General features: G+C 70.0%; 59 protein-coding genes (2 of these 59 running past the window's edge). 34 read left to right on the forward strand and 25 right to left on the reverse strand.

Features of this window, described 5'->3' with window-relative positions; genetic code table 11:
• Positions 1 to 126 carry the end of a GntR family transcriptional regulator gene (locus tag ACFWN2_RS09610; RefSeq protein ID WP_382426215.1) on the forward strand. The gene continues 558 nt to the left of window position 1, outside the view, so the window shows 126 of its 684 coding nt (coding positions 559-684); the start codon falls outside the window, past its left edge; it ends in the stop codon at positions 124 to 126.
• Here ACFWN2_RS09610 and ACFWN2_RS09615 read toward each other — a convergent pair.
• The 5 genes from ACFWN2_RS09615 to ACFWN2_RS09635 all read right to left on the reverse strand — a co-directional run bounded on the left by ACFWN2_RS09615 (position 68) and on the right by ACFWN2_RS09635 (position 3,484).
• Positions 68 to 592, reverse strand: coding sequence for a hypothetical protein (locus ACFWN2_RS09615; RefSeq protein WP_382426217.1), 525 nt, complete (start codon positions 590 to 592; stop codon positions 68 to 70). The two genes, ACFWN2_RS09610 and ACFWN2_RS09615, sit on opposite strands and share 59 nt — an antisense overlap.
• Positions 593 to 594: 2 nt before the next feature.
• Positions 595 to 1,200, reverse strand: coding sequence for a DNA-binding response regulator (locus tag ACFWN2_RS09620; RefSeq protein ID WP_382426218.1), 606 nt, complete (start codon positions 1,198 to 1,200; stop codon positions 595 to 597).
• The gene (locus ACFWN2_RS09625) at positions 1,197 to 2,258 is read right to left on the reverse strand and encodes a sensor histidine kinase (RefSeq protein WP_382426219.1); all 1,062 of its coding nucleotides are present in this window, start codon (positions 2,256 to 2,258) and stop codon (positions 1,197 to 1,199) included. Before ACFWN2_RS09625 ends, ACFWN2_RS09620 begins: the two co-directional genes overlap by 4 nt.
• A gap of 10 nt (positions 2,259 to 2,268) precedes the next feature.
• Positions 2,269 to 3,009 carry a hypothetical protein gene (locus tag ACFWN2_RS09630; RefSeq protein ID WP_382426220.1) on the reverse strand — a complete coding sequence of 247 codons (741 nt, stop codon included), beginning with the start codon at positions 3,007 to 3,009 and terminating at the stop codon, positions 2,269 to 2,271.
• Between the two features lie 79 nt (positions 3,010 to 3,088).
• Entirely contained in the window at positions 3,089 to 3,484 is a 396-nt protein-coding gene (locus tag ACFWN2_RS09635) for an ATP-binding protein (protein WP_382426222.1), read from the reverse strand.
• Positions 3,485 to 3,577: 93 nt separating this feature from the next.
• Between ACFWN2_RS09635 and ACFWN2_RS09640 the strand changes: the two genes are divergently transcribed.
• The 3 genes from ACFWN2_RS09640 (at position 3,578) to ACFWN2_RS09650 (ending at position 7,869) form a co-directional block, all read left to right on the forward strand.
• Positions 3,578 to 4,873 carry a hemolysin family protein gene (locus tag ACFWN2_RS09640; RefSeq protein ID WP_382426223.1) on the forward strand — a complete coding sequence of 432 codons (1,296 nt, stop codon included), beginning with the start codon at positions 3,578 to 3,580 and terminating at the stop codon, positions 4,871 to 4,873.
• A gap of 78 nt (positions 4,874 to 4,951) precedes the next feature.
• A complete protein-coding gene (locus tag ACFWN2_RS09645; protein WP_382426224.1) occupies positions 4,952 to 5,890 on the forward strand; it encodes an RNA polymerase sigma factor RpoD/SigA in 939 nt (312 codons plus the stop codon).
• Between the two features lie 161 nt (positions 5,891 to 6,051).
• The gene (locus ACFWN2_RS09650; protein WP_382426225.1) at positions 6,052 to 7,869 is read left to right on the forward strand and encodes a S8 family serine peptidase; all 1,818 of its coding nucleotides are present in this window, start codon (positions 6,052 to 6,054) and stop codon (positions 7,867 to 7,869) included.
• Here the strand turns inward: ACFWN2_RS09650 and ACFWN2_RS09655 are convergent.
• Positions 7,866 to 8,699 (reverse strand): phosphotransferase, encoded by an 834-nt coding sequence (locus ACFWN2_RS09655; protein WP_382426227.1) that lies wholly within the window; start codon positions 8,697 to 8,699, stop codon positions 7,866 to 7,868. The two genes, ACFWN2_RS09650 and ACFWN2_RS09655, sit on opposite strands and share 4 nt — an antisense overlap.
• Before the next feature lie 40 nt (positions 8,700 to 8,739).
• Between ACFWN2_RS09655 and ACFWN2_RS09660 the strand changes: the two genes are divergently transcribed.
• Positions 8,740 to 11,499 (forward strand): AAA domain-containing protein, encoded by a 2,760-nt coding sequence (locus tag ACFWN2_RS09660; protein WP_382426229.1) that lies wholly within the window; start codon positions 8,740 to 8,742, stop codon positions 11,497 to 11,499.
• 91 nt (positions 11,500 to 11,590) lie between these two features.
• Here ACFWN2_RS09660 and ACFWN2_RS09665 read toward each other — a convergent pair whose 3' ends face one another.
• Both ACFWN2_RS09665 and ACFWN2_RS09670 read right to left on the reverse strand, forming a co-directional pair.
• Positions 11,591 to 13,081 (reverse strand): alpha/beta hydrolase, encoded by a 1,491-nt coding sequence (locus ACFWN2_RS09665; RefSeq protein ID WP_382426231.1) that lies wholly within the window; start codon positions 13,079 to 13,081, stop codon positions 11,591 to 11,593.
• A 37-nt stretch (positions 13,082 to 13,118) separates the two neighbouring features.
• The gene (locus tag ACFWN2_RS09670) at positions 13,119 to 14,606 is read right to left on the reverse strand and encodes an alpha/beta hydrolase (protein ID WP_382426233.1); all 1,488 of its coding nucleotides are present in this window, start codon (positions 14,604 to 14,606) and stop codon (positions 13,119 to 13,121) included.
• Positions 14,607 to 15,029: 423 nt separating this feature from the next.
• Here ACFWN2_RS09670 and ACFWN2_RS09675 point away from each other — a divergent pair, with 423 nt between their 5' ends.
• From ACFWN2_RS09675 to ACFWN2_RS09705, 7 genes are all read left to right on the forward strand, one after another.
• Complete coding sequence (locus ACFWN2_RS09675; RefSeq protein ID WP_382427423.1) at positions 15,030 to 16,013, forward strand: ribose-phosphate diphosphokinase; 984 nt, start codon at positions 15,030 to 15,032, stop codon at positions 16,011 to 16,013.
• A gap of 39 nt (positions 16,014 to 16,052) precedes the next feature.
• Complete coding sequence (locus tag ACFWN2_RS09680; RefSeq protein WP_382426235.1) at positions 16,053 to 16,769, forward strand: DUF427 domain-containing protein; 717 nt, start codon at positions 16,053 to 16,055, stop codon at positions 16,767 to 16,769.
• Between the two features lie 72 nt (positions 16,770 to 16,841).
• Positions 16,842 to 17,465, forward strand: coding sequence for a TetR/AcrR family transcriptional regulator (locus ACFWN2_RS09685; protein ID WP_382426237.1), 624 nt, complete (start codon positions 16,842 to 16,844; stop codon positions 17,463 to 17,465).
• Entirely contained in the window at positions 17,462 to 19,018 is a 1,557-nt protein-coding gene (locus ACFWN2_RS09690) for an MDR family MFS transporter (protein WP_382426239.1), read from the forward strand. The genes ACFWN2_RS09685 and ACFWN2_RS09690 overlap by 4 nt, the downstream gene beginning before the upstream one ends.
• A gap of 98 nt (positions 19,019 to 19,116) precedes the next feature.
• Positions 19,117 to 20,325 (forward strand): serine hydrolase domain-containing protein, encoded by a 1,209-nt coding sequence (locus ACFWN2_RS09695; RefSeq protein WP_382426241.1) that lies wholly within the window; start codon positions 19,117 to 19,119, stop codon positions 20,323 to 20,325.
• Positions 20,313 to 21,185, forward strand: coding sequence for a sensor histidine kinase (locus ACFWN2_RS09700; protein WP_382426242.1), 873 nt, complete (start codon positions 20,313 to 20,315; stop codon positions 21,183 to 21,185). The genes ACFWN2_RS09695 and ACFWN2_RS09700 overlap by 13 nt, the downstream gene beginning before the upstream one ends.
• A complete protein-coding gene (locus tag ACFWN2_RS09705; RefSeq protein WP_382426243.1) occupies positions 21,182 to 21,811 on the forward strand; it encodes a response regulator in 630 nt (209 codons plus the stop codon). The genes ACFWN2_RS09700 and ACFWN2_RS09705 overlap by 4 nt, the downstream gene beginning before the upstream one ends.
• A 31-nt stretch (positions 21,812 to 21,842) precedes the next feature.
• Here ACFWN2_RS09705 and ACFWN2_RS09710 read toward each other — a convergent pair whose 3' ends face one another.
• Positions 21,843 to 23,288, reverse strand: coding sequence for an aldehyde dehydrogenase family protein (locus ACFWN2_RS09710; protein WP_382426245.1), 1,446 nt, complete (start codon positions 23,286 to 23,288; stop codon positions 21,843 to 21,845).
• Positions 23,289 to 23,316: 28 nt separating this feature from the next.
• Positions 23,317 to 24,087: an IclR family transcriptional regulator gene (locus ACFWN2_RS09715; protein WP_382427424.1), complete on the reverse strand. Its 771-nt coding sequence runs from the start codon at positions 24,085 to 24,087 to the stop codon at positions 23,317 to 23,319.
• Between the two features lie 211 nt (positions 24,088 to 24,298).
• Here ACFWN2_RS09715 and ACFWN2_RS09720 point away from each other — a divergent pair, with 211 nt between their 5' ends.
• The 7 genes from ACFWN2_RS09720 (at position 24,299) to ACFWN2_RS09750 (ending at position 28,562) form a co-directional block, all read left to right on the forward strand.
• Positions 24,299 to 24,832: an RNA polymerase sigma factor gene (locus ACFWN2_RS09720; protein WP_382426247.1), complete on the forward strand. Its 534-nt coding sequence runs from the start codon at positions 24,299 to 24,301 to the stop codon at positions 24,830 to 24,832.
• Positions 24,833 to 24,858: 26 nt separating this feature from the next.
• The gene (locus ACFWN2_RS09725; RefSeq protein ID WP_382426249.1) at positions 24,859 to 25,545 is read left to right on the forward strand and encodes an alpha/beta hydrolase; all 687 of its coding nucleotides are present in this window, start codon (positions 24,859 to 24,861) and stop codon (positions 25,543 to 25,545) included.
• A gap of 95 nt (positions 25,546 to 25,640) precedes the next feature.
• Positions 25,641 to 26,405, forward strand: coding sequence for an NAD(P)H-binding protein (locus tag ACFWN2_RS09730; RefSeq protein ID WP_382426251.1), 765 nt, complete (start codon positions 25,641 to 25,643; stop codon positions 26,403 to 26,405).
• 32 nt (positions 26,406 to 26,437) lie between these two features.
• Positions 26,438 to 27,175 (forward strand): phosphotransferase, encoded by a 738-nt coding sequence (locus tag ACFWN2_RS09735; RefSeq protein WP_382426252.1) that lies wholly within the window; start codon positions 26,438 to 26,440, stop codon positions 27,173 to 27,175.
• A gap of 23 nt (positions 27,176 to 27,198) precedes the next feature.
• Positions 27,199 to 27,351 carry a hypothetical protein gene (locus tag ACFWN2_RS09740; protein WP_382426254.1) on the forward strand — a complete coding sequence of 51 codons (153 nt, stop codon included), beginning with the start codon at positions 27,199 to 27,201 and terminating at the stop codon, positions 27,349 to 27,351.
• Positions 27,352 to 27,367: 16 nt separating this feature from the next.
• Positions 27,368 to 27,544, forward strand: a complete 177-nt coding sequence (locus ACFWN2_RS09745; protein WP_382426256.1) for a hypothetical protein — start codon at positions 27,368 to 27,370, stop codon at positions 27,542 to 27,544.
• A 22-nt stretch (positions 27,545 to 27,566) separates the two neighbouring features.
• Entirely contained in the window at positions 27,567 to 28,562 is a 996-nt protein-coding gene (locus ACFWN2_RS09750) for a YdcF family protein (RefSeq protein WP_382426258.1), read from the forward strand.
• Here ACFWN2_RS09750 and ACFWN2_RS09755 read toward each other — a convergent pair.
• Both ACFWN2_RS09755 and ACFWN2_RS09760 read right to left on the reverse strand, forming a co-directional pair.
• The gene (locus tag ACFWN2_RS09755; RefSeq protein ID WP_382426260.1) at positions 28,559 to 29,047 is read right to left on the reverse strand and encodes a DUF305 domain-containing protein; all 489 of its coding nucleotides are present in this window, start codon (positions 29,045 to 29,047) and stop codon (positions 28,559 to 28,561) included. The two genes, ACFWN2_RS09750 and ACFWN2_RS09755, sit on opposite strands and share 4 nt — an antisense overlap.
• A gap of 49 nt (positions 29,048 to 29,096) precedes the next feature.
• The gene (locus ACFWN2_RS09760; RefSeq protein ID WP_382426261.1) at positions 29,097 to 29,423 is read right to left on the reverse strand and encodes a hypothetical protein; all 327 of its coding nucleotides are present in this window, start codon (positions 29,421 to 29,423) and stop codon (positions 29,097 to 29,099) included.
• Between the two features lie 61 nt (positions 29,424 to 29,484).
• Here ACFWN2_RS09760 and ACFWN2_RS09765 point away from each other — a divergent pair, with 61 nt between their 5' ends.
• Entirely contained in the window at positions 29,485 to 29,928 is a 444-nt protein-coding gene (locus tag ACFWN2_RS09765) for a DUF4396 domain-containing protein (protein WP_382426262.1), read from the forward strand.
• Between the two features lie 4 nt (positions 29,929 to 29,932).
• On the opposite strand, the gene ACFWN2_RS09770 is transcribed toward ACFWN2_RS09765, so the two are convergent.
• A complete protein-coding gene (locus ACFWN2_RS09770; protein WP_382426264.1) occupies positions 29,933 to 30,379 on the reverse strand; it encodes a hypothetical protein in 447 nt (148 codons plus the stop codon).
• A 170-nt stretch (positions 30,380 to 30,549) separates the two neighbouring features.
• Here ACFWN2_RS09770 and ACFWN2_RS09775 point away from each other — a divergent pair, with 170 nt between their 5' ends.
• Genes ACFWN2_RS09775 through ACFWN2_RS09785 form a run of 3 tightly spaced genes read left to right on the forward strand, consistent with a single transcriptional unit; the run spans position 30,550 to position 33,763 of the window.
• Complete coding sequence (locus ACFWN2_RS09775) at positions 30,550 to 32,850, forward strand: glycosyl hydrolase family 18 protein (protein ID WP_382427426.1); 2,301 nt, start codon at positions 30,550 to 30,552, stop codon at positions 32,848 to 32,850.
• Between the two features lie 45 nt (positions 32,851 to 32,895).
• On the forward strand, positions 32,896 to 33,330 hold the full coding sequence (locus tag ACFWN2_RS09780; protein ID WP_382426266.1) for a helix-turn-helix transcriptional regulator: 435 nt from the start codon (positions 32,896 to 32,898) through the stop codon (positions 33,328 to 33,330).
• A gap of 10 nt (positions 33,331 to 33,340) precedes the next feature.
• The gene (locus tag ACFWN2_RS09785; RefSeq protein WP_382426267.1) at positions 33,341 to 33,763 is read left to right on the forward strand and encodes a VOC family protein; all 423 of its coding nucleotides are present in this window, start codon (positions 33,341 to 33,343) and stop codon (positions 33,761 to 33,763) included.
• Here the strand turns inward: ACFWN2_RS09785 and ACFWN2_RS09790 are convergent.
• The gene (locus ACFWN2_RS09790) at positions 33,750 to 34,502 is read right to left on the reverse strand and encodes an MBL fold metallo-hydrolase (protein WP_382426269.1); all 753 of its coding nucleotides are present in this window, start codon (positions 34,500 to 34,502) and stop codon (positions 33,750 to 33,752) included. The two genes, ACFWN2_RS09785 and ACFWN2_RS09790, sit on opposite strands and share 14 nt — an antisense overlap.
• A gap of 43 nt (positions 34,503 to 34,545) precedes the next feature.
• On the opposite strand from ACFWN2_RS09790, the gene ACFWN2_RS09795 reads away from it, so the two are divergent.
• Positions 34,546 to 35,808: a sensor histidine kinase gene (locus tag ACFWN2_RS09795; protein WP_382426270.1), complete on the forward strand. Its 1,263-nt coding sequence runs from the start codon at positions 34,546 to 34,548 to the stop codon at positions 35,806 to 35,808.
• On the forward strand, positions 35,805 to 36,452 hold the full coding sequence (locus ACFWN2_RS09800; RefSeq protein WP_382426271.1) for a response regulator: 648 nt from the start codon (positions 35,805 to 35,807) through the stop codon (positions 36,450 to 36,452). The genes ACFWN2_RS09795 and ACFWN2_RS09800 overlap by 4 nt, the downstream gene beginning before the upstream one ends.
• A 3-nt stretch (positions 36,453 to 36,455) precedes the next feature.
• Here ACFWN2_RS09800 and ACFWN2_RS09805 read toward each other — a convergent pair whose 3' ends face one another.
• Together ACFWN2_RS09805 and ACFWN2_RS09810 are read right to left on the reverse strand one after the other, a co-directional pair.
• Positions 36,456 to 40,427, reverse strand: a complete 3,972-nt coding sequence (locus ACFWN2_RS09805) for a CHAT domain-containing protein (RefSeq protein ID WP_382426272.1) — start codon at positions 40,425 to 40,427, stop codon at positions 36,456 to 36,458.
• A 50-nt stretch (positions 40,428 to 40,477) separates the two neighbouring features.
• Positions 40,478 to 40,627, reverse strand: a complete 150-nt coding sequence (locus ACFWN2_RS09810) for a hypothetical protein (RefSeq protein ID WP_382426273.1) — start codon at positions 40,625 to 40,627, stop codon at positions 40,478 to 40,480.
• Positions 40,628 to 40,702: 75 nt separating this feature from the next.
• Between ACFWN2_RS09810 and ACFWN2_RS09815 the strand changes: the two genes are divergently transcribed.
• Positions 40,703 to 41,389, forward strand: a complete 687-nt coding sequence (locus ACFWN2_RS09815) for a DUF6338 family protein (RefSeq protein ID WP_382426274.1) — start codon at positions 40,703 to 40,705, stop codon at positions 41,387 to 41,389.
• A 70-nt stretch (positions 41,390 to 41,459) separates the two neighbouring features.
• A complete protein-coding gene (locus ACFWN2_RS09820) occupies positions 41,460 to 42,011 on the forward strand; it encodes a hypothetical protein (protein WP_382426276.1) in 552 nt (183 codons plus the stop codon).
• Here ACFWN2_RS09820 and ACFWN2_RS09825 read toward each other — a convergent pair.
• Genes ACFWN2_RS09825 through ACFWN2_RS09850 form a run of 6 tightly spaced genes read right to left on the reverse strand, consistent with a single transcriptional unit; the run spans position 41,955 to position 46,325 of the window.
• Positions 41,955 to 42,803: an alpha/beta fold hydrolase gene (locus ACFWN2_RS09825; RefSeq protein ID WP_382426278.1), complete on the reverse strand. Its 849-nt coding sequence runs from the start codon at positions 42,801 to 42,803 to the stop codon at positions 41,955 to 41,957. The two genes, ACFWN2_RS09820 and ACFWN2_RS09825, sit on opposite strands and share 57 nt — an antisense overlap.
• Complete coding sequence (locus ACFWN2_RS09830) at positions 42,803 to 43,369, reverse strand: GNAT family N-acetyltransferase (RefSeq protein ID WP_382426279.1); 567 nt, start codon at positions 43,367 to 43,369, stop codon at positions 42,803 to 42,805. Before ACFWN2_RS09830 ends, ACFWN2_RS09825 begins: the two co-directional genes overlap by 1 nt.
• Before the next feature lie 10 nt (positions 43,370 to 43,379).
• Positions 43,380 to 43,733, reverse strand: a complete 354-nt coding sequence (locus tag ACFWN2_RS09835; protein ID WP_382426280.1) for a VOC family protein — start codon at positions 43,731 to 43,733, stop codon at positions 43,380 to 43,382.
• A 15-nt stretch (positions 43,734 to 43,748) separates the two neighbouring features.
• The gene (locus ACFWN2_RS09840) at positions 43,749 to 44,846 is read right to left on the reverse strand and encodes an RNA polymerase subunit sigma-70 (RefSeq protein ID WP_382427427.1); all 1,098 of its coding nucleotides are present in this window, start codon (positions 44,844 to 44,846) and stop codon (positions 43,749 to 43,751) included.
• Positions 44,740 to 45,510, reverse strand: a complete 771-nt coding sequence (locus tag ACFWN2_RS09845) for an MBL fold metallo-hydrolase (RefSeq protein WP_382426282.1) — start codon at positions 45,508 to 45,510, stop codon at positions 44,740 to 44,742. The genes ACFWN2_RS09840 and ACFWN2_RS09845 overlap by 107 nt, the downstream gene beginning before the upstream one ends.
• An 11-nt stretch (positions 45,511 to 45,521) precedes the next feature.
• Entirely contained in the window at positions 45,522 to 46,325 is an 804-nt protein-coding gene (locus ACFWN2_RS09850) for an alpha/beta fold hydrolase (RefSeq protein WP_382426284.1), read from the reverse strand.
• A gap of 167 nt (positions 46,326 to 46,492) precedes the next feature.
• Here ACFWN2_RS09850 and ACFWN2_RS09855 point away from each other — a divergent pair, with 167 nt between their 5' ends.
• On the forward strand, positions 46,493 to 47,128 hold the full coding sequence (locus ACFWN2_RS09855; protein ID WP_382426286.1) for a TetR/AcrR family transcriptional regulator: 636 nt from the start codon (positions 46,493 to 46,495) through the stop codon (positions 47,126 to 47,128).
• Between the two features lie 67 nt (positions 47,129 to 47,195).
• On the opposite strand, the gene ACFWN2_RS09860 is transcribed toward ACFWN2_RS09855, so the two are convergent.
• Positions 47,196 to 47,768, reverse strand: a complete 573-nt coding sequence (locus ACFWN2_RS09860; RefSeq protein ID WP_382426288.1) for a TetR/AcrR family transcriptional regulator — start codon at positions 47,766 to 47,768, stop codon at positions 47,196 to 47,198.
• A gap of 100 nt (positions 47,769 to 47,868) precedes the next feature.
• Between ACFWN2_RS09860 and ACFWN2_RS09865 the strand changes: the two genes are divergently transcribed.
• The 4 genes from ACFWN2_RS09865 (at position 47,869) to ACFWN2_RS09880 (ending at position 50,284) form a co-directional block, all read left to right on the forward strand.
• Entirely contained in the window at positions 47,869 to 48,597 is a 729-nt protein-coding gene (locus tag ACFWN2_RS09865) for an SDR family NAD(P)-dependent oxidoreductase (RefSeq protein WP_382426290.1), read from the forward strand.
• Positions 48,598 to 48,650: 53 nt separating this feature from the next.
• On the forward strand, positions 48,651 to 49,613 hold the full coding sequence (locus ACFWN2_RS09870) for an alpha/beta hydrolase fold domain-containing protein (RefSeq protein ID WP_382426292.1): 963 nt from the start codon (positions 48,651 to 48,653) through the stop codon (positions 49,611 to 49,613).
• A gap of 84 nt (positions 49,614 to 49,697) precedes the next feature.
• Positions 49,698 to 50,099, forward strand: a complete 402-nt coding sequence (locus ACFWN2_RS09875) for a maleylpyruvate isomerase family mycothiol-dependent enzyme (protein ID WP_382426294.1) — start codon at positions 49,698 to 49,700, stop codon at positions 50,097 to 50,099.
• Between the two features lie 17 nt (positions 50,100 to 50,116).
• Positions 50,117 to 50,284, forward strand: coding sequence for a hypothetical protein (locus ACFWN2_RS09880; protein ID WP_382426296.1), 168 nt, complete (start codon positions 50,117 to 50,119; stop codon positions 50,282 to 50,284).
• Here the strand turns inward: ACFWN2_RS09880 and ACFWN2_RS09885 are convergent.
• Positions 50,277 to 50,720 (reverse strand): MarR family winged helix-turn-helix transcriptional regulator, encoded by a 444-nt coding sequence (locus ACFWN2_RS09885; RefSeq protein WP_382426299.1) that lies wholly within the window; start codon positions 50,718 to 50,720, stop codon positions 50,277 to 50,279. The genes ACFWN2_RS09880 and ACFWN2_RS09885 overlap by 8 nt on opposite strands.
• Before the next feature lie 55 nt (positions 50,721 to 50,775).
• Here ACFWN2_RS09885 and ACFWN2_RS09890 point away from each other — a divergent pair, with 55 nt between their 5' ends.
• Both ACFWN2_RS09890 and ACFWN2_RS09895 read left to right on the forward strand, forming a co-directional pair.
• On the forward strand, positions 50,776 to 52,749 hold the full coding sequence (locus ACFWN2_RS09890; RefSeq protein ID WP_382426301.1) for an MMPL family transporter: 1,974 nt from the start codon (positions 50,776 to 50,778) through the stop codon (positions 52,747 to 52,749).
• Positions 52,750 to 52,764: 15 nt separating this feature from the next.
• Complete coding sequence (locus ACFWN2_RS09895) at positions 52,765 to 53,868, forward strand: winged helix DNA-binding domain-containing protein (protein WP_382426302.1); 1,104 nt, start codon at positions 52,765 to 52,767, stop codon at positions 53,866 to 53,868.
• Here the strand turns inward: ACFWN2_RS09895 and ACFWN2_RS09900 are convergent.
• Positions 53,865 to 55,282, reverse strand: the 3' portion of a protein-coding gene (locus ACFWN2_RS09900; RefSeq protein WP_382426304.1) for a hypothetical protein. Its footprint extends 55 nt past the window's final position; 1,418 of the gene's 1,473 nt are visible here — the last part of the coding sequence; its start codon lies off the right edge, out of view; its stop codon occupies positions 53,865 to 53,867. The two genes, ACFWN2_RS09895 and ACFWN2_RS09900, sit on opposite strands and share 4 nt — an antisense overlap.

Below are 55,282 nucleotides of genomic sequence, written 5' to 3' on the forward strand. Positions count from 1 at the left end.
CGGCTGGGGAACGTGGAGGGGGCGCTGAAGTTGTTCGCGGTGCACCGCGCGCACGCGTTCGACCTACTTACGTCCGGCCGATCACCACACGAGTCCGCGGACCCATCACAGCACTCAACGCCGTGACGAACGCCGGGGCCGGCACCGGCCAGTTGTGGAACACCACGGCCAGCTCGCCGACGTGGCAAGCCCAGACCCCGACCAGGTCACCGGCCGAAGTGGACAGTCCACAGGCGCACCGCACCGACGGCTCGACGCCTGTGCACAACCAGGGCTCGATCAGGTCGAGGTGGTCCGGGACGGCCGAACCGCACCCAGGGCACGCGGGCGGTTCGTAGTTGCCGCCGGCGTGGTGCACGCGCCGCTCCACCACCACGTCCACGCCGGTGTTGGGGCCGGCAACGGCCGAAGAGCAGACCGAGGAACTCCCAGGCCCCGCCTGGAACTCGCTCGGCGCCATCAAGGGGTCCCACGAATCGTTGGCGGCGATCACACCGCGCTCCAGCAGCCACGCGGTCACGACGGGAGCGCGACGAGAAGCCTCCGCGGCGGTCAGCGACACCTCGACCAGCCGGACGGAGTGCTCGCTCACGGTCAGAGCCAGCCGTGCTCGTGCGCCAGCGAGAACGCCTCCGCGCGGCTCCCCACCCCGAGCTTGGCCACCGCGGCCGACAGGTGGTTGCGCACGGTCCCCGCGGACAACGACGTGCGCGAGGCGATCTCGGCGACCGGGGTGCCGAACTCGCTGAGCCGCAACACCTCCAGCTCGCGTTGCGTCAGCGGGCACGGGGGAGCGGCCAGTGCGTCGGCTGCCAGGGCCGGGTCGACCCAGCGGGAACCGGCGTGCACGCGGCGGATCACGTCGGCCAGCGTGCCGCCGGGTGATCCCTTGGGCAGGAAGCCCTTCGCGCCCGCGTGCAGGGCCTGTTGCAGGTGCGGTGGGCGGCCGCGGCCGGTCAGGATCACCACGGCGCACGACGGCAGCACGCGGGCCAGTTCGACAGTCACCTCCAGGCCGTCCAGCGATGGCATCTGCAGGTCCACCACGGCCACGTCCGGGCGGTGCGCCCGCGCGGCCTCCACGGCGGCCCGGCCGTCTCCCGCGCGGGCCACCACCTCCAGATCCGGCTCGAGGTCGAGCAGCGCCGCGAGCGCGTCGCGGATCAGCTCCTCGTCGTCGGCCAGCAGCACCCTGATCACGCGGGCACCACGACCTGCAGCGTGAACACGTCGCCGGACTTCTCCACGGACACCTGACCGCCCACGGCCGCGAGCCGTTCGCGCAGGCCACGCAGCCCGTTGCCCTCGGTGGAGGGCTTCTCGGCGCCGTCGTTCGTGACGGTCATCCGCACCTCCTCCCCGGCGACAGCGACGTCGATCATGCACCACGTCGCGTGGCTGTGCCGCAGCACGTTGGTGCACGCCTCGCGCAACGCCAACGCCAGCTGCGTGGCGCGCTCACCGTCCACCGGCACGGAAGACACGCTGCAACGGATGCCGGCCTCCTGCAGAACGTTCCGCACGGCCTCAAGCTGCTCGGGCAGGCTCACGGCGCGATAGCCGTGCACGGCGTCACGCACCTCCTCCAACGCCGACGACGCCAGCCGTTGGGCCTCGAACGCCTCCGCGGCCGACCTCTCCGGGTCCGAGGAGGCCAGGCGGCCGGCCAGTTCGGACTTCAGGGCGATCACGGTCAGCCGGTGGCCCAGCAGGTCGTGCACGTCACGGGCGAACCGCAGCCGTTCCTCGCTCACCGCCAGCTCGGACTGCGCCTCACGCCCGGCACGCGCCTGCGCGAGCAGGCCCGCGAACCACATCGGCAGCCCCGCCATCGCGATGATCGTCAGCCCGACCAGGGACGCGATCATCTGGTAGCCCGTGTAGTAGTGGTCGACGAACTGCCCGACGACCCCCGCCACCACCACGGCGCCGATGGCGGCCAGCCACCTCCACGGCCCGCTGAGCAGCAACGGTGCGAACCCCGCCGCCGCACCACCGATCCACGCCCACGTGAAGAGCTCGTCCGGCCCGGCCGGCGCCACCAGCGGCATCGACAGCAGGATCGCGCCGCCGAGCACCCACACCGGCCCGCCCCGCAACGTCACCGCGAACGCCACGGCCAGCACCAGCAGGCCCAGCACCCCGAACCAGCGCATCGCGGACGGCTCGCGCAGCACCGACACCAGCGGCACGACGAGCGAGCCCACCCACAGCACGTGGAGTGTGCCGCGCAGGGCGGTGTGCGGAAGGTCGTTCATCGCCATCAGCCTAGAACCACGCGATCAGGATCGTGGCCGCGATGACCAGGTCGAACACGCCGCAGAACTCCGACCACCAACGCGGCACGACGGCGTCGCGCACGTGGTGCACCAGGTCCCACACGGCGTGCGCGCCCCATCCCAGCGCGATCAGCACGACGCCCGCCGACGCCGACACCATGATCACGGCCACGGCGAGCGCGGCGTACAGGCTGAACACGACGAGTTGCACCCGTGGCGCCCGTCGTCCGCAGAACAGGTACACGGCCTGACACACCAGCAAGGTCCACACGGGAGGCACGACGTGTGCCTGCCAGAAGTCGAACGTGATCGCCAGCGCGATCACGGCAGGCCAGCGGTCACCCAGCGCCCTGACCACCGGATTCGTGCTGGGCACCCCGTGCTCGTGCCGGAACAGGACCAGCACGACGGCCATCGCGGGCAGCATCAGCAGATGCCCGCCCATCATGACCTCGTCGGCGCCCAGCCACCCGAGCCAGTGCGGCACCAGCAGCACGAGGTACGGCACGGCCATCGCCGCGCACATCTCGAAGATCCGCCCATGTCCGCGATAGCGCATCCACAACGCCATCGGCACGGACATCGACACCGCCATCCACAGGGCGGCGAGCTCGACGCGCTCAGGCGTCCACAGGTGCCCCAGCAGGGCCATCCCGACCAGCATCGCCACGAGCATCTCGGCTCCGTGGCGCACCAGCGGCCGAACCGCCGGCGAAACCGTTGTCGTCATGCTTCGAGGATCGAACGGCCCCGCCGCAAGACCCATCCGTGCGGTGTCACGAGTCGTCTGTGCGAAACGCACGGACGACCTATGCGTTCACCTCGGCCCAGATGGTCTTCCCGCCGATGAACTCGCGCGTGCCCCAGCACCGGGAGAGCCGTGAGATGAGCAACAGCCCGCGCCCCCGCGAGGCCCCGAGCCGCGACTGACCGAGTTGTGGCAGTTCGGCCGGTGTGTGGTCGTCGACCTCCACCCGGACGAAGTCGGTATGTCGCTGCACCCGGACGGCGCGTGGCCCTTCGGCGTGCTCGTACGCGTTGCTGGCGAGCTCCGTGCACACGAGGAGGACGTCGAGCCTGACGTCCTCGGACATGTCCCTCAACAGGGCCCCGACCCACTCGCGCATCGCGGCGAGGTCGACGTCGTCCTCCGGCAGGGTGTGCAAGGTCCTCGCGGAGGTGCTCAGCACCTCAGGGGTGTCCATTTCCATCCCACCTCAAGTTCGGCTGAGGCCCTCCTGGCTGCTCAAGACGGCCGTCAGGGTGCGAATTACCACTGCGCGTGCTACCTCAAACGTGTGGATGGTTATGGCTTCAACCTCGCGCTGGTCGCGGTGCTGGTGTTGCTCAACGCGGCGTTCGCGGGCAGCGAGATGGCTTTCGTGTCCCTTCGAGAGGGACAACTGCGCTCGCTGGAGCGGGAGGGGCACCGCCGGCTGGTCCGGCTGGCCCGTGATCCGAACAGGTACTTCGCGACGATCCAGATCGGCATCACGCTGTCCGGCTTCCTCGCCTCGGCGACGGCGGCGGTCTCGCTCGCCGCGCCGATCGTGCCGCTGCTGAGCTTCCTCGGAGGCGCCGCGAACGGCGTGGCGATCGCGCTCGTGACCGTGGTGCTGACGTTCGTCACGCTGGTCTTCGGCGAACTGGCGCCCAAACGGCTCGCGATGCAGTACGCGGTGCGCTGGTCGAAGATCGTCGCCCGCACGCTCGACCTGCTGTCGACGATCTCGCGCCCGGCGGTGTGGCTTCTCAGCAAGTCGACCGACGTCGTGGTGCGGGTCTTCGGCGGCGACCCGAACGCCGACGACGAGCAGATGTCGGCGGAGGAACTGCGTGATCTCGTTGAGGTGCAACAACATCTCAACCAGGAACAGCGCACGATCATGACCGGTGCGCTGGAGATCCACGAACGGCGGCTGCGCGAGGTCCTGGTGCCACGCCGGCAGGTGACGATCCTCGAATCAGGTTTGGACACCGCCACCGCACGGGAAATCCTGGCGAGGTCGGGACATTCGAGGGCCCCGGTGACCAAGGACGGTCACCTGGACGACGTGGTCGGCGTGGTGCACCTGCGCGACCTGCTCGACGACGACGTGGCCGTGGCGGACGTGGCACGCGCCCCGATGGTGCTGCCGGACTCCGTGCGCGTCACCGACGCGTTGCGGCGCATGAAGGCCGAGCACGAGCAGATCGCCCTCGTCGTGGACGAGCACGGCGCGGTCGACGGGATCGTGACGCTGGAGGACCTGCTGGAGGAGATCGTCGGTGAGATCTACGACGAGACCGACTCCGACGTGGTGGCGGTCAGGACCGAACCGGACGGTTCGATGGAGCTGCTCGGCACGTTCCCGGTCCACGACCTGGTCGACGTCGGCGTCGAACTGAGGGACGCGCCGCAGGGTCCGTACTCGACGGTCGCCGGTCTGGTGCTGTTGCTGCTGGGCCGCATCCCGGAGGAACCGGGTGACGTGGTGCACGTCTCCGGGTGGTCGATCGAGGTGCTGCGGGTCGAACACCACGCGATCACGCAGGTGCGGCTGCGGCGCGAGCACACGGGTGAGGCTGAGGTCACAGGCGAAACCGCGGAATGACCAAGGCCTCTTGACCGTTACACACAAGTGCAGCCACTTCCGGCTGTCACTCCTGCCAACGGACAAGGGGGATTTGTCATGCCCGCAGATCTGAAGAACCGCGCGTCCGGACAGCAGGACGGGGACTCGGTCGGCCAGTACCTGCGCGACGTCGGGCGCACGCCGCTGCTCACCGCGTCCGAGGAGGTCGACCTGTCACGGCGCATCGAGGCCGGTGTCTACGCCGCGCACCTGCTGGAGACCGGTGAGACGAAGCACGATCGCCGCATGCTCCGCAGGCTCGTCGCGGACGGCGAGCGCGCCAAGGACCACATGATCCGCGCGAACCTGCGCCTGGTCGTGTCGGTCGCGAAGAAGCACTCGTTCCGCGGCCTGCCGTTCGGCGACGTGGTCCAGGAGGGCAACCTCGGCCTGATCCGCGCGGTCGAGAAGTTCGACTACGCCAAGGGCTACAAGTTCTCCACGTACGCGATGTGGTGGATCCGCCAGGCGATCGAACGCGGCCTGGCCGAGCAGACCCGCACCGTGCGCCTGCCGGTGCACGTGGTCGAAGAGGTCAACAAGCTCAAGAAGATCGGCCAGAAGCTGTCGGCGGCGCTCGGTCGCGAGGCGACGGTCGAGGAGATCGCCGCCGAGGCCAAGTGCTCGCCGCAACGCGTGCAGGACCTGCGTGACGCGGCCCGCACGTGCGTGTCGCTGGAGACGCCGGTCGGCGACGAGGGCGACTCGGTGCTGGGCGACCTGATCCAGGACACCGACGGCGTGTCGGCGCCGGATCTCGTGGAGCAGCAGGAGTTCACCGAGGGCGTGCGCTCCCTGCTGGACGTCCTGCCCGAGCGGCAGGGCCGGATCATGCGCCTGCGCTACGGACTGGAGGACGGGCGTGCCCGCACCCTGCAGGAGGTCGCGGAGGAGCTCGGCCTGACCCGCGAGCGGATCCGCCAGCTCGAGAAGCAGTCGCTCGCCCAGCTCAAGCAGTCGGGCGACCGGGACGACCTTTTCGCGCTCGCCGGCTGAGACCGTACGAAAGTCGCTTGTCCAACCTGTTGTCGCAACTAAAGACTCATCACGTCCGATAACGGACTAACGCTGTTTCGCAACCGCGTGTGACCACAGCTCGTGGGCCGTCGAGGGCCGGCCCGTGGTCGCACGCGGTTCCCTGCGAATGAGGAGCAGTGATGAGACAACGCACCCTGCGCACGCTCGGGGTGGCGGCAGTCGCCGTCGCCGGAACCGTGCTCGCGCTCCCACAGGCTGTCGCCGCACAGCCCGAGGGCCCGATCGTCGCGGAGAACGCGCCCAACGCCGTCCAGGACAGCTACATCGTCGTCCTGAGGGACAACGGCATGGCGCGTTCGGAGGTCGGTGGCCGCACCGACGACCTGGCCGCGCGCTACGGAGGCAGGAAGGGCTTCACCTACAAGGCCGCGTTCAAGGGCTTCTCGGCCACGCTGTCGAAGCAGCAGGCCAAGCGCCTCGCCGCCGACCCGGCCGTGGCCTACGTGGAGCAGGACCGCACCGTGCAGGTCCTGACCGACCAGCTCAACCCGCCGTCGTGGGGTCTCGACCGCGTCGACCAGGCGAGCCTGCCGCTGGACAGCAAGTACAGCTACAGCACGGGCGCCGCGAACGTGACGGCGTACGTGATCGACACCGGAATCAACTACGACCACGCCGACTTCGGCGGCCGTGCGTCGTTCGGCTTCGACGCGTTCACCGACGGCCGCAACGGCAAGGACTGCCAGGGCCACGGCACGCACGTCTCCGGCACCGTCGGCGGCGCGACCTACGGCGTGGCGAAGAACGTCAAGCTGAAGGCCGTCCGCGTGCTCAACTGCTCCGGTGGCGGCTCCGTCGCGACCGAGGCGGCGGGCGTCGACTGGGTCACCGCGAACGCCGTCCTGCCGGCCGTCGCGAACATGAGCCTCTACACCGGTGTGGCGAACGAGCCGAGCCGCGTGCTCGACGACGCCGTGCGCGCGTCGATCCGCGGTGGCGTCACGTACGTCGTGGCGGCGGGCAACTTCAACGACGACAGCTGCAAGTACTCGCCGCAGCGCGTCACCGAGACGATCAACGTCATGGCGTCGGCCCGCACCGACGCGCGTGCGTCGTTCTCGTCCTACGGCACGTGCAGCGACCTGTTCGCGCCCGGCGAGAACATCATCTCCGCCTCGTACAGCAACAACACCGGCTCGGCCACGATGAGCGGCACGTCGATGGCGTCCCCGCACGTCGCGGGCGCGGCGGCGCTGTACCTCGCGGACAACCCCGCCAAGACCCCGGCCGAGGTGCACGCGGCGATCCTCGCCCAGGCCACCCCCGGCAAGATCACCAACCCCGGCTCGGGCTCGGCGAACCTGTTGCTGCGCACCAACACCGGCGGCGTTCCGGGCGTCTCGGTCACCAACCCGGGCAACCAGAGCACCGCGCTGAACGGCACGGCGAACCTGCAGCTGTCCGCGTCCGGCGGCACCTCGCCGTACACGTGGTCCGCGACCGGTCTGCCGACCGGCCTGTCGATCGGTTCCTCGAACGGTCTCGTCACCGGCACGGCGACCACCGCCGGCACGTACAACGTGACCGTCACGGCCACCGCGTCCGCGGGCGGTTCGGGCAGCACGTCGTTCACGTGGACGGTCGGCTCGGCCACCTGCGCCCCGCAGACCAACGGCACGGACGTCGCGATCCGCGACAACGCGACCGTGACGTCGACCGTCGCGTTCAGCGGCTGCACCGGCAACGCCTCGGCGAGCAGCACGGTCGAGGTGCACATCAAGCACACCTACAAGGGTGACCTCGTGGTCGACCTGGTCGCGCCGGACGGCTCCGTCTACAACCTGCACAACCGCACCGGTGGCAGCGCCGACAACATCGACCAGACCTACACGGTCAACCTGTCGTCGGAGACCCGCAACGGCACCTGGACGCTCCGGGTCCGTGACGCGGCCACCGCCGACGTCGGCACCATCGACACCTGGACGCTGTCGCTCTAAAGGCTCTTCAGCGTCTTGGTGAAGTAGTGCAACGTGAGCTCCGCGTCCCGCGACCGTTCGTGCGGGGCGCGGAGCTTCTCGGTGAAGTCGGCGATGTCGGCGATCGCCCAGCGCAGCTCGTAGAACGGGCTGTCGTCGTCGACCAGCCAGTGGTCGCGCTCCGGCGGGGCCAGTCCGACCGTGTCCCAGTCGACCAGGCACAGGCCGTGCGGGCTGACGATCACGTTGCCCGCGTGGGGTTCTCCGTGCGTGACGACCTGTTCGTCCGGCAACCGCTCCGCGAGCCGGTCCAGTTCGGTGAGCCGGTCGCGGACGACATCGGTGTGCGCCATGAACAGCTCGCGCGCCTCGGCCGAGCACCACTCGCCGGGGTCGTCGAGCACGGTCTCCAGCTCGGTCCTGCCCGGCACGCCGATCGGTGCGACAGGGCAGTCCGCCGGCGGTTCGCAGCCGTGCAGCGCGGCCAGCAGCTCGCTCACGCCGGGGTGGACCGGATCGCCGAACGAGCCTGATCTCCCGGTGACGTGGGGGAAGACGCTCAACGCGTACCGGTCGTTGAGCAGGACCACGACGTCGCCGTCCTCCGAACGCACCGGGGCGACGACGAACGGCAGTTGCTCGGCCAGAGCCGCCGCGGTCTCCATCGCGCGCCGCAGGTCCGCGAGCGGTTTGGTGGTGAGGTCGGAGACCGACGTGAACCACCGGTCGTAGACGGTCCAGTGGTGGTCGCCGAAGCCGACGGGGGCGTGGACCGGTGGCCCGGTGATGCCGTACCGGGCGAGTCCGGCTCGCAGGTCGTGATCGGGCAGTCCAGCCGGAAGGTCTTCCACGGTCCACGAAGCTACCGCCTCGAATGGCACGATGTCCCGCGTGAACGTTTCGGCTGTGTTGCGCACCCTCGCCCGGTTGAGTGCCGCCGAGCAGCCGCAGAAGCTCCAGCTCGACCTCACCAAGGCGGCCGGTCTGCTGTGGCAGGGCGAGCACGAGCCGTCCTGGCGGGCGATCACGCTGGTGCAGGAGGGTCCGCAGTGGACGCCGGTCTGGTGGTCGGCGCTGAAGCAGGCCCGCTCCGAGGTCGAGCACCTGGCCGCGTACGACGCGCTGCACCAGGAGGACAGGCTGTTGCGGCTGGGCTGGGCGTTCCTCGTCGGGCCCGCCCAGATCGGTGGCCAGCGCCGCCGGGTCTGCCTCCCGCTGGTGTCGCGGCCCGTCCGGCTGCACCACTCCAGCGGCCTGAACTACGCCTACCACGTCGCCGGTGACGCGTCCGTGTTCCCGTTGATCGACGACTGGGCGAAGACCGCCGAACGGGAGGCCGCGCTCGCCCCGACCGCGGAGTGGATCACCGAGACGCTCCGCCTGGCCGGGTTCGAGGACGTGCCGATCGTGCGCGAGGACCCGAAGAGGCTGATCTCCGGCAACGAACTGGTCGTCGCGATGGGCGCGGGCCTGCACGCGGGCGAGCCGGTCGTGAAGACCGAGCAGGGGACGGCCCTGTTCGACTGGTCGGTCAAGAAGGGCGTCGACGGTTCGGCGTTCGCGGCGTTGTACGGGGCTGTCGCCGAGCCGGATCAGCACGACGAGCCGATCAGTTCGGCGTTGCCGTTGAGCCACAGCCAGATGCGCGCTGTCGAGCACGCCCGCCGTGCGCGGATCACGGTCGTGGGCGGCCCTCCGGGTGCGGGCAAGACGCACACTCTCGCGGCGTTGGCCCTCGACGCGGTGGCGGCGGGCAAGTCCGTGCTTCTGGCGAGCCGCACCCGCAACGCCGCCGACGTGCTCGGCGGTGCGTTGCGCAAGGCCGGGGGACCGGTTCCGGTGCTGTTCGGCGATTCCGAGCTGCGGCAGGAGATGGCGCGCGAACTCAGCGACGGGCTGACCGCCACGAGCAACCCCGACCAGCTGAAGGAGCTCGACCGCGTTCGGCGTGCCGCCGCGGCGGCGGTGCAGCGCGTGGAACGCACGGCCGGTGGCTCGCTCTCCGACGAACAGCTGGCCGCCGAGGCGCGCAAGCACCAGGCGTTGATGCCGGCACACCGTTCCGTGGCGCCGAAAGCGTTCGAGGCCAGCGTGGATCTGGTTGTGCTGCGCGGACTTCTCACTCCCCGGACGGGATTCCTCAATGGACTGCGGACCTCGTGGGCGCTGAGAAAGGCGCGTGGCCTCGCCGGTGCGGACGACGTGTCCGTCGAGGACCTGGGCGCCGCGGTCGACGCGGCCTCGCAGACCGCGGCCGCCGTCCGGATCGGCACGAGCGGCGGCACCACGTTCGGTGAGCTGAGGCCGTTGCTGATCGAGCAGGACGTCGCGAGCCGCACGGCGACGGCCGCGTGGCTGCGCGAGTACTCGGTCAGCCGTCGAGGAACGGGCGCGCGCCGGGCCGTGGCGGCTTTGGCGAAGGCGTTGCGGTCGGGGCGGGCGGCGCGGCGGCGCGGACTGGCCGAGATCGACAGCGCGGACCTGGTGGCGGCACTGCCGGTGTGGGTCGGCACGCTGTCCGACGTCGAGGACATCCTGCCGCCCGTCGCGGGCATGTTCGACCTGGTGATCATCGACGAGGCGAGCCACGTCGACCAGCCGCTCGCCGCGCCCGCGTTGCTGCGCGGCCGGTCCGCGGTGATCGGCGGCGACCCCCGGCAGCTGCGGCACGTGTCGTTCGTGAGCGACCAGGCGGTGCAGGACGCCGTGGACGCGGAAGGGACCGCGGAGCTGCGCGACCGGCTGGACGTGCCGAAGGTGAGCCTGTTCGACGCGGGCGCGGCCACGGCGGGCGTGCACTGGCTCGACGAGCACCACCGCTGCGCGCCGCACCTGATCGGGTTCGCGGCGGAACGGTTCTACGACGGCAAGATCGCGCTGCTCACCACGCACCCGTCGATCGCGGACGTCGACTGCATCGACACCGAACGGGTCGACGGCGAGCGCACCCCGAAGGGCGTCAACCAGGCCGAGGTCGACGCCGTGCTCGCGCACGTCCGCAAACGGGTCGCCGCGGGCGTGCGGTCGATCGGCGTCGTGACCCCGTTCCGCGCGCAGGCCGACGCTTTGGAGGCGGCGCTGCTCGAAGAGCTGACGCTGGACGAGATCACCACCGGTGGCGTGCGCGTCGGCACCGTGCACGGCGTGCAGGGCAGCGAGTTCGACGAGGTGGTGATCAGCCTCGCCGCGGACGCGAAGCCGGGCGGGTGGCGGTTCGTGAACGACCGCAACCTGCTCGCCGTGCTGACCACTCGCGCGCGCAGGCAGGTGCACGTCATCACGTCGTCGCCCGAACCGCCCGGCCTGATCGGCGAGTACCTGCGGCACGCGGACGTGGCGCCGGAGGAGACGGCCGGTGCCGAGCCCGAGGACACCTGGACCGCGAGCCTGGCAGCGGAGTTGCGGGCCGCCGGGCTGACCGTGCGGACGGGGTATCCGGTGGGGCAGTGGCGGGTCGACCTCGTGGTGGGGGAGAAGGAGTCCGCCGTCGCGGTGGAGGTGCGCCCGCACCCGGAAGGGGCACGGGCGCACCTCGCCCGCTGGCGTGCGCTCACGCATGCCGGGTGGAGGGTGCACGACGCGTTCGGGAGCCGGTTCGGGGACGACCCGGCGCGTGCGGCGGTGGAACTGGCGCAGGAACTCAGGAACTGACGAGACGGACCGTCTCGTCTCGTTCTGGTTGAGGGGCCTGGGGGCTAACGAGACGGACCGTCTCGTCTCGTTAGCCCCAGACCTGACCTGGCTACCTCCGTGCCGGCTTGAACAGCGGCTCCGCCGACGCCACCGACGGCAGGAACGGGTTCGGGTTCGCCGGGCACACCGTCCCGACCGGCGGCAGCGTGCCGTTGAGCAGGTACGCGTTCGTGTGGGCGGTGGCGCACTGGCTCACGCCGTAAGCCGTGTGCCCCCAACCCGCGTAAGCCAGCAACCGGCTCCCCGCCAGCTGGCGGTTCGCGGCCTGCGCGCCCCGGAAGTCCGTGACGCCGTCGAAGTGGTTGCCCACCACCAGAACCGGCGCGGACGTGCGGGTGCGCCACGGTCCGGTGTAGCGGTCGGGGTTGGTCGGCCAGTTCGCGCACGCCGCGTTGCCCCACCACCAGGCAGGGCCGAACTCCGAACCCGCGGCGGCGTAGCGGGAGATCGACCGGTAGGAGTTGAAGTCGCGCGGGAACTCGATGTCCGCGCACACGTTGCCGTTGTAGGCGTCGAAACCGTTGGGGTAGTCCGGTTCCGCCTTGGCGGACAGCGTGCCGGCGGCCGCGTCGGACAGCTGGTCGAAGAGCTCGGCGGCGTCCGGCCAGTCGCTCGGCGAGTACATCGCGCCGATCGCCGCGTTGATCACGGCGTCGTAGGTGAAGGTCTGGTCGCCGAGCTGGATCGGCTTGGCGCGCACCGACTTCAGCAACGCGTCCCAGCGCTTCTCCGACCGCGGCCCGAAGACGCAGTTCGCCTCGTCGCAGGTGCGGAGGAACTCGCGGAACTCCTCCTTGGTCGCGATCCTGTCCGACTTGATCTGCCAGCCGCTGGACCACAGCTCGGGGTCGAGCACGCCGTCGATGACGAGAGCGCGGATGTTGTCCGGGAACAGGTTCGCGTAGGTCGTGCCGAGGAACGAGCCGTACGAGAAGCCGAGGTAGCTGATCTTGCGGTCACCGACGGCGCGGCGCAGCAGGTCCATGTCCCGCGCGACGTCGGCGGTGCTCATGTGCTGTGCGATCTTCTGGTCGTCGCGGCACTCCGGGCCGAGCGAGCGGTAGCGGTCGTAGAACGGCCGTTCCTGCGAGGCCTGGTACGGGAAGCCGGGGATGCCCTCGAAGAACCCGTCGAGCTCGGCCTCGCTGGCGAAGCAGTGCAGCGGGTCGGACTTCCCGATGCCGCGCGGGTCGAACCCGACGATGTCGAAGCGGCCCTGCAGGTTCGCCGACAGGGTGTTGCCCGCGCCCAGGGCGAAGTCCACGCCCGAGCCGCCGGGGCCGCCGGGGTTGAGGAACAGCGACCCGATCCGGCGCGCCTTGTCCGTCGCGGGCTTGCGGGCCAGCGCGACGGTGGTCGTGGCGCCGCGCGGGGCGTCGTAGTCGAGCGGCACCTTCACGGAGGCGCACTCGAAGCCGGGGTGTTCGGCGCCGCACACCGCCCAGTCGATCCTCGGAACGGCGGGACCACCCGACGCCTGCACCGCGGGTGTGCCGGTGATCATGAGCGCGGCCGCAGCGGCCAGCACGGTGATACGCATCGACAAGCTCCCCCTCCTGTCCGCAGAGGCGCTCTTCCTACCTGCTCGCGACGGGCCCCGTCGACCGCCGAAAGTCGCGATCGGCCAACTGGGACGCGGTGTCGAGGAACGGGTTCGGGTTCGCCGGGCACACCGTCCCGGCCGCCGGCAACGTGCCGTCGAGGAGGTACGCGTGGATGGCTTCGATCGCGCACTGGCTGCGCCGGTACGCGATGTGCCCCCAGCCCGCGTAGGCGAGCAGGCGGCTGTTCGGCAGTTGGCGTGCCACGGCCTGCGCGCCGCGGAAGTCCGTGGAGCCGTCGAAGTGGTTGCCCACCACCAGGACCGGCGCGGACGTGCGGGCCCGCCACGGCCCGGTGTAGCGGTCGGGGTTCACCGGCCAGTCCGCGCACGCGCTGGTGCTCCACCACCAGTACGGGCCGAACTCGGAACCCGCCGCGGCGTAGTGGGAGATCGCCCGGTACGCGCCGAACGTGCGCGGGAACTCGGTGTCCGCGCACATCGTGCCCAGGTTCGCGTCGAAGAAGTTGTCGTAGGCGGGAGCCGACCGGACCGACAGTCCCGCCGAGGCGTCCGACAGCCGGTCGAGCACGGTCGCGATGTCGATCCACCTCTCCGAGGCGAACCCGGCGAGCAACGCGTGCTGGACGACCATGTCGTACGTCCACACCTCGCTGCCCAGCGCGATGGGTTCGGCCCGCACCGAGGCGAGCAACGCCTGCCACCGCTGCCCCGAGTGCGGGCCGAAGGGACACGCCGCCTCGTCGCACAGCCGGAAGAACTCGTCGAGCACCTCGGCGGTGGCGACGCGGTCCGAGGAGATCTGCCGCCCGCTCGACCAGAGCTCGGGGTCCAGCACGCCGTCGATCGCGAGCGCGCGGACGTTGCCGGGGAACATGTTCGCGTACGTCGTGCCGATGTAGGAGCCGTAGGACGTGCCGAAGTAGGTGATCCTGCGATCGCCGAGGGCGCGGCGCAGCAGGTCCAGGTCGCGCACGACGTCGGCGGTGCTCATGTGCCGGGCGATCGGCTGGTCGCACCGGGCCGCGAGCGAGCGGTAGCGGTCGAAGAACGGCCGTTCCTGCGCCGGTTCGTACGGGAAGATCGGCCCCGCGGCGAGGAACGCGGCCTGCTCCTGCGGGGTGGCGAAGCACCGCAGCGGGTTCGAGCGGCCGATGCCGCGCGGGTCGAAGCCGACGACGTCGAACCGGCCCTGGACACCGGCGGACATCTTCTCGCCCCACGCCCAGACGGCGTCGATCCCCGACGCGCCGGGCCCGCCGGGGTTGAACAGCAACGACCCGATCCGCCCCGCCCGGTCGGTGGCGGGTCTGCGGGTCAGCGCCACGTCGATCTTCCGGCCGCGCGGGTCGTCGTGGTCGAGCGGCACGGTGAAGGTGGCGCACTCGAAACCGGGACGTGCGGGCGCGCACGCGGCCCAGGCGATCGGCGGTGCCGAGGCGTGGGCTGTCGGCGTGAGCGGGACCACGAGCGCCAGCACGGCGCCGAACACGGGCAGACGCATGCCGTGTTCCTAGCCGCGGTCAGTCCGGGCGTCGATGCTTTTGGCGAACTCCGAGGCTGTCGGCGATCTGGTCGTGGATGGGCGTGCCCATCACGACGGGGCTCGTCGGCGGTACCTGGGTCGTTGTGCCAGGTGTGTCCTGGTTTTCCGGCATGCGAGGAGCGTAGGGATGGTCATTGACCCCTCAAGCACGCTGATCAAGAAATCACTCCGGCTCTACCCCAAGAGGTGAATCCGGTTCCCCCGATCTATACCCAGCGTGCGGGCACACACCTGCTATTGGACCCCCTGTGGGTGCCCCCGATCGAGTTAACTCGGATTGCTCAGCAACGTGGAATCTCATCGGCCGGACGCGCGGTTTGCGCGATCTCGCGACCGTGCTGAACGATCGGGCCCGAGGCCGGACGAGTGTGGAGCGTGACGATGGTCAGCGGCAAGCAGGGCATCGCCAAGCGGCAGCTCATCCTGCTCACCGGCAGGGCGCACCCGGAGCTCGCGGAGACCGTGGCCGCGGAGCTCGGCGTGGCCATCACCCCGCAGGCCGCCTACGACTTCGCGAACGGCGAGATCTTCGTGCGGTTCGAGGAGTCGGTGCGCGGCGCGGACGCGTTCGTCCTGCAGAGCCACAGCGCGCCCGTGAACGACCGGCTGGTGGAGCAGCTGCTCATGGTCGACGCCCTGAAGCGCGCCTCGGCCAAGCGCATCACCGCCGTCGTGCCCTCGTACCCCTACGCGCGCCAGGACCGCAAGTACGCCGGCCGTGAACCGGTCTCCGCCCGCCTGGTCGCGGACATGTTCAAGACCGCCGGGGCCGACCGGATCGTCACGGTCGACCTGCACACCGCGCAGGCCCAGGGCTTCTTCGACGGCCCTGTCGACCACCTGCACGCGATGTGGCTGCTCTGCGACCACGTCGGGGCCCGCTACCGGGACGAGGACCTCACGATCGTCTCCCCGGACGCCGGACGCACCCGGCTCGCCGAGAAGTGGGCCGACCTGCTCGGCGGCTGCCCCATCGCGTTCATCCACAAGACGCGCGACCCGTTGCGCCCCAACGAGGTCATGGCCAACCGGGTCGTCGGCGACGTCGAGGGCCGCACCTGCGTCGTGGTGGACGACATGATCGACACGGCGATGACGAGCACCACGGCCGCGCGTCAGCTGCTGGAGCAGGGCGCGAAGGACGTCGTCCTGGTGGCCACGCACGGCGTGTTGTCCGGCGACGCCCACGACCGGCTGATCGCTAGCAAGGCGCGCGAGGTGATCCTCACCGACACCCTGCCGATCCCGCACGAGAAGCGGTTCCCCGGCATGACGGTGCTGGGCATCGCGCCGTTGCTGGCGCGGGCGATCCAGGAGGTCTTCGAGGACGGTTCGGTGACGAGCCTCTTCGACGGGAACGCGTAGCCGGGAAGCTCGTTCGCCCGTCCCGTGTTGGTATGGGGCATGGGCGACTTGCGAGTGGAGATCTCGGCGAAGAGGGTCCGTGCGTACTTCGGGGGCGAGCTGGTCGCGGACACGACCGCGCCGCGCCTGGTCTGGGAGGTCCCGTACTACCCGGCCTACTACCTGCCGCTGTCCTCGGTGCGCGTCGAGCTGAAGCCGACGGGCGAGACGAAGGACGGCGGCCTGGTCCACGACGTCGTCACGCGTGGCGGCACGGCCGGGGGCGCGGCGCTGACCTATCCGGACTCCCCGGACCTGCGGGATCTCGTGCGGTTCGAGTTCGGCGCCATGGACGAGTGGCTGGAGGAGGACGAGCCGATCTACGTCCACCCGCGCGACCCGTACAAGCGGGTCGACGTCCTGAACAGCTCACGGCACGTGCGGATCGCCCTGGACGGCGTGACGCTCGCGGCCTCGACACAGCCGCGGATCCTGTTCGAGACGAGCCTTCCACCGCGGTTCTACCTCCCCTTGAGCGACGTTCGATTCGATCTCCTGAGGTCCTCGGACACGCAGACGCGGTGCCCGTACAAGGGGACCGCCGACTACTGGTCGGTGGAGGTGGGCGGTGTGGTGCACGAGGACGTCGTGTGGATCTACCGGTCGCCGCTGCCCGAGAGCCAGAAAGTCGCCGGCATGGCCTGCTTCTACAGTGAGAAGGTCGACCTCTTCCTCGACGGAGAGCTCCAGGAGAAGCCGAAGACCCCCTGGTCGTAGCGGTCGGGAACGAGTCCTAGTTCACACACTGCAAACTTGCAGTGCGTGCAAAAAAGTTCGTACGCTGGTGCCGTGAACCAGCCGGGGGAGAGCCTGCGCGACCGCAAGAAGCGACGGACGCGTGCCGCGCTCGAGCGGGCGACCGTGCGGCTCGCCGCCGCGAAGGGCTACGACCACGTCACCGTGGAGGAGATCGCCGCAGAGGCGGACGTCTCGGTGCGCACGTTCTTCAACTACTTCGCCAGCAAGGACGAGGCGCTCATCGGCGCCGACCCCGAGGTGGGCCCGCGCATGGCCGAGCGCGTTCTCGCCTTCCCCGACGCCGTGACGCCGTTCGAGGCGTACCGGCGGTCGGTGCTCGCGGAGATCACCGAGGAACTCGACAGCGCCCGCGACCTGTGGCTGCTGCGCAAGGAAGTCCTGATGCAGCGCCCCGACCTGCTGGTCAGGGCGTTCGCCAGCGGCGCGGAGTCGGAGCAGCTGCTCGCGAACGCGGTGGCCCGGCGGGCGGCGTTGCCCGAGGACCACCTGTACCCGCGGCTGCTGGTCTCCGCGGGAAGCGTCGCGTTCCGGTGCGCGGTGACGCGCTGGGCGTCGGACGACAGCCTCGCGCTCGGCGACCTCGTCACAGAGGCGTTCGACCTGTTCGGCACCGGGCTGGCTCACGTGCCACACCATCACGAAGGGGGATCATGACCACCACCGACGCAGAAGTGACGCCGGTCCACAGCAAACGCGACGTCGTCCAGGCCATGTGGGGCCTGATGATGGGCATGTTCGTGTCGATCCTGGCCAGCACCATCGTCTCGAACGCGCTGCCGCGGATCGTCGCCGAGCTGAAGGGCTCGCAGTCGATCTTCGCGTGGATCGTGACGGCCGAGCTGCTCGCCATGACGGCGACCGTGCCGTTGTGGGGCAAGCTCGCCGACCTCTACAGCCGCAAGCTGCTGATCCAGGCGTCGCTGAGCCTGTTCGTCGTGGGCTCGCTGATCGCGGGCTTCTCGCAGAACGTCGAGATGCTCATCGTCAGCCGTGTCGTGCAGGGCCTCGGCGCCGGTGGCGTCACGGCGCTCGCGACGATCGTGATGGCCGCGATGATCCCGCCGCGCGAGCTCGGCAAGTACTCCGGCATGTTCGGCGCGGTGTTCGGCGTCGGCACCGTCGCTGGCCCGCTGATCGGCGGCCTGCTGGTCGACACCTCGTGGCTCGGCTGGCGCTGGTGCTTCTTCATCGGCATCCCGTTCACCCTCGCCGCGATCTTCATGCTGCAGCGCACCCTGAACCTGCCGGTCGTGAGCAAGAAGGACACGAAGATCGACTACCTGGGCGCGTTCCTGATCGTCTCCGGCGTCTCGACGCTGCTGATCTGGTCGTCACTGGCCGGTCAGAAGTTCGAGTGGGCGTCGGCCTGGACCGCGGGCCTGGTCACGCTCGGCGTGCTGCTGCTCGTGGCCGCCGTCCGCGTCGAGGCCACCGCGCACGACCCGATCGTGCCGCTGTCGATCTTCCGCAACCGCACCGTCTCCCTCGCGACCGTCGCCAGCGCCCTGGTCGGCATCGCGATGTTCGGCGGCACGGTGTTCCTCTCGCAGTACTTCCAGCTCTCGCTCGGCAAGACGCCCACCCAGGCGGGCCTGCTCGGCCTGCCGCTGATCTTCGGCCTGCTGATCTCGTCCACCGTGGCGGGCCAGCTGATCACGAAGTTCGGCAAGTGGAAGGCGTTCCTGGTCTCCGGCGGCGTGTTCATGATCGGCGGCATGCTGCTGCTGTCCACGATCACCGCCACCACGTCGGTGTTCATGGTGTCCGTGCACATGTTCGTGCTCGGCGTCGGCGTCGGCCTGATGATGCAGAACCTGGTGCTGGCCGCCCAGAACGACGTGCCGGCGAAGGACCTCGGCGCCACCACGTCCACGCTGACGTTCTTCCGCTCCCTGGGCGGTGCGATCGGCGTCTCGGCGCTGGGCGCGGTGCTCGCCAACAAGGTCACGTCCCTGAGCGAGGAGAAGTTCGGCGCGATGCCGGGCGGCGAGTCCTCCGGGCACGCGGTGCCGGACATCTCGGTGCTGCCGCCCGAGATCAAGGCCGTGATCGCCGACATCTACGCGACGGCGACCGCGGAGATCTTCCTGGTGGGCGTGCCGTTCGCGGTGCTCGCGCTGCTGGCGGTCGTGTTCATCAAGGAGAAGCCGCTCAAGGAGACGAGCGGTGACGACAGGCTGGCGGCGGAGATGGCCGCGGGTCACTGATCTGCTGGTGTGCCGGAGCGGACCCCTGACTTTCGTCGGGGGTCCGCTCTGTCTTTCAGGTCGGGTCTCGCCGCCCGCCGATCCATACGTTGCATCCCATGAACATCTGGGGTGCAGCGCTCACGCTGCTGGTGTCCACCTACATGGGCGAGGCGTCCATTCCGGGCATCGCGGTCGCGATCACCAAGGGGGACCAGGTGATCGCGGTCCAGGCCTTCGGGCACGACTCGTCCGGCGCGCAGCTCACCGAGAACTCGAAGATGGCGATCGCGTCCGTCAGCAAGTCGTTCACGGCATTGGCGGTGCGGCAGCTCGCGGACGCCGGCAAGCTCGACCTCGACCGCCCGGTCTTCGATTCGACGATCACGCCGCGCCAACTGCTCGCGCACAAGTCGGGCATCAGCGACCGCACGCTGCCGGAGAAGAGCCTGCCGCAGCCGGACAACCCGGCCCAAGCCGTCGAACGGGCAAGAGACGCCATCAAGAACGCGGTGCCGGACGGCCGGTTCCGTTACACCAACACTAACTACCACCTCCTCGCCCGGCTGGTCGAGCAGGCGTCGGGCGAGAACTTCAACGCCTACCTCAAAAACCACGTCTTCGAGCCGCTGGACATGAATGACACCACCGCGATCGACGTGACGCCGCGAGACCTGCCGCCGGACTACCGCAAGGGCCACGGCTACGCGTACGGGCTGTCGGTGCCGCTGACCGAGCCGCACCGGTTCGTCACCGGGTCGGACGGCGTGATCACGACCGCGAAGGACATGGGGAAGTGGCTGGCCGCGCAACCGGAGCTGCGGCCGCAGGACGGGATGGGCTGGGAGGCGGACCAGCAGGGACAGTTGCGGCACAGCGGGATCTGGTTCACGAGCACGGCCGGGCAGCTGCTGACGTCGTCCGGGTACGGGATCGCGGTCATGGCGAACAGCGGCGTCACGCTCGGCAACGAGGGGACCTACCTGCTGGAGAACGGGATCGCCGACGTCCTCGACGGCAGGACGTCCGAACCGGCCTCCTACCGGTTGCTGATCGACCTCGTTCTGGCGGCGTTCACGTTGCTCTCCATCGGACTCAACGTCCGTGCGCTCCGCAGGCCGCGGCGGTTCCACAAGGCGTGGCAGGTGTTCCGGCTCGTGCCGCTCGGTCTGCTGCTGGCGTTGCCCACGCTGCTGAGCCTGCTGTACGGCGGTGGGCGCGACATCACCTTCTTCCAGTTGGCGCACTATTCGCTGCCGCTTGTGGTGTGGTTGGGCGTGTCGAGCGTGATGAACCTGAGCGTGGCGGTGGTGCGGTGGAGGCGGTGAGGACGGCCGCGCTCGCGGGGTGCGTGGCGCTGGCGGTCGGGGTGTCGTTCACCATGGATCGCGGCGTTCCACCGTGGACGGCCGTCGTGTGGATCCCGTTGTTCGCGGTCTCGTTCCTGCTCGGCCGTCGCACCGCGTCGTCGTGGCCCGCCCTGGTGTTCGCCGGCGGGGCTGTGGGTGGGGTGACGGGGCTCGTGCTGGTGGGGGTGGCGGTCGCGGTGCCGTGGTTCCTCGGGCGGCTCGGGCACCAGCAGGCCCAGCTCGCCGCTGCCACCGTCGAGGCCGCTCACCTGCGTGAACGCACCCGGATCGCGCACGAGGTCCACGACACGCTCGGCCACGAGCTGAGCCTGCTCGCGTTGCAGGCGGGTGCGCTGGAGATGACGCTGCCCGCCGGGCAGCAGGATGCCGCCGCACGGCTGCGCGAGACGGCGGCCAAGGCGACGGAACGCCTGTCGGAGCTGGTGTTCCTGCTGCGCGACGGAGACCCGCCCTCGGACGCGGACCTCCAGGACCTCGTCGGCCGCGCGGTCAGGGCGGGCATGCGAGTCGAGTTCGAAGTGGACGGATCAACAACATCCACAGTGGAACGCACGGTTCACCGCGTGGTGCAGGAGGCGCTGACGAACGCCGCCAAGCACGCGCCGAAGTCGTTGCTGGAGCTGAAGGTCACGACGGCGGACGGCGTGACCGTGGTGGAGGCGGCCAACGAGATCGGGCGGCGCCGGGGTGCGGGCAGCCGGGTCGGGCTGGTCGCGCTGCGCGAACGGGTGCGGCTCGCCGGCGGTACCCTGCGCGTGAGCCGTGACGGCGGCAGGTTCGAACTGGTCGCCGTGCTACCGCACTCGGGGGAATCGTGATCCGCGTACTGCTCGCCGACGACGAGACGATGGTGCGCGCCGGGGTGCGGGCGATCCTCGGTGCGGATCCGGGCATCGAGGTCGTCGCGGAGGCGTCGGACGGGCGCGAGGCGATCGACCTCGCGCTGAAGCACCGGCCCGACGTCGTGCTGCTGGACATCCGGATGCCGCGCCTCGACGGCCTGGAGGCGGCCGGTGAGCTGGCACGGCGGGGGTTCGGCGTCGCGATGCTGACGACGTTCAACGACGACGGCTACCTAGAACGGGCGCTCGACGGCGGCGCGCGCGGATTCCTGCTGAAGTCGGGTGATCCGCGCGAGCTGATCGCGGGCGTGCACGCGCTCGCGTCCGGTGGCGCGTACCTCGCGCCCAAGGTCGCCGCCCGGATGATCAGCAGGTTCCGCGGCGGGCGGACCGGGCGGGCGCGGGAGCAGGTCGAGTCGCTGACCGCCCGCGAACGCGACGTGCTCAAGCTGCTCGGCGAGGGCTTGTCGAACGCGCAGATCGCCCGCCGCCTCGACCTGGTGGAGGGCACGGTGAAGGGCCACGTGAGCGCGATCCTGAGCCGCCTGGGCGCGGAGAACCGGGTCCAGGCGGCGATCGTGGCCCACGAAGCGGGCCTCTAGTGCCGAGAGGTGGCCGCTGAGCGTCGAGGACCTAGAACGGGAAGTGGCCGTGCTCGCTCGCGACCGTGACCCAGCGGGTCGCCGAGAACGCCTCGATGCCCCAGCGGCCGCCGAACCTGCCGTACCCGCTGGACTTCACGCCACCGAACGGCGCCTGCGGCTCGTCGTCCACGGTCTGGTTGCCGACGTGCACGATGCCGGTGCGGATGCGTTGGGCGAGCCCGAGTCCGCGCCGCGAGTCCTCGGTGAGGATGCCCGCGGTGAGGCCGTGCTCGGTGTCGTTCGCGATGGCCACGGCCTCGTCGTCGTCCGCGACGGGCACGACGATCACCGCCGGACCGAAGATCTCCTCCTGGAACACGCGCATCCGCGGCGTGACCTCGTCCAGCACGGTCGCGCCTCCGTCGCCACCCGCCCGGACCCGAGCGCCCGACTCGACGGCCTCGGCCACCAGCGCCGCGACGCGGGAGGCGGCGCGCGGGTTGATCACCGGGCCGATCACGGTGCCCGCGTCGGCCGGGTCGCCGTGCGGCAGCGACCCGACCTTGGCGGCGAGCTTCGCGGTGAACTCCTCGGCGACCGACCGGTGCACCAGGATGCGGTCCGTCGACATGCAGATCTGCCCGGCGTTGTGGAAGGCGCCGAACGTCGCCGCGTCCACCGCGTGGTCGAGGTCCGCGTCGTCCAGCACCAGCAACGAGTTCTTGCCGCCGAGCTCCAGCACGGCGGGCTTGAGGTGTTGTGCGGCAAGGGTTCCGACGATCCGGCCGACCTCGGTGGAGCCGGTGAAGTTCACGGCGCGCACACGCGGGTCGGTGATCAGCGCCTCGGCGACGGCGGCGGCGTCGGAGGGCGCGTTCGTCACGACGTTGAGCACGCCCGCCGGCAGCCCGGCCTCGCGCAGGACGTCGGCGATCAGCAGCCCGGCCGCGATCGGCGCGTCCTCGCTGGGCTTGAGCACCACGGTGTTCCCGGCCGCCAGTGGTGCGGCGACGGCCCGCGTGCTCAGGATGACCGGCGCGTTCCACGGCGCGAACGCCGCGACCACGCCGAGCGGTGCGCGGACCGCGAGCGACAGCTGGCCCGGCACCTCCGTGGTCAGCACCTCGCCGACGGGCTGGGTGACCGCGGCGGCCGCCTCGCGCAGGACGTTCGCCGCCAGCATCACGTTGAACCCGGCCCACCCGCCGACACCGCCGACCTCGGCGGCCATCAGCGCGACCACTTCGGGCGTCCTGGCTTCCAGCGCGTCCGCGGCGCGCAGCAGGATGCCGCGCTTCACGGACGGCGACGTCGCCGCCCACCCCGCGAAGGCCTGCTCGGCCGCGTCGACGGCGCGCGTGACATCGGCCGGGGAGGCCGCCGCGACCACGGCGTACACCTCGCCGGTGAAGGGGTTCAGGTCGTCGGTGGTGCGGCCGTCCAGCGCGGGAACGCTGTCGCCGCCGATCAGGAGTTCACGTGTTTCGCTGGCCACGCTCAGGATTCAAGCGGTAGGTGAAAGTTCATCCAAGCCCGGCTTCCGGTGGATGGAAACTCGGCTCCAGCATCCGCGCGATGCCCCTGGCCGCGACCTGCAACGCCGCCACCAGCCGGGCCCGCACGTTGCGCAGGTCCGGCACGACGATCCCGAGCGCCGCGACGACGTGCCCCTCCACCTCGACCGGCACCGCCACACTGCACGCCCCGAGCGTCATCTCCTCGAACGTCTGCGCGTACCCGTCCCGCCGGATCCGGTGCAGCTGCGCGCGCATCCGCCCCGGCTCGGTGACCGTGAACGCCGTGATCCGCGTCAGCCCGTGCGCGAGCACCTCCTCCTGCACGTCCGCAGGGGCGTGCGCGAGCAACACCTTCCCGACACCGGTCGAGTGCAACGGCAACCTGCTCCCGGTGGAGCTCACGATCGGCACCGACGCGTGCCCCGACACCCGGTCCAGGTACAGCACCTCGGTCCCCTCGCGCACGGCCAGGTGCACCACCGCCCGCGTGGCCGCGTGGATGTCGTGCAGGAACGGCTCCGCGACCCGGCTCAGGTCGACCTCGCCGACCGCCAGCAGCCCGAGCCGCCAGATCCGCCGCCCGATCACGTACTCACCGGACTCCAGCCGCCGCACCGCGCCCCAGTCGGTGAGCTCGGCCAGCAGCCGGTGCGTGGTGCTGACCGGCAGGCCGCAGCGCCGCGCGATGCCGCTCAGGGTCTGGCGGCGGTGCCTGCTGTCGAACGTGCCGAGCAGTGACAGCAGCTTGGAGGAGACGGTGGCGGCCACGCCGGTGATTCTGCACGGGAGGCCAGGACGTCCGCAGAGGGAGCTGAGCAGAAACTCGCGACCCCGTCCGCGAACCCTTCGCCGCGATGGATTGCTCTTATAGGAGTGCGGACCACACGGGTCAGCACGTCTGAGGAGGGTCCAGTGACGCTCGCTGTTGGTGCTGTGGTTGCGCTGGTATGCGGTTGTGCGGTCTTCCTGCGCCGGCGGGCGCGGTCACGTGGCTAGCGCGGCGTGGCCCGGTGATCAACTGGTCACCGCGGCGCAGAGCGGGGACGAGGCCTCGATCGCGGCGCTCGTGGCGGGCGCACATCCGCATGTGAAGCGCTTCGCCCTCACCTTGTGCGCGAGCAGCCAGGACGCCGAGGACGCGGCGCAGGAAGCCATGATCGTGTTGTTCCGCAAGATCGGGACGTTGCGGGCCGCCGGCGCGTTGGCGTCGTGGATGTTCCGGATCGTCAGCCACGAGTGCCTGCGCCGTGCCCGGATGCTGGTCCTTCGCCCCGAACCGGTCGCCGAGCCGGTCGAGGCGTCGGCGGAGGACGACGTGCTGGCCAGGTTGGAGGTCGAGCGCGTGGCCGCGGCCATCGCGGCGCTGCCCGCCGACCAGCGCCGAGTTCTGATCATGCGTGACGTCCAGGGACTTCCGGGTGGCGCCGTGGCCCGGGCCCTGGGGCTGAGCACGGCGGCGATGAAGTCCCGGCTGCACCGCGCACGCGCCGGCGTGCGTGACTCACTGGACCTGGCGCCATGACAGATCCAACGAACGAAGGAAAGCTGATGGATCGCTCTGCACCCCGTGGCGTGCTGCTGGTTCACGGAGCGTGGCACACGGGTCATGCCTGGAACGGCGTCGCGAAAGGCCTGCGCGACCGCGGCGTTCCGGTTGCCGTCGCCGAACTCCACCGAGGATCACTGGCCGCTGACATCGCGGCCGCCGAGTCCGTGCTCGACCTGGGTCCCGGCCCCGTGATCGCCTGTGGACACTCCTACGGCGGTGCCGTCATCAGCGGGTTGAACGTCGAGAGGGTGGCCCACCTGGTCTACCTGGCCGCCGCGATGCCGGACGCCGGTGAGTCGAGCCTCGGCCTGATGAGCGACGCGCCGCACAGCGACCTGCACGCTGCGATGATCGGCGACCCACACGGCATCACCACGATCGACCCCGGCATGGCGGGAGCGCTGTTCCACGGCCACCTGACTGAAGAACAGCAGGCCGACCGCGCGGCGGGTCTGGTTCCCCAGTTGATGACAGCGGGGTATCAGTCGATCCCCGACGCTGCCTGGCGCGTTCGTCCGAGCACCTACGTCGTCTGCGACGACGACCGTGTGCTGCACCCGGAGTTGCAGCGCCGTCTCAGCGAACGTGCCTCGTACACCGCCACGTGGCACAGCGATCACGGTGCTTTCGCCTCGCACGAGGCCGAAACGATCGACATCCTTCACCGCCTTGCGACCGACCGCTGAACGTCATCGCACGACGAGCCTGCCCACCGCTAATTCAGTGGCGCCGACCCGGCCCGCGCGGCTTAGCTTGGTGATCATCGAGTGGAGGAGGGCCCTTGATCGTCGTCACGGCTGCGTCCGGTGCGCTGGGACGCCTGGTCGTCGAGCGGTTGTCGAAGCACGCCGACGTGGTTGCGGCCGTCCGCGATCTGTCCCGTGCGCCTGAGGGCGTTGAGGTGCGGCACGGCGACTACGACGACCCGGCCAGTCTTCTGGCGGCCTTCGCCGGCGCCGACAAGGTGCTGCTGATCTCCTCACCCGAGTTGGACGCGGCGAAACGCGTGACACACCACCGCAACGCCATCGCCGCCGCCCGTGAGGCCGGGGTGGGCGCGATCGTCTACACCAGTTTCCTGGGCGCCGACACCACCGCGACCGGCCTCACCGAGGCCCACCACGCGACTGAGCAGGCCCTCCGCGACAGCGGGGTGCCGCACACGCTGCTGCGGCACCCGTTCTACAGCGACGCGTTCGTGCCGAGGATCACCGACGGTGAGCTGACGGGCAGTGTGGGCGGTAGCGGGCTGAACACCGCGTTCCGCGCCGACCTCGCGGATGCCGCCGTCGAGGTGCTCCTCGACGACGCGCACCTCGGCAAGGCCCACGACCTCACCGGTCCTCTGTGGACCCACCCCGGGGTCGCCGAGGACTTGGGAGTGGCCTACCGCGATGTGCCCGACGACGGGCCAGGACCGGTGCGGTGGCTCAACGCGCAGGTCCGCGCGGGTGCCCTGGAGCGGCAGACGCCCGACCTGGAGCGGGTGCTGGGGAGGGCGCCGCGGACAATGGCCGAGCATCTTCACGCGATCATGCCGGAGTGAAACCGGAGTCCCATGTGGAGCAAACCAATCGCGTGACTCACCTCGGTGAGGGCTGGGACAGCACGGCCGTCCTGGTCGGCGGGCGCTGGGTGGAACGGCGGCCGCGCCGCCCCGAGATCGGGCCGCAGCTCGTGCGCGAGTCGGTGGTGATGCCGTGGCTCGCGCCCCGGCTGCCGCTGCCCGTCCCGGTGCCGGTCCTCGTCTCCAGCGATCCGGTGGTGGCGCGGCACGAACTGGTGCCCGGCGAGGAACTGGTGTCGCCCAACGCCGTGCAGGGCCGTCAGCTGGGGGAGTTCCTGCGGGCCCTGCACGCCGCACCCGTCAGCGAGGCGGTCGCGCTGGGAGTCGGGCCGATGGCGCTGCCCGTGGAGCGGTTCCGGGCCGAGGTGCGCGTGCCCGGCGGTGAGGAGCTGCTGGCGAAGATCAACGGCCTGCCCGCCGACACGCTCGTGCACGGCGACCTCGGACCCGAACACGTGCTGGGTCGCGACGGCGTGCTCACCGGCGTGATCGACTTCGGCGACCTGCACGTCGGCGACGCGGCGATCGACCTCGCGTGGGCGTTGCACTCCACACCGCCCGAGTTCGCCGATGCCGTCGCACACGCTTACGGCGTGACGGACGAGCTGCGCGCGCGGGCGTTGATCTGGCATCAACTGGGGCCGTGGCACGAAGTGCTGTACGGAAACGACATCGGTGATCCCGAAATCGCGAAAATTGGGCTGGCTGGAGTACAGGAACGCCTCGGAACCGGGGTAACCCCGCGCTAACAGCCACTGGTCAGGAGGATGAGATGCCCTGGGTTCGCGAGCACCGTCGGAGCAAGCCCTACAGCTGGTTCGGCACGCAGAGGGTCCGCAGGCACTACCGCAGGCCGCAGGGTGCCATGTGGATCCCGATCCTCATCGCGATCGCACTGATCGTGCTGCTCATCGCCATCTTCTGAGGGTAGGGTCGGGGCCATGGGACAGTTGGGTGAGTTGTTCCCGGGCCCCAAGGTCCGCCGCGAGGCGACGGACGCGGGCACCGGCGAGGACTACGAGGAGACCGGGCCGCTCGACCTCACGGCGGGCGCGGTCACGTTGAGGCCGCGGCCGAAGCCCGCGCCGAAATCGGAGAACACCGACAGCACGGAGTGATCACCGGCACTATCCTTGGCCGGTGCTAGCCGGCCTGCTGTTCCTGATCCCCGCCGCGTTCTTCGTCTACGGGATGGCGCGTGACCGCCGTCGCCTGAGCAACGCCGTCTGGCTCGGCATCGCCCTGGTGATGCTGCTGCTGTTCCTGGCCGACGCCGGGCAGGACAACCCGCTGGTCAGCCTGCCGCTGCTGCTCGCGTTCGCGGTGGCGCTGGTGGGCCTGCTGCTGCTCCCGCTGGCGTTGCTGGCCAACGGCGTGGTGATGGTCCGCCGCGAGGGCCGCTCGCTGGGCAACCTGCTGTCGTTGCTCGCGGGCCTCGCCCTGCTCGCCGAGATGGCCTACTTCGCGTGGGGCATCACCCAGCCCAACGACTGGATCCGCGGCTCCGCCATCGGCCTGTTCCTGGTGTCGGCGTACATCGCGTTCCTGTTCGTGAGCCTGCTGCTGTACTCGGTGATCTACGGCCGCACGGGCCGCCGTCACGGGTTCGACGGCATCGTGGTGCTCGGCGCCGGCCTGATCGGCGACCGCGTGCCGAAGCTCCTCGCGAACCGCCTCGACCGCGCGATGCGGCTCTACCGGCGCGACCGCGAGGCCGGCCGGACGCCGGTGATCGTCGTGTCGGGCGGGCAGGGCTCGGACGAGAAGGTCTCCGAGGCGTTCGCGATGCGCCGGTACCTCCTCGAACGAGGCCTGCCGGACGAGGACGTCGTCATGGAGGACCAGGCGACCACGACCGAGGAGAACCTCCGCTACAGCAAGGCGTTGCTCGCCGAACGGGGTCTCAACGGCCGGGTCGTCGCGGTCACGAACAACTACCACGTGTTCCGCACCGCCGTGCTCTCCCGCAAGCAGGGCCTGAGGTTGCAGGTCATCGGCGCGCCCACGGCCTGGTACTTCGTGCCGAGCGCGTTCCTGCGGGAGTTCGTGGCGCTCCTGGTGCGCAATCCCGTCGTGCACGGCCTGGCGTGCGCCGTGCTGATGGCGGGCGGGCTCGCGCTGACCCAGATCGGTTAGCCCTTCAGGAGATCCTTCATCTCGGAGATCTCCTGCTGCTGGCCGTCGACGATGGCCTGGGCCATCTTCCGCGCCTTCTCGTCCTTGCCTTCGGAGAGCTCGGTCCTCGCCATGTCGACGGCACCTTCGTGGTGCTTGATCATCATGTCGAGCCAGAGCCGGTCGAACTCCGCGCCGGTGACCTTCTCCAGGTCCGCCACGTCATGGCCCTGGTGGTCGTCCTTCGTGGCGCCGGCTCCCCACTCGCGGAGCCACTCGTTCAGCTGGACGATCTCGGGACCCTGCGCGTTCTCGATGCGCTGCGCGAGGTCGCGCACCGCGGCGTCGCTGCTGCGGGACGGCACGAGCTTCGCCATGTCCAGCGCCTGTTCGTGGTGCGGGACCATGCCCTGCGCGAACGTGACGTCGGCAGCGTTGTTCGCGGGAGTGCCGCAGGCGCTCAACATGAGCACGCCGACGACAGCCCCGATGAGGGACTTCTTCACGGGATTCTTCTCTCTGCGGTTGTGGACAGTGCTGAGTGGACTGACGAACTCAGTTCCGCAGCACGCAGAGAGTCATGAGGAGCTGCCTTCCGCCCGGCGGCGGACGTTGAGGGGTGCTCAGCGGCGACTCGGTTCCCGTCGCCACGAGCCGGGGGAGTGCCGTCGGGACCAGGAACCAGCCGAGCAGCACGACGGCCGCGGCGACCAGGACCGCGAGGCACAGGTGCAACAGGTCGTGCTCGTGCGGCTGTTCCTGGTGGTGGGAGACCGTGTGCTCGGCGTGCGGAGTGTCCGCGGCTGCGACATGGTGCATTCCGACGACGGCGAAGACGAGCGCGCAGAGCAACACCCACTGGGTGAGCCGGCGCTTCGTCATGCGGAACACCCTACGACGATCCGGCTTGATACGGGTACCCCCTAGGGGTATGGTCTCGGGCATGGACCAGAGTCTGACCAGGCAGGCGATCTCCGCGACGCTGCACTGCCTCACCGGCTGCGCGATCGGCGAGGTGCTCGGCATGGTCATCGGCACGGCGCTGGGCTGGGGCAACCTCGCCACGATCGTGCTGGCCGTGGTGCTCGCGTTCGTGTTCGGCTACTCGCTGACCATCCGCCCGGTGCTGCGGTCGGGCCTCGCGTTCAAGGCCGCGCTCGGCGTGGCGCTGGCGGCCGACACCGTCTCGATCGCCGTGATGGAGGTCGTCGACAACGGTGTCATGCTGCTCGTGCCCGGCGCGATGGACGCGGGTCTGGGCAACTGGGTGTTCTGGGCGGCGCTGGCGTTCTCGCTCGCCGTCGCGTTCGTGGTGACGGTGCCGGTGAACCGCTGGATGATCTCGCGCGGCAAGGGGCACGCGGTCGTCCACCAGCACCACCACTGACGGCTCAGGCGCGGGTGAAGCGCATGACCCAGTTCGTCTCCCACGTCTCGCCGCCGTCGTAGGAGAACTGCTGCTGCCAGACCGGGTCGGCGCCCGCTGTCCAGTCGAACCGGAGCTTCACCTCGTGCCCGCCGACCACGTCGTCGCCGAAGAACACGCCGTGCTCGCCGTCGAACCTGCCCTCCAGCGGTGGGTCGAGCTCGCCGGGAGCGCGGGTGGAGGCCCACCAGATCCGCCAGACGTCGCCGGCCGGGTCGTACTGGCGCAGGGTCATGCCCTCCCAGTCGTCGGCGAAGATGCTGTCGATGATCGCCGCGCCGCCCAGCAGGGGTCTCGCTTCCGCGCGGGCCTCGAACTCGACCCACTCGGTGCCACGGCCGGGGATGTCGGCGATCTTGCGGTTGGCCACGCGCCACTGCCCGTGGAGGAAGTCGAAATCGTTTGCACTCATGGATCGGACGCTAAACCGATTCACTGACACCTTTCGTCAGTGATCGAGTATTGACGCAAAGGTCTGGACCATTTTACGGTTCCGGCAGTGGCCGCCGCCCTAGCCAGGAGGTCCTTCCCTTGCGACTGCTCGCCAGAGTGGTCCCGGTGCTAGCTCTGCTAGCCGGGACCGTGATAGCTGTGACCAACGCGCCGACCGCAGCCGCAGCCCACGAGGACTGCCGGCCGGACGGCCTCTACAAGACGCCGGGTGTCGAGGTGCCGTACTGCACCGTCTACGACACCGCCGGGCGCGAGACCATGGGGGACAAGTCCAGACGCGTCATCGGGTACTTCACCAGCTGGCGGACCGGCAAGAACGGTCAGCCCGGGTACCTCGCCAAGGACATCCCCTGGAACAAGGTCACCCACCTGAACTACGCGTTCGCGCACATCGACGGCCAGAACAAGATCTCGGTCGGTGACAACAACGCGAACAACTCGTCCATCGGCATGGAGTGGCCGGGGGTCGCCGGCTCCGAGATGGACCCGTCGCTGCCCTACAAGGGGCACTTCAACCAGCTCACGAAGTTCAAGAAGCAGAACCCGAACGTCAAGACGCTGATCTCGGTCGGCGGCTGGGCGGAGACCGGCGGCTTCTTCAACGCCGACGGCACGCGCAACGCGTCGGGCGGCTTCTACAAGCTCGGCCAGAACCAGGCGGCGATCGACACGTTCGCCGACAGCACCGTGGAGTTCCTGCGCAAGTATGGCTTCAACGGCGCCGACATCGACTACGAGTACGCGACGTCGAACAACCACGCCGGCAACCCGGACGACTTCTGGATCTCCAACGCCAACCGCGGCACGCTGTGGGCGGGCTACGAGAAGATCATGAAGACGCTGCGCGAGAAGCTCGACCGCGCCGGTGCCGCCGACGGCAAGCACTACATGCTGACCGCCGCCGTGCCCGCCTCGGGCTGGCTGCTGCGCGGCCAGGAGGCGTACCAGGTCACCAAGTACCTCGACTACCTCAACGTCATGAGCTACGACCTGCACGGCTCGTGGAACCAGTTCGTCGGCCCGAACGCCGCTCTCTACGACGACGGCAAGGACGGCGAGCTCGCGGCCGGTGGCGTGTACACGGCACCGCAGTACGAGGGCATGGGGTACCTGAACACCGACTGGTCGTACCACTACTACCGCGGCGCCATGCAGGCCGGACGCATCAACATCGGCGTGCCGTTCTACTCGCGCGGCTGGCAGGGTGTCACCGGTGGCACGAACGGCCTGTGGGGCAAGGCCCCGCTGCCGAACCAGTCGCAGTGCCCGCCGGGCACCGGTTCGTCGGTCGGCTCGACCACGCCGTGCGGCAACGGCGCGTCGGGCGTCGACAACCTCTGGCACGACGTCACCGCGGGTGGTGCCGAGGTCCCGTCCGGTGTGAACCCGTTGTGGCACACCAAGAACCTGGAAGCCAAGATCACCGGCTCCTACGGCTCGCAGTACGGCCTCGACCCGGTCAACGACCCGACCGACCGCATCACCGGCACCTACGCGCCGTACTACGACTCGACCCTGAAGTCGCCGTGGCTGTGGAACAACGACAAGAAGGTGTTCCTCTCCACCGAGACCGAGCAGTCGATCGCGGAGAAGGCCAAGTACGTCAAGGACAAGGGTCTCGGCGGCATCATGATCTGGGAGCTCGCCGGCGACTACAAGTTCGACTCCGCGAAGAACGAGTACTTCATGGGCGACACGCTGCTGTCGACCATCAACACCGGCCTGAACGGCGCGGCCCCGTACGGCGCGTTGAAGGCCACGTCGCAGCAGACCCAGTCGCTGGCCGTGGACGTCGACGTGTACGGCTTCGCGCTGGGCGACAACAACTACCCGATCACGCCGAAGATCAAGTTCACGAACCGCTCGAACGTCACCATCCCCGGTGGCACGAAGATCGCGTTCGACTACGGCACCAGCGCGCCCGGCAGCATGGGCGACCAGTCGGGCTTCGGGCTCCGCGTCGTGTCGAAGGGACACAGCGGGTCCAACGTGGGCGGCCTGCGCGGTGACTTCCAGAAGGCGGAGCTCACGCTCCCGTCGTGGCAGTCGCTCGCACCGGGCGCGTCGATCGACGTGACCGTCAGCTACCAGCTGCCTATCTCGACGCCGTCGAACTTCGTGTTCACGTTCGGTGGCCAGTCGTACGCGATCTCGGCGGACCACCCGCGCATCGGGGGCGGCAACCCGCCGACCTCGACCACGACGTCCACCACCACTTCGACCACTACGACGACGACCACCACGACCACGACGACGACCACGACTCCGCAGACCTGTTCGCTGCCCGCCTGGGACCGCGGCAAGGTCTACGTCGGCGGCAACGAGGTGTCGCACAAGGGCCGCAAGTGGCGGGCCCAGTGGTGGACGCAGGGCGAGGAGCCCGGCACCACCGGTGAGTGGGGCGTCTGGCGCGACCAGGGCGCCTGCTGATTTCAAGTCGGTGATCTGTCAGGCGCGGGCCTTAGGCTGTCTCTCGTGACCGCCCAAGACCCGCGCCTGCAGGAACTGGTCCTGCTCCGCAAGGTGCGCGACCGGATCGACCGCGAGTACCGGCAACCGCTGGACGTCGCGGCGCTGGCGCGCGGGGTGCACCTGTCCGCGGGCCACCTCTCACGCGCCTTCCGCGCCGCGTTCGGCGAGTCGCCGTACAGCTACCTCATGACCCGCCGCATCGAACGCGCCATGACCCTGCTGCGCCGCGGCGACATGTCCGTCACCGACGTCTGCTTCGAGGTCGGCTGCACCTCGCTCGGCACGTTCAGCACCCGCTTCTCCGAACTGGTCGGCATGTCCCCGAGCCAGTACAGGAAGGTCGCGGCCACCGACGGCCAGGGCATCCCGAACTGCCTGGCCAAGGCCGTGATGCGGCCGATCAGGAATCGAGAAGCGGCCACCGGCCGGTCCGATTAGGTTGACCGCCATGTCAGTCATCATCGCCGCGGCCTTCCTCCCCGCAGACGACCCCGAGAAGTCGCTGGGCTTCTTCCGCGACGCACTCGGCTTCGAGGTCCGCCAGGACGTGGGCCAGGGCACCATGCGCTGGATCACCGTGGGCCCGCCCGGCCAGCCGGACACGGGCATCGTCCTCCACCCGCCCGCCGCCGACCCCGGCGTGAGCGACGAGGAACGCCGCACCATCGCGGTGCTCATGGCCAAGGGCGTCTACACGGCGCTGTCGCTGGCCACCGAGGATCTGCAGGGCACCTTCGACCGCGCACGGGCGTGGGTCGAGTCGTCCGGGGCGGGCGAGGTGCTGCAGGAGCCCGAGGACCAGCCCTGGGGTGTGCGGGACTGCGCGTTCCGCGATCCGGCCGGGAACCTGGTGCGCGTCAACCAGCTGTGAGGGTGGTGCCCGGTGCCGCGTGGTCGACCCGGCCCGCGTACCGGGTGGAGGCACGCGAAGCCGCTTCCTGTGACGTCAGGAAGCGGCCCACGTGCGTGACGACCAACCGTCCCGCTCCCGCCGCGGCGGCCGTCTCGCCCGCGTCTTCGGGCGTGTGGTGGACCGCGTCCGGTACCTGGGCCGTGCTCTCGGCCTCGCACAGCAGCATGTCGGTGCCGCGGGCCAGTGCCGTGAGACTCGCGCACGGTGCCGTGTCGCCCGAGTAGGTCAACGACGTCCCGCCCGCCTCGACCCGCACCCCGAACGCCGGGACGCCGTGCTCGACCGCCGCGGTCGTCAGCAACATCGAGCCGACCCGGGCCTGGTGGCCGTCGTGCAGCTCGGTGATCGCGAACGCGTCCTCGACCGGGCTGCGCACCGGCCCGTTGGTGAGGAATCCCGCGAGGCGTGCCGCGATGCCGGGCGGTCCGAACAGCGGTACCGGCGGGCGCGAGACGTCGGCGAACAGCAGCGCGTAGTACGTCGTGAGCAGGTCGGCGCTGTGGTCGGCGTGCAGGTGTGAGATCCAGATCGCGTCCAGGTGCTCCAGCCTCGTGTGGCGTTGGAGCGGGCCGAGCGTGCCGGTGCCCGCGTCCATCCACACGCGAGTGTCGTCGTGCGTCACCAGGTAACCCGAGCAGGGGTTGTCCGCGGTCGGGTAGGGGGTCGCGCATCCGAGCACGGTCAGGGCGAGGTCCATCGAACCACCGTAGGTCAGCCGTGCCGCCAGGTATTTTGACCGCGTGGAAGAGCCCGTGTGGAACGAGTGGCGGCGGCCCGGCCCGACGCCCGCCCAGCGGCGGCGCGACATCGGCATCGCCGTGCTCGTGCTCCTGTGCGCGGTCGAGGTCACCGCGCTGGTCAACAGCATGGGCGCCTACGTGTTCCGGGATCCGCCGGGGCTGCTCGCGCAGCTCGCGTGGGTGGTCGCCCTGTCGGCGCCGCTGGTCGTGCGTCGCCGGTACCCGCTCGCCGTGATGCTGGTGGTGTCCGCGCTGTTCATCGCCGCGCAGGTGAACCGGTCGGGTGACACGCTCGTGCCGTCCGCGATCCTCTTCCTCGCGATCTACACCGTCGGTGCGTGGGAGCGGAATCGCCGCCATGCGCGGTGGTCCCGCATCGCCGTGATCGTGTCGATGTTCCTGTGGCTCGGGTTCAGCCTGGTGCGGGCCCTGCTCGGGCCGAAGGGGGAGTTCAAGGACGCCGCCGGACCCATCGACCCCGTGCTCGCCTCTGTCCTCTACGGACTGGAGTTCAACATCTTCTTCTTCCTCCTCGCCTACGTGGTGGGGGAGATGGCGTGGTCGGGGGCACGGCGGCGGGCGCAGCTCGAGTTCCAGGCCGACGAGCTCAAGCGGTCGCAGGAGCAGAACACGCGCGGTGCGATCGCGGCCGAGCGCATGCGGATCGCGCGTGATCTGCACGACGTGGTGGCGCACCACGTGTCGGTCATGGGGATTCAAGCCGGTGCGGCGCGGCGGGTTCTCGACTCCGACCCTCCGATGGCCCGTGACGCCCTGCAGACCGTCGAGCAGACCGCGCGCACCGCGATCAACGAGCTGCGCGGGCTGCTCGGCGTGTTGCGCGCGGACGCGGACACCGACCTCAAGGCCGCGCCGGGGCTGGACGACCTGCCGGAGTTGCTGGAGAACGCACGCGCTGCCGGTCTTGAGGTGTCGCACGGCGTGTACGGGGACGTGCGCGAGGTGCCGTCCGGTGTGGCGTTGTCGGCTTATCGGGTCGTGCAGGAGGCACTCACGAACGTGGTGAAGCACGCCGATGCGCACCATGTCGACGTGCGGATGCGTTATCTCGACAGCGCGCTGGAACTGGAGATCGCCGACGACGGGCGTGGACGGGCGGTGTCCACGAACGCTGGTTTCGGCCTGGTCGGGATGCGGGAGAGGTTGGCCGTGCACGGCGGTTCGCTGGAGGTGGGCCCACGGCGCAACGCGGGCTATCTGGTCCGTGCGTCGCTGCCGACCGCGACGGAGGAGAAGGCGTGAGCTTGCGAGTGGTGCTGGCCGACGACCAGGACCTGGTCCGCGCCGGCTTCCGGGTCATCCTCGGCACCGAGCCCGGCATCGAGGTGGTCGGGGAGGCGGGCGACGGCGCCCAGGCCGTGGAACTCGTCGACGCACTGCGGCCCGACGTCGTGCTGATGGACGTGCAGATGCCGCGCATGGACGGCCTCGAAGCCACCCGGCACATCCTTTCCGCAGGTCACGGCACCCGTGTGGTCATACTGACGACGTTCGACCGCGAGGACTACCTGTTCGAGGCGCTGCAGGCGGGCGCGAGCGGGTTCCTGCTCAAGAACGCCTCGCCGGAGGACCTCGTGGAGTCCGTGCGGGTCGTCGCGCGCGGGGACGCGTTGCTCTCGCCCGAGGTGACGCGACGGGTGATCGCGCGCTTCAGCACGGCGGCCAGGGAACGCACGAGGCCGCCGGAGCTCACCGACCGCGAGTTCGAGGTGCTGGTCGAGCTCGCCAAGGGCGCGTCGAACGCGGAGATCGCGGCGACGCTGTTCCTGGGGGAGACGACCGTGAAGACGCACGTCTCGCGGGTGCTCACGAAGCTCGGTCTGCGGGATCGCACGCATGCCGTGGTGTTTGCCTACGAGAGAGGGATCGTCACACCGGGCGGCTGAGATCTACGTTCCTATGTGGACGTAACCAGCCCACAGCAACGGTTCTGCCTTGCGTTGCGCCCGGACGAGAAGAGCGACCTCACCGATGGCCGTCGCTGCGGCGTCCGTCCCCGATGCGGCCACCTTGCGGTAGAACGCCTCCGCGACCTTGGCCGCGAGTTGGTCGCCCACGGCCCACAGCGTGCCGACGACCTGGCGGAACCCGGCGAGGAACAACGCGGCACCGAGGTGGATCGACTCGTCGGACAGCTCTGGCGCGCCCATGGCCGTCCTGCACGCCGACAGGTACGCGAACTGGGCGTCGTCGGTGCGCACCTCCGCGATGTCGAGGACGCTCAGCACCCCGTCGGACAGCACGATGCCACTGGCCGAAGGGGAGCTCGGGTCATGGGCTCCGTGACAGGAAACGTGGACGAACCGGTGCCGTGCGAGCTCCTCGGCCGCGGCTCCGCGGGTGGCCTGCAGGTTCAGCAACGCCTTGTGCCGCGCACCCGGAAGCAGCCGTTCGACGGTCGCGACCTCGGCCTTGACGTGGACGAGAGCGAGCTTCTCGTCGGGGTGGTCGTCGACCGCGATGGTGAGGAACTCCTCGACCTCCCGCCCACCGCCGCGACGGGCGAGCGCGGCTGCGAGAGAGCCCATGGTCGGCACGTACGACGACACCGCCAGGTCGAGGCAGGAACGCCCGGTCACGGCGTCGGTCGCGGCGTGCAGCGGCAGCATCGCCAGCCGTCCGGTCGGACACCAGAACAGCCGCCTCCGGCCCTTGGCCTCGGGAAGAGCCCCGAGCACCGGATCAACGACCGAGTGCCACAACCCGTCGAGAACTGCGGCCGCCGCCTGCTGGGCCTGCTGGTAGATCTCCTGGTCGCCCACGCCGAGCGCGTTGGTCGCGGTCTCCATGGCATCGCACCACTGATCCACCTCGGACGTCACCAGGCCCGGGAGCTCGACCGCCCGCACGCCATCGGGTCCGACGAGGAGCGCGTGGCCGCGTTCGTCGTCCGCGACGAGCACCACCGCAGACTCGCCGGCACCCAGCTCCAGCGGGGCTCGTGGCTCCTCGTCCCGTTGCCACAGGATCGACCGGCCGTGTTCGAGGAAGTCCAGCGCACGCCCCAGATCACCCGTGCCGATCGCGAACGTGGCGGCCTGGGCGGCGTGGTGCTGGTACCTGGCCAGGAACTGCTCCTGGTCGCTGCGCGGCAACCCCTGCCAGGCGACGACGCCCAGCAACCGGATGACGTCCTCCCAGGCGTCGAGCGCGTCCGCAGCGGAGCCGCCGCTCTCCGCGATCCTCGCCCAGGCCACGCCGGCGCGGAGCCTGGTCTGCGCCGCCGCCAGGGGCGCGCGCACGACGTACTGGTAGAGCTCCACCGCTTCGGTCGCTGACCCTCCGTACAGGCTCAGCGCGGACGCGAGGAGGTAGGCCGTCTCGAACCGCCTCGGTTCGTCCGGTCCGTACTCCGTCAGCTGGTCCCGCATGATCCGCAGCCCGTCGGCCAGGTCGTCCGGACGCGCGGCCTGAGTCTCCGAACGGTGCAACAGGGCCTGCGCGAGCGACACCTTCCGCCCGTGCGACGCCGGGTGCCCGGCGGGCGTGGCTTCGAGGGCGGCGCTCACCAGCTCCACGATCTCCTCCGGATCAGCGCTCAGCCCCTGAGCGGCCCGGTAGAGCAGCGACCCGGACAGGTTGTGCTGCGCCATGGCCCGGTCCGGGTGGTCGTCGGGCAGGGCGGCGAGCGCGGCACGCATCGCGGTGAGCGCGCGGTCCAGGTCCGCCGGATCGGCGGTGAACTCGAACCGCTTCCGGCAGGTTCCGGCCAGTCCGTTGTGGACGCTGAACCTCATCCAGGCGGCGGTGCGGTCGTCGACGAGCGTCTCGGCGTGTTCGTACAACGCCATCGACTCGTCGAGATCGGCCCTGCCGCCCATGACGTCGAACCGCTCCGAGAGCTTGTGCGCCAGGTTCGTCAGCATCAACGGTGCGTCCGGCCGAAGCCGCGCCGCCTCGCGCATCGCCGTGATCGAACGGTCGAGATCGTCGCGGTCGCCCGTTTTCGCGAACCGCGAGATGTGCGCACCGGAGAGAGTGGAGAGAACAGCGGCGCGGAACTGAGTCCCCGATTTCTCCGACAGCAGTTCGCCCAGCAGGCGAATCGCGTGATCGAGGTCGTCCACGGGGACGCTGACCGCGTGCGAGCCGATCAGGGAGGCGGCGAACGTCCACTTCGCGTGCTCGGCACCCTCCGCGATCCCCTGCCGGAGTTCGGGCCGTTCCGCGTGCATCACGTCGATCCGGTGGCGGAGCTCGTCGAACATCCGCGCGTCCTCGACCATCACGATCGCTCGCGTGAGCAGTGCGCACAGCGGTTGCCCGATCTCGGCGGGCAGCGGCGAGGAGTCCGCGTGCGCGATCTCGTGGAGGCGCAGGACGAGTTCGGCGGAACCCGCGCGAACCCTGCGGTTGTCGGGAAGGTCCTCGCCCGGCCGGTCCAGCAACCTGAGCGCGGTGAGCCAGTCCTCGCGGTCCTGGCCGCGGTCGAACCGCGACACAAGTGCGTTCGCGTGCACCAAAACGATCGTGTAGTCCTGGCCGCCGAGCTCCTGGAAGATGCCGAGAGCCTCGTCCAGGTCGGAGTCGGCTCCGGTCCGCTGATAACTCGTGACCAGCGCGTTCGCGAGCCCGGTGAGTCCATTCGGGTGGCCCTCGGCGACGAGGCGGCGGTTCACCTCGACGAACGCCTTGGGGTCGCCGGGCTGCGCCACGCGGTTCAGATGTTTCAGGTGCAGCATCGACAGCGTCGACAGCAGTGGCGGGCGGCCGGCCGCGGGGAGGACGTCGACCACCGGCTCGATGATGGTGATGGCGCTTTCCAGCGCGTCGGCGGACAGGTCGGCCGCCGAGCTGCTCCACACGTTGGCGATCAGCATGAGCTGCACGTTCAGGAAGTTGACGAGATCATCGAAGGCGACGTGCGTTCTGATCGCGTGCGCGCACAGCCCGAGCAGAACGATGATCTCGTGGTGGCCGAGTTCGATCGGGGCGTACCGGTCCTGCCGGTGCGAAGCCCACGCGAGCACGGTCTCCCTCGCGAAGAGCCCGTTCGCGTCGTCGAATCCCGCCTCGGTGCAGAGCCCGAGCAGCACTTTCAGGAGACCTGGCTCGCCGCTCGCCTTGTACCGGTTCGTCACCAGCACGGCGACGAGTTCCTGGTGGAACCGCTGATCGCCTTGCTCGTGCAGCGCGTCGCCCAGCACGCTCACGGTGGCCGCGACCGCACCGGGCGTGCCGGGCAGGTCCGACAACCCGTCCGCGAACACCCTGCCCGCTTCCAGCCGCCGCTCCTCGTCGTTCTGCTCGTGGGCGGCCAGCATCGACCTCACGGACAGGCTGATCGCGCGGACGACGTCGTCCTCGGAACGAAACGAGTCGAACCTGGTGCGCAGCAGGGTGGCCAGCAGCAACCGGGTCCGCTGGTCCTCGGAACGCCGCGACCGCGCGTCCAGCTTGGTGATCGCCTCGTTGAGGTCGGAAGGGCTGTACGCGATGGTGTAGCGCTGGACGAGCAGGTCGGCTTCCTGGTCCGCGGCCTCGGGGAACTCGCCGGCGTACGCGCTCACCTCGGCGAGAGCGGCGTCCAGAGTGGCTCGCGACGGATCCCGTTCCGCGCGCATGCCCCACGCGAGAACCATGGCCTTCACCGCGCTTTCGCGTGATGAGGGGAGGTCCGCCGCGACGCGGTAGATCCTGATGGCCTCGTCGAAGAGACCGGGCGTGCCGTCGACGTCCCACCACTTGACGAGTGCCCAGCCGAGCCACCAGATGTCCTGTGCGCGCAGATCGTCCGGTGGACTGTTCAGCACCACCGCGCGCGATGCCTCGGCGGCGGCTCGTGCGGCTTCAGGGGTGGGCCTCTCCCGCACCTCCGCGAGCAGTTCCGCCGCGTGTGCCCGAAGAACATCGATGTCCACCGAACGACCGTAGCGCGACCCGTCCGCCCTTTGGGCGTGAACGACTCCGGTCAGTGCTTCGCGGGTGGGGGTGGGGGAGGAGGCTCGTCCGCCGTCGGAGGCAGCTGCGCGTGCCCCGCCACGGCCTGTCCCCGGAAGTCCGTCGGACCGTCGTCGGAGAAGTCGATGTCGGAGAGGTCCGCTTCCGGCTGCTGCGACACGGTCTGCTCCATCCGGCTGGCGAAAAGATCTTCGTGACACAATCATAGATCGCGGAGCCCCACTGGGAGGGTGGCATGGTCCCCACGACGCTGCTCGGGCTTGTCCTGTTCGTCGCACTGCTGACCCCGGGTTTCGCGTACAGCGCGCGGCGTGAGCGCTCAGGGCCGGAGCGGCAGTTCTCCGCACTGCGGGAAACCGTGGCGATGGTGGCGGTCAGCGTGGTGTGCGACCTGGTCGTGCTGTCCCTCGCGCTGGCGGTGTGGACGATCTCGCCCCGGCGGACGGTCGACCTCACCGCGTTGCTGGGCAAACCCGGTGACTACGCGGTGAAGCACCACGTGGCGCTCTGGATCTGGAGTGTAGGACTGGTCGCCGCCGCGACCCTGCTGGCGGTCCTGGTCGCGGGGCCGGCGTTCGACCGGCTGAGCAGGAGGAACGAGGCCCCGTTCCTGTCGGCGTGGGGGCGGCTGTTCACGGCTCACCCCGACTGCCGGGTGCACGTCGGCTGCCACCTGTCGGACGGCACCTACGTCGCCGGGTGGCTGCTGACCTACAGCCGGGCGGCGGCGGACGTGGCGGACCGCGAGCTCACGATCAGCGGCCCCGTGCAGTACCGGGCCGCCGGCCAGGAGACGACGACGGAGCTGCCGAACGTCGGCGCCATGGCGGTGAGCGCTCGGCAGCTGACACTGCTGCAGGTCAGCTACGTCCGGACCGCGCAGCCGAGTACGCAATCTGACGTACGCGAAATCAGAACGTGAGCGGATGATGCCGCCCCTCGTGGTGACGAGAGTAGGACTCGACACCACGAGAGAAGGAGAGTGCATCGCGATGGCCACCACCCGCAAGCTGAGCGGCCGCGCCCGGAAAGCCGTGCTGCTCGTGCACGTCCTGTCCGCGGCGGCGTGGCTCGGCATCGACCTCGCGCTGGGGATCCTCGTCGTGGTCGCACTGTCCACAAGCGACTCGGGCACCGCGGGCGTCGCGATCCAGGCCGTCGACCTCTTCGCGATCTGGCCGATGTTCGGCGCCAGCGTCGTCTGCATGATCTCCGGCGTCGTGCTGGGCCTGGGCAGCAAGTACGGCCTCGTCCGGTACTGGTGGGTCGCGATCAAGCTCGTGCTGAACGCCGGCATGTCGCTGCTCATCGCGTTCGCGCTCCGGCCGGGGGTGCGGGAGGCCGCCGAGATCGGCAAGCGGATGCTCGCGGGCGACCCTGCCGCCGTGATCCCGTCCGGCATCCTGCACCCGGTCGTGGTGGCGCCGACGCTGCTGCTGTTCGCCTACTTCCTGTCCGTGTTCAAGCCGTGGGGCCGGATCCGCAGGTCAGCGGAACCAGTCCAGCGCCAGCGCCGCGACCTGGTCGGGGCTGTCCAGCTGTAGGAAGTGCCCGCCGCCCGCCACGACCTCGACCCGTGAACCGGGAGCGAGGCCCGTGGCGGCGCCGGCGTAGTTGTCGGGCGTGATGCACCCGTCGTCCGCCCCGGCGAGCACCAGCATCGGGATCTCCGCCGCCTTCTCCGCGAGCGGTGCCAGATCGGCCAGCGCGGGGTCGTGCAGCGACCGGTCGAAGTTCGCCCGGTACAGCTTCAGGGCGTTGGCCCTGATCGCCGGGTCCGCGTACATCTCCGTGACGTAGTCCGGCACCTCCAGCCCCGGTGACCACGTGCGCCACAGGTGGTCGAGCAGCTTGTCGTTCAGCAGCGTCTCGGCCACACCGTGCACCTGGAACATGAAGAGGTAGAAGAAGCGTTGCTGCTGCGCGGGTTCGTCGAAGATCCGGCGCAACGTCGCGGGCGGCGGCACCGACATCGTGACCACCCGCCGGACGAGCTCCGGCCGGGTCGCCGCGAGCCGTCCTGCCACTCCGGCCCCGATGTCGTGCCCGATCACGTCGAGCGGCTCGGAGGACAGCGCGGCGTTCACGGCGGCGGCGTCCGCGGCGAGCGTCAGCCCGTCACCGAACGGCATCTGGTCCACAGTGGATGGATGGTGTCCGCGCAGGAAGGGCGCGACGACCCGCCTGCCGGCCGCGACCAGCCGTTCGGCCACCGGCCCGAACGACACCGGGTGGTCGGGAAAACCGTGCCAGCACACGACGATCGGCCCGTCGCCCGCGGCCAGTGCCGGAACGTCGAGCCGTTCGGTCCGGATGACGATCTCGTCGAACCGCATCAGAAGTCCACCCTCATCACGAAACGCCGCTTCGTCGGGTGCGTCACCTGCACGAACCCGGCCTCCTCGAACACCTGCCGCGCGCCCACGTGCATCTCGCCCCACGTCACGTTCTGCCCCGCCGCGGCGAACATCGGATACGCCTCGACGGCGCGGGCCCCGTGCGACCGCGCGTGCTCCACGGTCGCCGCCGCCAGCTCGTACGTGAGTCCCTGCCGGCGAAACCCCTTGCGCACCACGAAACACGTCACGGCCCACACGCCGTCGTCGTCCTTGTCCTCGGAACGACCCTTCCACGGAATGGGCATGCCGAGCAGCTTCGCGTAGTCGGGGCGAGGCTCGACCGCCACCCAGCCGGCGGGCTGGTCGTCCACGTAGGCCACCAGCCCGCTGCCGCGCGCCGACTGCTCCTCGTGGGCGGCGACGCGCTCGTCGAGCGTCGAGTCGCGCCAGATCCAGCCCTTCACCTTGTAGCGCTGGCAGTGGCACTTGCTCGGCTCGGAACTGTCGAAGATCGCTTCGACGTCCTCCCACGGCACCTCGTCCGACGGCACGATTCGGATCATGCAGGCCAGACTAGAGCTGTTGGGTGAGGTTGACCGCGTTTCCGTCCGGATCGAACACGTGCGCGACGCGCTGCCCCCAAGGCATGTCGTTCGCGGGTCCCTTCACCCGGCCACCGGCCGCCTCGACCAGCGGCAACAGTGCGTCGACGTCCTCCACGTCGACGCTCAACAGGATGCGCGACCGCACCGTCACGTCGACCTCCTCGGTCACGAGCCCCAGTTCGGCGTCACCGATCCGCAACGTCTTGTAGAAGACCGGACCTTCCTCCGGCTGCCGGAACACCTCGACGGCACCGAGCACCTGCGCGTAGAACGCCTGCAGGCGGTCGAGGCCGGGCGTCACGATGATGGGCTGGATCGCCATGGACTTCCTCCAGAACTAGTCGTCAGAGGAGATACGGAGCGGCCGTCCGGAACTCATCGGTGAGCCGAAGAGCGGGAGCAACTCCTCGACGTTGAGGTAGGTCGTGGTGCCCGTGACCAGCCCGCCCCGCACGTCGAGGAAGACCAGCCCGAACGGCCGGTCCAGGCCAGGTCGCATCTGCCAGAACGCCGGCGACGCGTTGGCGCTCACGGGCACCAGCCACGCACCGGCACACGCCGCGTTGGGATCGCTCAACGCCAAGGAGATCGGCCCGCGCCCGCGCAGCCACCAGCTGAACGGCGGCATCGACATCGTCGCGTCCTCGTGCAGCAACGCCACCAGCGTCCGCACGTCGTGCCGTTCGAACGCCTCGCAGTAGCGCCGCAGCAGCGACTTCTGCACCGGATCGGACACGTCCAGCGGCGTGCCGGCGTCCACGACCCGCAGCGTCGCCCGCGCCCGTTGCAACGCGCTGTTCGCCGACGCGACCGACACCGACAGCAGCGCGGCGACCTCGGAGGCCTGCCACGCGAGCACGTCGCGCAGGATCAGCACGGCACGCTGACGCGCAGGCAGGTGCTGCAGAGCGGCCACGAACGCCAGCCGCACGGTCTCCCGCCGGATCGCCTGGTCCTCCGGCAGCACCACCGAGTCCGGCACCGGCTGCACGAACGCGTTCTCCAGCAGGGGAGCGCCCAACTGACCGCCGGCCGGCCCCAGGTCCACCGCCAGCGCACGCCGTTGAGCGCTGCGCCGCATGTCGATGCAGATGTTCGTGGCGATCCGGTAGAGCCACGTCCGCAGCGACGCGCGCGCGGAGTCGTAGCTGTCGAACGCCTTCCATGCGCGCACGAGTGTTTCCTGCACGGCGTCCTCGGCCTCGAAGCCGGAGCCGAGCATGCGGTAGCAGTAGCCGGTCAGCTCGACCCGGAACGGCTCCAGCGCCTCGATCACATCCGCGACCCTACGCGGACGGGGCGGCGAGCGCTCCTTCGCAACGGCACGGTCAGGACCTGTCGTCGAGCGGGACCACGATCCGCGTCCCCGGCATCGCGATCTGCACGTTGACCGACGGAGCGAGTCGTGCGACGGCGTCGGCGTAGTGGCGAGGATCGCGGTCGCCGCGGGTGACGATCCGGTCGCCGAGCTGTCCACTGTGGAACGCGTAGTGCTGCGGCACGGCCACGGTCGGGGCGAGCACGGCGGTCAGCGCGGCGGCGTCCTCCGCGTCCATGACGGCCTGCGCCAGGTTCAGCGGCCGGATGCACAGGCCGTTCGTGGGGAGGAGGGTGAGGTCGAACTTCCCGAACCGTCCTGGGATCTCGTCCAGTTCGGGGACGCGCAGCGAGTCGCCGCCGAAGAACACCGATCGTCCGCCCGCCTGCAGCACGAAGGTGACCTCGTGCACGCCGTGCTTGCCGGGGGTCGCGGTCACGGTGAGGTCGCCGACCGAGGCGGACTCCCACGCCTCGACGACGCGGATGTCGCTGAAACCCTTGGTGCGCGCGATGTCCGCGACGGTGCCCGGCCCGATCAGCGGGGTGGACAGGTCGAACCCGCCCGCGACGAGTGCGTCGAGGTCGCAGTGGTCGTAGTGCTCGTGGCTGATGACCAGGGCGTCGATGCGGCCCAGCGTCTCGACAGTGGCGGCTAGCGGCTCGCCTGGGTAGTAGAACGCGCTCTGGGTGAACCAGGGGTCGGTGAGGACGCGGATGTCGCCGAACTCGATCAGCTGGCAGGCGTGCCCGATCCGCGTCACGCTCAGGGTGGTGGTCATGGCCGTCTCCTTCAGAGTCGCTTGCCGAGGTCGAGCAGAGCGCCGAGCAGTTCCTCCGGCGTTTCGAGCTGGGGCAGGTGCCCGCTGCGGGGCAGGGTGGTGAAGGTCGACAGCTCGATCGCGTCGGCGAACGCCCGGCCGTACTCCAGGTCGACGATGCCGTCGCTCTCTCCCCACACCACGTGCACGGGCAGGTGGAGCTCGCCGAGCCTCTTGACCAGGGTGGGATCGGACATGGCGGGGCCGGTGTAGCCGAGCAGCGCCTGCAGGTCGGGGCTCGGGCCGGGGGCGCCGGCGGCCGGGCGTGGTGCCTTGCCCGGGTCGTGCCACGAGAGCTTCTGGATCTCGGGCAGGGACAGGCCCCTGAGGTCGGTCGGGGGGTGGCCGTCGACGGTGATGCCGATCCCGTTGACGATCACCACGCCGCTGACGCGCGGGCTGTCGAGCAGGGCGATCTCGGCGGCCAGCCAGCCGCCGAAGGAGTTCCCGATCACGGTCACGTCGCTGAGTTCCAGCCGGTCGAGCAGGGCGACGTAGGTCCGGGCCAGGCCGATGACGGTGTCCAGCTCCGCCGGTTTCGGTGTGCCGCCGAAGCCGGGATGGGTCGGCAGCAGCACTCGTGCGTGGGTGCGTTCGGCGAGCAGATCGGCGAGACCGGCCATCGTCGCCACGCCGCCTCCGCCGTGCAGCAGCAGGTACGGGCGGGTGCGGTCGCGGTCCTGCACGGTCAGTTCGACCGTTCCGGCTTCGGTCTCGATCGCGTGCGACTCGGTGCGGACGGGCCGGAGGCTTCCGGCGGGGACGGTGGTCGACATGGTCGCTCCAGGGGTTGCTGACTCGTACCTAAGGAACCTTATATCAGGATACTTAGGCAAGCAACCTGATATAAGGGTGCCGGTCGAGTTACGGGAGTGAAGGCCATCCGAGCTGGGATGATCACGTGCGAGGCGGGCGTGAGTCGCTCGGCCCTATCATGACGCGCATGGTGAGGGAATCCGGCTCCGCGCGAACTGCTACGAACCTGAGCAGTCGTGACGTCATCTTGAACGCGGCGCACGCTCTCATCGCCGACAAGGGTTATGACGGCATGTCCGTTTCGGACCTGTGCGCGCGCTCGGGGTTGCCGGCGAGCTCGATCTACTACCACTTCGGGAACAAGCTGGGCGTGCTCGCCTCCTTGCTGGAGCGCACGTCCGAGGAGCTGCACGCCCTGTTCCCCGGACCGTCGGCGTTCGACCACCTGGCTCCGCTGAAGCGCTTCGAGGCGTGGTTCACCGCTGCCTGCCGCACCCTGGACAAGCGCCCCGACTACCTGAGGCTCCTGGTCGTCGTCGCCGTCGGGCCGCAGAAGGACGACGAGGCGATCCGGGTCACCGTCCAGCGCATCCGGGACAACGCCCACGCGTCGTGGGTGAGCGCGCTGACTCCGATCTTCGCGCCGAAGGGTCGCAAGGCGGACAAGGCGTTGGTGCAGAAGCTGGCGATCCTCGGGCGAGCGGTGGTGGACGGCCTCGCCGTGGCGAACAGCTTCGACGAGATCTCGTACAGCTCGGAGGTCGCCTCGTACCTCCAGCTGGTCAGCAGCCTGGCCGAGCTCCGGGGTGACGCCGAGAAGTAGCGGGCCCGGCGATCGAATCCTTTGTGGACTCCGGCTGGCAGGTGTGAGCCGGAGTCCTTTCCGGGGATCAGAACACGACGGTCGCGGCCGTCCTCAGTTCACCGAGTGCTTCGTCCGCGAGTACACCCAGGTCGTGGTCCCTGGCGTCGTTGATCCAGCGGGAGTACGCGACGCGCAGGGCGAGGTGGCCGACCTCCGCGGTGAGGTCCGCCGTCGGTGCGGCCAGGCCGCGCGTGCGCAGCGCGACGGCGATCGCCTCGGTGAGCACCTCGCGTTTGAGCAGGTCCCGTTCGCGCAGTTCGTGGTTGTCCGCGATGACCGTCTGACGCTGCCGGTACCAGGTGCGCCTGCTCTGGTCGAACGCGGTGGTCATCGCGCGTAGTGCCGCGGCGAGCAGGTCGAACGCTCCTGTGCCGGCGTCGGCACCGCTGATCGCTTCCGCGCACAGCCGGGCGAGCAGATCCTGGCCGGCGAACAGCACTTCGCGCTTGTCCGTGAAGTGGCGGAAGAACGTGCTCTTCGCCGTTCCCGCCCGTTCGGCGATCTCCGCCGCCGTGGTGTTCTCGTAACCGCGTTCCAGGAACAGCTCGAGTGCGGCGTCCCGCAGACGCTCTCCGGTGTTCGGCTCCCACCTGCTCATGGGCTCACCTTAGGTGATGGGACCGGGGTCCCGTCGCGTGCTACCGTCGTGATGGGACCCCGGTCCCATCACTTGCCGGTCGTACTCGAAGGACAACCTCATGGATCTCACGGGAAAGACGGCCCTTGTCACAGGAGCTGGCGCTGTCGGTGGCCTCGGCCACGCGGTGGCGAAGAAGCTCGCCGACCACGGAGCCGCGGTGGTGGTCAGCGGCCGCGACTCACAGCGGGGCGCTGACGTCATCGCCGACATCGGCGCCAGGGCTCGCTTCGTGCGGGCCGACCTGAGCGCGAGTGAGGAAGCGCTGCGCCTGGCCGACGAGGTCGGAGCGGTCGACGTCCTGGTCAACAACGCGGCGATCATGCTCTCCGGTCTGACCGAGGTGAAGTCGTGGGAGCAGTACCTGGAGGCGTTCGCCGTCAACGTGCACGCGCCGTTCCTGCTCACCGCCGCGCTGGCGCCGAAGATGGTGGCGAACGGCGGGGGAAGCATCATCAACATCTCCTCGACCGCCGCGGGCATCGGCATGCCGGGCCTGGGCGCGTACGGAGCCACCAAGGCCGCGCTGGAGTCCCTGACGAGGGTGTGGGCGGCGGAGTTCGCCACCGGCAAGGTGCGGGTGAACGCCGTCTCGCCCGGACCGATGAACACCTCGAAGCTGGTCGCTCTGCTGGGCGACGACATCAGTTCCTTCGCCGAGACGGTGCCGATGGCTCGTGCCTCCACTCCCTCCGAGGTCGCCGAGGTGGTCGCGTTCCTCGCAGGCGACCGGGCGAGCTTCATGACCGGTGCGGTCGTCGCCGTCGACGGCGGCCGGACCGCCATCTGATTCCCGCCGCCTGAAACGAACGTCCCACCACAATGGACTTCAGGAGATCACTGATGACCGATCGCCGTCTTCACGTCGACCCGCAGCTGGCCGGGACGCTCAAGGCGTTGCCCATGGGGCCCAACGGTTTGTTCGACCTGACCGACATCCCCGCGACCCGCGAGGCCCTGTTGTCGTTCGTCGCCCCCGACGAGGTGCCGACCGCGGTCGCGGTCGAAGAGTACCTCGCGACCCGGCCGGACGGCCCGGACGTGCCGATCCGGTTGCTCCGCCCGCTGACGGCCGGCGGACCGCTGCCCGTGCTCGTCTGGTTCCACGGCGGCGGACAGGTCCTCGGGTTCGCGGCCCAGGACGACTCGTGGCTCAAACCGTTGTGCGAGACCATCGGTTGTGCCATCGCCGCGGTCGACTACCGGCTCGCCCCGGAGACGCAGGCCCCTGGTGCGGCCGAGGACGGGTTGGCGGCCTGGCGATGGCTCGGGCGGGAGGCGGGGCGGCTGGGTCTGGACGGCGCGCGGATCGGCATCGCGGGCCAGAGCGGCGGAGGCGGCATCGCGGCGGCGACCGCGCTGCTGATCCGCGACAGCGGCGCCGCGGCCCCGTTGTTCCAGTCACTGCTCTACCCGATGATCGACGACCGCGACCGGACCGCGTCGAGTCACGAGATCACCGGCATCGGCATCTGGGACCGGGCGACGAACGTCCTCGCCTGGAAGGCGATCCTGGGGGAGAGGTACGGAACCGACGACGTCGCACCGTCGTCCGCTCCGGCCAGGGCGACGGAGCTGGCCGGGCTTCCGCCGACGTTCATCGCGGTCGGTGAACTCGACTGCTTCCGGGACGAGGACCTCGACTTCGCGATGCGCCTGCGCGAGCACGGCGTGCCGGTCGAACTGCACCTCTATCCGGGCGCGTACCACGCCTTCGACCTGTTCGCACCCCAGTCGCGGCTCGGGAGTTCCCTGCGTGCGAACTGGCTCGGTTACGTGTCCCGCCAGTTCGCGGCAGCGGGGTGAACGCGCGGGACGCCAGCGCTGACCGAGGGCCGATTCCTGCGACTCGACCGATGAGTTTCCGCCGGCCGGTTCGTACACCAGGGCATGACCGAAGACATCCGTGCCGCGATCAGGGCGGAACGACGTGACCAGGCGGAACTCCTCGAAGGCCTCACCGAGGACCAGTGGGACGCACCCAGCCTCTGCGCGGGCTGGACCACCAGGCACGTGGTCGCCCACACCACACTGCCGTTCCGCTCCAAGGGGACGAGGGTGCTCCTGGAGATCCTCAAGTCGGGAGGCCGGTTCAACCACGCGTCGGACCGCATGGCCCGCAAGGACGCGCAACTCCCGACGAATGATCTGCTCAACGCCCTGAAGGCCAACATCGACCACCCGTGGACGCCACCCGGCGGCGGGCCGGTCGGCGCGCTCAGCCACGACGTCATCCACGGCTTGGACATCACGGTCGCGCTCGGCCTCGGCCGGTGCCGCACGACCGGCTGAGGCCGATCCTCGACGGCATGACGCCGGCGAGCGTCAGGTACTTCGGCGCGGACCTGAAGGGCAAGCGCCTGGAGGCCACCGATCTCGACTGGACGTTCGGCGACGGCACGCCGGTGCGAGGGCAGGCGCAGGACCTGCTGCTCCTGGTCTGCGGGCGGACGCTGCCGCCGGGACGGCTCAGCTGACCGACTCGCGCACCCGCGAGGTCGCCTCGGTCGTCGCCGCCAGGAACCCGGCGACGACCCGGCGGTGCTCCGGGCTCAGCCGCTCCCATGCCGAGGCGTACTCGCGGGCCAGCGGCTGGAAGAACGTCGCGGCCAGCGCCGTCGCCGCGTCGAGCACCCGCAGTTCGACGCGGCGACGGTCCTGCGGGTCGCGTTCGCGCGTCACGTGGCCGGCCTTCTCCAGGCGGTCCAGCACGGACGTCGTCGCCGACGCGCTGAGGTTCAGCGCCTTCGCCAGCGTGCCGGGTGTCATGGGTGACGTCATGATGAGGTTCAGCGCTGTCATGTCCGTGGGATGCAACTCGTGGGCGGCGCTGAAGATCTCCAGGAACCGGTTCGACTCCATCACCAGCGCGCGCAGCATCATGCTCAGCTCGTAGTCGGTTGCATCGCTCACGATCACAGCTTACTGTTTCGGCCATCGAAACGTTCGACGATCGAAGGAAAATCTGATGCGCGTGCTCGCCGGGGTCCTGCTCGTCGTCTGGCTGGCCCTGGGCGGCTTCACCGGGCCGTACGCGGGCAAGCTGTCCGAGGTCTCGGAGAACGACAGCAGCGCGTTCCTGCCCAACTCCGCCGAGTCCACGCAGGTCGCCGAGCTGCAGAAGAAGTTCCAGCAGCAGAGCGCCATCCCGGCGATCGTCGTGGTCGAGCGCAAGGGCGGGCTGACCGAGGAGGACCGGCGCTACCTCGCCGACCAGACCAAGGGCTTCCAGGCGTCGCCGGTGATCCCCGCGCCGGACGGCAACGAGGCCGCGCAGGTCGTCCTGCTGCTCGACCCGGCGAAGGACGTCAAGGACTCGGTGTTCCAGATCCGCGACGGCACCCGCGGCGCGCCGGACGGGCTGACGGTGCTGGTCACCGGCCCGGCGGCACAGGTGGCGGACCTCGTCGAGGCGTTCGGCGGGATCGACGGACTGCTGCTGATCGTCGCGGGCGCGGTCGTCGCGTTGATCCTGCTCGTCGTCTACCGCAGCCCGCTGCTGCCGGTCGTCGTGCTGGTGTCGGCGGTGTTCGCGCTCGGACTGGCCAGCTTCGTCGTCTACCTGCTCGCGAAGAACGACGTGCTGGCGCTGAACGGCCAGAGCCAGGGCATCCTGTCGATCCTGGTGTTCGGCGCGGCGACGGACTACGCGTTGCTGCTCGTGTCGAGATTCCGCGAGGAGCTGCGCGACACCGAGGACAGGCTCCAGGCGATCAAGGCGGCCTGGCGCGGCACCGTCGAACCCATCGCCGCGTCCGCCGGCACGGTGATCCTCGGCGTGCTGTGCCTGCTGTTCAGCGACCTCGACTCGAACAAGGGGCTCGGACCGGTCGCGGCCATCGGCATCGGCGCCGCGCTGCTGACCACGATGACGTTCCTGCCCGCGGTCCTGGCGCTGCTCGGGCGCGTCGCCTTCTGGCCGTTCGCACCGAAGTACGGCTCCGAGCACCCCGAGACCAGCGGGCTCTGGGGCCGCACGGCGAACCTGGTGCGCCGCAAGCCGCGTGCCATCTGGATCGTCACGACGCTCGTGCTGCTCGCGGGGGCCGCGTTCCTGCCGCAGCTCAAGGCGTCCGGCACCGCGCAGTCCGACGTGTTCCTGACCGACGTCGAGTCCGTCGCGGGTCAGGAGGTGCTGTCCCGGCACTTCCCCGGCGGCACCGGCTCGCCGACCGTGATCATCGCTCCCGAGGGCAGGACCGCCGAGGTCGTGCAGAAGTCCACTGTGGAGGGTGTGGCGACCGTGCGGCCCACCGGAACGGCCGACGGGCTCGTGCGCATCGAGGCGATCATGAAGGACGCGCCGGACTCGGACGCGGCCGTGGCGACCGTCGGACGCATCCGCGAGGCGGTGCACGGCAGTGACGCGAAGGTCGGCGGGCCGACGGCGACGTTGCTCGACACCCGGACGACCTCCGAGCACGACCGGACGCTGATCATCCCGATCGTGCTGGCCGTGATCTTCCTGATCCTGGCGTTGCTGCTGCGGTCGTTGCTCGCGCCGTTGCTGCTGATCGCGACCGTCGTGCTGTCCTTCGCGGCCACGATGGGCGTGTCGGCGCTGGTGTTCAACCACGTCCTCGGCTTCCCCGGCGCCGATCCGGTGGTGCCGCTGTTCGGGTTCGTGTTCCTGGTGGCGCTGGGCATCGACTACAACATCTTCCTGATGACCAGAGTTCGCGAGGAGACCCAGAAGCTCGGCACGGTCGAGGGGACGATCCGCGGACTCAGCCTGACCGGTGGCGTGATCACGTCCGCGGGCGTGGTGCTGGCGGCGACGTTCGCGGCGCTCGCCGTGCTGCCGATCCTGTTCCTGACGCAGATCGCGTTCATCGTGGCGTTCGGCGTGCTGCTGGACACGTTGCTGGTGCGGTCGTTGCTCGTGCCTGCGTTGTCGGTGGACATCGGCGGCCGGATCTGGTGGCCGTCGAAGCTGCGGTGAGCGAGGATCTCCGGCATGACCTTCACCGCACGTCAGCTCAACCGCGCCACGCTCGACCGGCAGATGCTGCTGCGGCGCGAACCGGTCGACCTGCTGACGGCCGTGGACCGGGTCGTGGCGATCCAGGCGCAGGAACCCGCGTCGCCGTACGTCGCGCTGTGGAACCGGGTCGAGGGCTTCGACCCGGCCGGCCTGGACGAGGCGTTCACGAGCGGGGCGGTCCGCAAGGCGTCGCTGATGCGGATCACCCTGCACGCCGTCGCGGCCGCGGACCACGAGGTGTTCCACCACGCGATGCTGCCCGCGTTGCGCGCCTCCCGGTTGTACGACAAGCGGTTCAAGGCGATGGGCGTCACGATCGAGCAGGCCGACGCGCTGCTGGAGCACCTGCTGGAGTTCGCGTCTACACCCCGGCAGAAGGCGGAGATCGAGGAACTGCTGCACTCGCACGTCGGCGACGTCGGCCAGCCCGGCGTCTGGTGGGCGTTGCGCACCTACGGTGGACTCGTGCACGCACCGACGGGTGGGCCGTGGTCGTTCGGGCTGCGGCCGTCCTACCAGGCCGTGACGACCGAGCCGCGGGAACGGACGGCGGCGGTCGCGGAGATGCTGCGCCGCTACCTCACCGGGTTCGGGCCCGCGACCGTGCTCGACATGAACCAGTTCACCATGCTGCCGCGCACCACGATCCGGGAAGCGCTGGCACTGCTGGACCTCACCGAGACCGGTGGCCTCTACGACGTTCCGAACGGGACGGTCCCGGACGAGGACACGCCGGCGCCACCGCGGCTGATGGCCATGTGGGACAGCACGTTGCTCGCCTACGCCGACCGCAGCCGGATCATCCCGGAGCCGTACCGCAAGCTCGTCATCCGCAACAACGGCGACACGTTGCCCACCCTCCTCGTGGACGGGCACGTGGCCGGGGTGTGGCGTCCCACCGAGGACGGCGGGATCGAGGCGTCCTCGTTCCACGCGTTGAGCGAGGACGATTGGACCGGACTCGCCGAGGAGGCCGCGTTGCTGCGCAAGCTGCTGGGGGACAGGGAACCCCAGGTCTACCGGCGGTACGCGCGGTGGTGGAACGGCCTTCCCGCTCAGGACGTCCGCGTTCTCTAGCCGCAGGCCACCGACCGCGCGCGGTCCAGTTCGCGCTGGTAACGGGCGGGGTGACGCGCGGCGAGTTCCTCGTTCAGCGCCAGGGACTCGGTGATCGCGTCCTGCGCGGGTTCGGACCGCAGACCGCGGATCACGGCGTGGTCGGTCAGCGCGTCGGCCAGCAGGTAGGCGTACTCGTACGGGTCTTCCGCGTGCTGTTCCCGGTAGTGGGCGACCGCCTGCAGCGACGCCTCCAACGCGGCGTCCAGATCGCCCGCGTGAGCTGAGGCGAGGGCGAACGTGTTGCGCGCCATGGCCTTACCGTCCTCGGTGGGGTACAGGTCGATGCCCTTCGCGGCGGCCTGTGCGGCTGCGGCGTGGGAGCCGAGCGTGATGAGGAGGCTGGCGCGGTTGGTCCACGCCCGCGCGAGGTCGCGATCACCGGTGGCGAGGGTGACGGCCTCGTCGCTGGCCGCGAGCGACTCGTCGAGCCTGCCGACGTCGTGCAGCCGGCTGCCGAGACTGACGAGCGCGAGCGACACCCGCAACCGCATCTTCATGACGAGAGCGGGGCGTTCGGCCTCGGCGAGGAGTTCGCGGTAGCGGTCGACCGACTCCCGCGCGGTCTCCACCGCCTCCGGGAAGAGGCCGAGGTCGTGCAACCGGTTGCCGTGGTTGTGCAGCGCCGCGGCGAGGTTGTCGCGGGAGGTCCAGTCCGTGTTGTGCCGCAACGCTTCGACGGCCTCGGTGGAGGAAGCGCGGGCGTCCTCGAACCGGCCGAGGCGCAGCTGCAGGAGGCTGAGCTCGTCGAACGCGGTGTGGCAGTTCAGCGGCGCGTCGTGCCGGCGCCAGAACGAGGCCGCCTCGGCCATCGCGCCGGCAGCCCGCTCGTACTCGCCGATCGTCCTGAGACGGCGCGCGTACTCGCTGTGGGCGTGCGCGAGGCGGTAGCCGGGAGGCGACGCGTGCTCGATCGGTTCCTGCTGCTCACGCACCTCCTCGATCGCCTCGCGGGCGTTCTCGGCGGCCTCGGCGTGCCTGCCGAGCTTGCCCAGCAGGTTGGTGATCCAGTACCGGGCGACGTTGGCGATCTCGGTGCTGTACCTGCCCGGCACGGCCAGCCGCTGGGCGAGCGGCAACTCCTCCTGCGTCACGGCGAGCGCTTCCTCATACCGTTCGTGCCGCATGAGGTTGTCGCGCAACGCGGTCAGCACGCGCCGCAGCTGCTCCGTGTCACCGAGCTCGCGGCGGAACTCCAGGACCTCGTGGTGCGTCCGCAGGGCGAGGTCGTCCCATCCCGCCTCCTCGAAGTACCGCGCCAGCTCGACCAGGGCCTCCGCCAGCGCCTCCGGCCGGGGCCACTCCTCGCGGGGCGTGCCGCGCAGTTCCTCGACGCGCGGCCACACGTACCCGAGCATCTTCACGGGGTCGGGAT

Source organism: Lentzea sp. NPDC058436 (genome assembly GCF_042721515.1).
Taxonomy (GTDB): Bacteria; Actinomycetota; Actinomycetes; order Mycobacteriales; family Pseudonocardiaceae; genus Lentzea.

Coding starts and splice junctions, on each gene's coding strand:
- ACFWN2_RS09625 (WP_382426219.1), bottom strand. CDS start 2,258: ATGAACGACCTTCCGCACACCGCCCTGCGCGGCACACTCCACGTGCTG.
- ACFWN2_RS09630 (WP_382426220.1), bottom strand. CDS start 3,009: ATGACGACAACGGTTTCGCCGGCGGTTCGGCCGCTGGTGCGCCACGGA.
- ACFWN2_RS09635 (WP_382426222.1), bottom strand. CDS start 3,484: ATGGACACCCCTGAGGTGCTGAGCACCTCCGCGAGGACCTTGCACACC.
- ACFWN2_RS09645 (WP_382426224.1), top strand. CDS start 4,952: ATGCCCGCAGATCTGAAGAACCGCGCGTCCGGACAGCAGGACGGGGAC.
- ACFWN2_RS09650 (WP_382426225.1), top strand. CDS start 6,052: ATGAGACAACGCACCCTGCGCACGCTCGGGGTGGCGGCAGTCGCCGTC.
- ACFWN2_RS09665 (WP_382426231.1), bottom strand. CDS start 13,081: ATGCGTATCACCGTGCTGGCCGCTGCGGCCGCGCTCATGATCACCGGC.
- ACFWN2_RS09670 (WP_382426233.1), bottom strand. CDS start 14,606: ATGCGTCTGCCCGTGTTCGGCGCCGTGCTGGCGCTCGTGGTCCCGCTC.
- ACFWN2_RS09675 (WP_382427423.1), top strand. CDS start 15,030: ATGGTCAGCGGCAAGCAGGGCATCGCCAAGCGGCAGCTCATCCTGCTC.
- ACFWN2_RS09680 (WP_382426235.1), top strand. CDS start 16,053: ATGGGCGACTTGCGAGTGGAGATCTCGGCGAAGAGGGTCCGTGCGTAC.
- ACFWN2_RS09690 (WP_382426239.1), top strand. CDS start 17,462: ATGACCACCACCGACGCAGAAGTGACGCCGGTCCACAGCAAACGCGAC.
- ACFWN2_RS09695 (WP_382426241.1), top strand. CDS start 19,117: ATGAACATCTGGGGTGCAGCGCTCACGCTGCTGGTGTCCACCTACATG.
- ACFWN2_RS09725 (WP_382426249.1), top strand. CDS start 24,859: ATGGATCGCTCTGCACCCCGTGGCGTGCTGCTGGTTCACGGAGCGTGG.
- ACFWN2_RS09740 (WP_382426254.1), top strand. CDS start 27,199: ATGCCCTGGGTTCGCGAGCACCGTCGGAGCAAGCCCTACAGCTGGTTC.
- ACFWN2_RS09745 (WP_382426256.1), top strand. CDS start 27,368: ATGGGACAGTTGGGTGAGTTGTTCCCGGGCCCCAAGGTCCGCCGCGAG.
- ACFWN2_RS09760 (WP_382426261.1), bottom strand. CDS start 29,423: ATGACGAAGCGCCGGCTCACCCAGTGGGTGTTGCTCTGCGCGCTCGTC.
- ACFWN2_RS09765 (WP_382426262.1), top strand. CDS start 29,485: ATGGACCAGAGTCTGACCAGGCAGGCGATCTCCGCGACGCTGCACTGC.
- ACFWN2_RS09770 (WP_382426264.1), bottom strand. CDS start 30,379: ATGAGTGCAAACGATTTCGACTTCCTCCACGGGCAGTGGCGCGTGGCC.
- ACFWN2_RS09785 (WP_382426267.1), top strand. CDS start 33,341: ATGTCAGTCATCATCGCCGCGGCCTTCCTCCCCGCAGACGACCCCGAG.
- ACFWN2_RS09790 (WP_382426269.1), bottom strand. CDS start 34,502: ATGGACCTCGCCCTGACCGTGCTCGGATGCGCGACCCCCTACCCGACC.
- ACFWN2_RS09815 (WP_382426274.1), top strand. CDS start 40,703: ATGGTCCCCACGACGCTGCTCGGGCTTGTCCTGTTCGTCGCACTGCTG.
- ACFWN2_RS09820 (WP_382426276.1), top strand. CDS start 41,460: ATGGCCACCACCCGCAAGCTGAGCGGCCGCGCCCGGAAAGCCGTGCTG.
- ACFWN2_RS09825 (WP_382426278.1), bottom strand. CDS start 42,803: ATGCGGTTCGACGAGATCGTCATCCGGACCGAACGGCTCGACGTTCCG.
- ACFWN2_RS09830 (WP_382426279.1), bottom strand. CDS start 43,369: ATGATCCGAATCGTGCCGTCGGACGAGGTGCCGTGGGAGGACGTCGAA.
- ACFWN2_RS09835 (WP_382426280.1), bottom strand. CDS start 43,733: ATGGCGATCCAGCCCATCATCGTGACGCCCGGCCTCGACCGCCTGCAG.
- ACFWN2_RS09845 (WP_382426282.1), bottom strand. CDS start 45,510: ATGACCACCACCCTGAGCGTGACGCGGATCGGGCACGCCTGCCAGCTG.
- ACFWN2_RS09850 (WP_382426284.1), bottom strand. CDS start 46,325: ATGTCGACCACCGTCCCCGCCGGAAGCCTCCGGCCCGTCCGCACCGAG.
- ACFWN2_RS09855 (WP_382426286.1), top strand. CDS start 46,493: ATGGTGAGGGAATCCGGCTCCGCGCGAACTGCTACGAACCTGAGCAGT.
- ACFWN2_RS09860 (WP_382426288.1), bottom strand. CDS start 47,768: ATGAGCAGGTGGGAGCCGAACACCGGAGAGCGTCTGCGGGACGCCGCA.
- ACFWN2_RS09865 (WP_382426290.1), top strand. CDS start 47,869: ATGGATCTCACGGGAAAGACGGCCCTTGTCACAGGAGCTGGCGCTGTC.
- ACFWN2_RS09870 (WP_382426292.1), top strand. CDS start 48,651: ATGACCGATCGCCGTCTTCACGTCGACCCGCAGCTGGCCGGGACGCTC.
- ACFWN2_RS09875 (WP_382426294.1), top strand. CDS start 49,698: ATGACCGAAGACATCCGTGCCGCGATCAGGGCGGAACGACGTGACCAG.
- ACFWN2_RS09880 (WP_382426296.1), top strand. CDS start 50,117: ATGACGCCGGCGAGCGTCAGGTACTTCGGCGCGGACCTGAAGGGCAAG.
- ACFWN2_RS09890 (WP_382426301.1), top strand. CDS start 50,776: ATGCGCGTGCTCGCCGGGGTCCTGCTCGTCGTCTGGCTGGCCCTGGGC.
- ACFWN2_RS09895 (WP_382426302.1), top strand. CDS start 52,765: ATGACCTTCACCGCACGTCAGCTCAACCGCGCCACGCTCGACCGGCAG.